At 56.6% G+C, this 57,671-nt stretch carries 52 protein-coding genes and 1 tRNA gene (1 of these 53 only partly in view); 39 read left to right on the top strand and 14 right to left on the bottom strand.

The annotated features are described in order from the left end of the window. Nucleotides 1–54 precede the first annotated feature (54 nt). Entirely contained in the window at nt 55–1,701 is a 1,647-nt protein-coding gene (groL, locus tag ACMYSO_RS15865; protein ID WP_434665828.1) for a chaperonin GroEL, read from the bottom strand. 39 nt (nt 1,702–1,740) lie between these two features. Continuing rightward, a complete protein-coding gene (locus tag ACMYSO_RS15860; RefSeq protein ID WP_003855929.1) occupies nt 1,741–2,034 on the bottom strand; it encodes a co-chaperone GroES in 294 nt (97 codons plus the stop codon). Between the two features lie 218 nt (nt 2,035–2,252). On the opposite strand from ACMYSO_RS15860, the gene yjeH reads away from it, so the two are divergent. Next, the gene (yjeH, locus tag ACMYSO_RS15855) at nt 2,253–3,524 is read left to right on the top strand and encodes an L-methionine/branched-chain amino acid transporter (protein WP_434665826.1); all 1,272 of its coding nucleotides are present in this window, start codon (nt 2,253–2,255) and stop codon (nt 3,522–3,524) included. Nucleotides 3,525–3,599: 75 nt separating this feature from the next. Here yjeH and ACMYSO_RS15850 read toward each other — a convergent pair whose 3' ends face one another. Continuing rightward, nucleotides 3,600–4,070 carry an FxsA family protein gene (locus tag ACMYSO_RS15850; protein ID WP_434586706.1) on the bottom strand — a complete coding sequence of 157 codons (471 nt, stop codon included), beginning with the start codon at nt 4,068–4,070 and terminating at the stop codon, nt 3,600–3,602. A 337-nt stretch (nt 4,071–4,407) separates the two neighbouring features. Here ACMYSO_RS15850 and aspA point away from each other — a divergent pair, with 337 nt between their 5' ends. The 12 genes from aspA to ACMYSO_RS15790 all read left to right on the top strand — a co-directional run bounded on the left by aspA (nt 4,408) and on the right by ACMYSO_RS15790 (nt 19,978). Next, nucleotides 4,408–5,844 carry an aspartate ammonia-lyase gene (aspA, locus tag ACMYSO_RS15845; protein WP_434665824.1) on the top strand — a complete coding sequence of 479 codons (1,437 nt, stop codon included), beginning with the start codon at nt 4,408–4,410 and terminating at the stop codon, nt 5,842–5,844. 117 nt (nt 5,845–5,961) lie between these two features. After that, nucleotides 5,962–7,263 carry an anaerobic C4-dicarboxylate transporter gene (locus tag ACMYSO_RS15840; RefSeq protein WP_434665822.1) on the top strand — a complete coding sequence of 434 codons (1,302 nt, stop codon included), beginning with the start codon at nt 5,962–5,964 and terminating at the stop codon, nt 7,261–7,263. Nucleotides 7,264–7,355: 92 nt separating this feature from the next. Then, nucleotides 7,356–7,679: a divalent cation tolerance protein CutA gene (cutA, locus tag ACMYSO_RS15835; protein WP_123757819.1), complete on the top strand. Its 324-nt coding sequence runs from the start codon at nt 7,356–7,358 to the stop codon at nt 7,677–7,679. Continuing rightward, nucleotides 7,655–9,466, top strand: coding sequence for a protein-disulfide reductase DsbD (locus ACMYSO_RS15830; protein ID WP_434665818.1), 1,812 nt, complete (start codon nt 7,655–7,657; stop codon nt 9,464–9,466). Before cutA ends, ACMYSO_RS15830 begins: the two co-directional genes overlap by 25 nt. 35 nt (nt 9,467–9,501) lie before the next feature. Beyond that, on the top strand, nt 9,502–10,077 hold the full coding sequence (locus ACMYSO_RS15825; RefSeq protein WP_434670825.1) for a transcriptional regulator: 576 nt from the start codon (nt 9,502–9,504) through the stop codon (nt 10,075–10,077). Nucleotides 10,078–10,228: 151 nt separating this feature from the next. Continuing rightward, complete coding sequence (locus ACMYSO_RS15820; RefSeq protein ID WP_434665816.1) at nt 10,229–12,316, top strand: DUF1176 domain-containing protein; 2,088 nt, start codon at nt 10,229–10,231, stop codon at nt 12,314–12,316. Nucleotides 12,317–12,431: 115 nt separating this feature from the next. Beyond that, nucleotides 12,432–12,507: transfer RNA gene (locus ACMYSO_RS15815), tRNA-Phe, on the top strand. 2,068 nt (nt 12,508–14,575) lie between these two features. Further along, nucleotides 14,576–15,160: a fimbrial protein gene (locus tag ACMYSO_RS15810; protein ID WP_434665814.1), complete on the top strand. Its 585-nt coding sequence runs from the start codon at nt 14,576–14,578 to the stop codon at nt 15,158–15,160. A 53-nt stretch (nt 15,161–15,213) separates the two neighbouring features. Further along, nucleotides 15,214–15,894 (top strand): fimbrial biogenesis chaperone, encoded by a 681-nt coding sequence (locus ACMYSO_RS15805; RefSeq protein WP_434665813.1) that lies wholly within the window; start codon nt 15,214–15,216, stop codon nt 15,892–15,894. 53 nt (nt 15,895–15,947) lie between these two features. Continuing rightward, complete coding sequence (locus tag ACMYSO_RS15800) at nt 15,948–18,449, top strand: fimbria/pilus outer membrane usher protein (protein WP_434670824.1); 2,502 nt, start codon at nt 15,948–15,950, stop codon at nt 18,447–18,449. Continuing rightward, nucleotides 18,440–18,958: a fimbrial protein gene (locus ACMYSO_RS15795; RefSeq protein WP_434665811.1), complete on the top strand. Its 519-nt coding sequence runs from the start codon at nt 18,440–18,442 to the stop codon at nt 18,956–18,958. The genes ACMYSO_RS15800 and ACMYSO_RS15795 overlap by 10 nt, the downstream gene beginning before the upstream one ends. Next, entirely contained in the window at nt 18,959–19,978 is a 1,020-nt protein-coding gene (locus tag ACMYSO_RS15790; protein ID WP_434665809.1) for a fimbrial protein, read from the top strand. 133 nt (nt 19,979–20,111) lie between these two features. On the opposite strand, the gene ACMYSO_RS15785 is transcribed toward ACMYSO_RS15790, so the two are convergent. Then, complete coding sequence (locus tag ACMYSO_RS15785) at nt 20,112–20,903, bottom strand: DsbA family protein (RefSeq protein WP_434665807.1); 792 nt, start codon at nt 20,901–20,903, stop codon at nt 20,112–20,114. A 182-nt stretch (nt 20,904–21,085) separates the two neighbouring features. Between ACMYSO_RS15785 and ACMYSO_RS15780 the strand changes: the two genes are divergently transcribed. The 3 genes from ACMYSO_RS15780 to cbpM all read left to right on the top strand — a co-directional run bounded on the left by ACMYSO_RS15780 (nt 21,086) and on the right by cbpM (nt 23,134). Continuing rightward, a complete protein-coding gene (locus ACMYSO_RS15780) occupies nt 21,086–21,769 on the top strand; it encodes a TerC family protein (protein WP_434665805.1) in 684 nt (227 codons plus the stop codon). Nucleotides 21,770–21,908: 139 nt separating this feature from the next. Beyond that, complete coding sequence (cbpA, locus tag ACMYSO_RS15775; protein WP_434665803.1) at nt 21,909–22,829, top strand: curved DNA-binding protein; 921 nt, start codon at nt 21,909–21,911, stop codon at nt 22,827–22,829. Continuing rightward, nucleotides 22,829–23,134, top strand: a complete 306-nt coding sequence (gene cbpM, locus ACMYSO_RS15770; RefSeq protein ID WP_174509922.1) for a chaperone modulator CbpM — start codon at nt 22,829–22,831, stop codon at nt 23,132–23,134. The genes cbpA and cbpM overlap by 1 nt, the downstream gene beginning before the upstream one ends. Nucleotides 23,135–23,212: 78 nt before the next feature. On the opposite strand, the gene ACMYSO_RS15765 is transcribed toward cbpM, so the two are convergent. After that, the gene (locus tag ACMYSO_RS15765) at nt 23,213–24,559 is read right to left on the bottom strand and encodes an alpha-glucosidase/alpha-galactosidase (RefSeq protein WP_434665801.1); all 1,347 of its coding nucleotides are present in this window, start codon (nt 24,557–24,559) and stop codon (nt 23,213–23,215) included. A 241-nt stretch (nt 24,560–24,800) separates the two neighbouring features. On the opposite strand from ACMYSO_RS15765, the gene melR reads away from it, so the two are divergent. Then, the gene (gene melR, locus ACMYSO_RS15760) at nt 24,801–25,721 is read left to right on the top strand and encodes a transcriptional regulator MelR (protein WP_434586732.1); all 921 of its coding nucleotides are present in this window, start codon (nt 24,801–24,803) and stop codon (nt 25,719–25,721) included. A gap of 59 nt (nt 25,722–25,780) precedes the next feature. Here melR and proP read toward each other — a convergent pair whose 3' ends face one another. Then, nucleotides 25,781–27,283, bottom strand: coding sequence for a glycine betaine/L-proline transporter ProP (gene proP / locus ACMYSO_RS15755; RefSeq protein WP_123757801.1), 1,503 nt, complete (start codon nt 27,281–27,283; stop codon nt 25,781–25,783). Between the two features lie 541 nt (nt 27,284–27,824). On the opposite strand from proP, the gene ACMYSO_RS15750 reads away from it, so the two are divergent. The 13 genes from ACMYSO_RS15750 (at nt 27,825) to phnP (ending at nt 37,001) form a co-directional block, all read left to right on the top strand. Beyond that, the gene (locus ACMYSO_RS15750) at nt 27,825–28,160 is read left to right on the top strand and encodes a zinc ribbon domain-containing protein YjdM (protein WP_434665798.1); all 336 of its coding nucleotides are present in this window, start codon (nt 27,825–27,827) and stop codon (nt 28,158–28,160) included. A 197-nt stretch (nt 28,161–28,357) separates the two neighbouring features. Continuing rightward, on the top strand, nt 28,358–28,792 hold the full coding sequence (yjdN, locus tag ACMYSO_RS15745; protein WP_434665797.1) for a VOC family metalloprotein YjdN: 435 nt from the start codon (nt 28,358–28,360) through the stop codon (nt 28,790–28,792). A 162-nt stretch (nt 28,793–28,954) separates the two neighbouring features. Next, nucleotides 28,955–29,680: a phosphonate metabolism transcriptional regulator PhnF gene (gene phnF, locus ACMYSO_RS15740; protein ID WP_434665796.1), complete on the top strand. Its 726-nt coding sequence runs from the start codon at nt 28,955–28,957 to the stop codon at nt 29,678–29,680. Then, nucleotides 29,681–30,133, top strand: a complete 453-nt coding sequence (gene phnG, locus ACMYSO_RS15735) for a phosphonate C-P lyase system protein PhnG (protein ID WP_434665794.1) — start codon at nt 29,681–29,683, stop codon at nt 30,131–30,133. Then, on the top strand, nt 30,130–30,714 hold the full coding sequence (gene phnH, locus ACMYSO_RS15730; protein ID WP_434665793.1) for a phosphonate C-P lyase system protein PhnH: 585 nt from the start codon (nt 30,130–30,132) through the stop codon (nt 30,712–30,714). Before phnG ends, phnH begins: the two co-directional genes overlap by 4 nt. Further along, nucleotides 30,714–31,778 carry a carbon-phosphorus lyase complex subunit PhnI gene (locus ACMYSO_RS15725; RefSeq protein ID WP_434665790.1) on the top strand — a complete coding sequence of 355 codons (1,065 nt, stop codon included), beginning with the start codon at nt 30,714–30,716 and terminating at the stop codon, nt 31,776–31,778. The genes phnH and ACMYSO_RS15725 overlap by 1 nt, the downstream gene beginning before the upstream one ends. Beyond that, nucleotides 31,771–32,619 carry an alpha-D-ribose 1-methylphosphonate 5-phosphate C-P-lyase PhnJ gene (locus ACMYSO_RS15720; RefSeq protein WP_123757976.1) on the top strand — a complete coding sequence of 283 codons (849 nt, stop codon included), beginning with the start codon at nt 31,771–31,773 and terminating at the stop codon, nt 32,617–32,619. Before ACMYSO_RS15725 ends, ACMYSO_RS15720 begins: the two co-directional genes overlap by 8 nt. Beyond that, nucleotides 32,616–33,374, top strand: coding sequence for a phosphonate C-P lyase system protein PhnK (gene phnK / locus ACMYSO_RS15715; protein WP_434665787.1), 759 nt, complete (start codon nt 32,616–32,618; stop codon nt 33,372–33,374). Before ACMYSO_RS15720 ends, phnK begins: the two co-directional genes overlap by 4 nt. 49 nt (nt 33,375–33,423) lie before the next feature. Beyond that, entirely contained in the window at nt 33,424–34,110 is a 687-nt protein-coding gene (gene phnL / locus ACMYSO_RS15710) for a phosphonate C-P lyase system protein PhnL (RefSeq protein ID WP_434670823.1), read from the top strand. Then, nucleotides 34,107–35,243: an alpha-D-ribose 1-methylphosphonate 5-triphosphate diphosphatase gene (gene phnM, locus ACMYSO_RS15705; RefSeq protein WP_434665785.1), complete on the top strand. Its 1,137-nt coding sequence runs from the start codon at nt 34,107–34,109 to the stop codon at nt 35,241–35,243. The genes phnL and phnM overlap by 4 nt, the downstream gene beginning before the upstream one ends. Further along, nucleotides 35,243–35,812 carry a ribose 1,5-bisphosphokinase gene (phnN, locus tag ACMYSO_RS15700; RefSeq protein ID WP_434665783.1) on the top strand — a complete coding sequence of 190 codons (570 nt, stop codon included), beginning with the start codon at nt 35,243–35,245 and terminating at the stop codon, nt 35,810–35,812. Before phnM ends, phnN begins: the two co-directional genes overlap by 1 nt. After that, nucleotides 35,799–36,233: an aminoalkylphosphonate N-acetyltransferase gene (gene phnO / locus ACMYSO_RS15695; protein ID WP_434665781.1), complete on the top strand. Its 435-nt coding sequence runs from the start codon at nt 35,799–35,801 to the stop codon at nt 36,231–36,233. The genes phnN and phnO overlap by 14 nt, the downstream gene beginning before the upstream one ends. Before the next feature lie 9 nt (nt 36,234–36,242). Then, nucleotides 36,243–37,001, top strand: coding sequence for a phosphonate metabolism protein PhnP (phnP, locus tag ACMYSO_RS15690; RefSeq protein ID WP_434665778.1), 759 nt, complete (start codon nt 36,243–36,245; stop codon nt 36,999–37,001). Nucleotides 37,002–37,032: 31 nt separating this feature from the next. Here the strand turns inward: phnP and yjdP are convergent, their stop codons facing one another. Together yjdP and ACMYSO_RS15680 are read right to left on the bottom strand one after the other, a co-directional pair. Beyond that, on the bottom strand, nt 37,033–37,371 hold the full coding sequence (gene yjdP / locus ACMYSO_RS15685) for a DDRRRQL repeat protein YjdP (RefSeq protein WP_434665777.1): 339 nt from the start codon (nt 37,369–37,371) through the stop codon (nt 37,033–37,035). Nucleotides 37,372–37,440: 69 nt separating this feature from the next. Continuing rightward, nucleotides 37,441–40,038, bottom strand: a complete 2,598-nt coding sequence (locus tag ACMYSO_RS15680; protein WP_434665774.1) for an ATP-binding protein — start codon at nt 40,036–40,038, stop codon at nt 37,441–37,443. 185 nt (nt 40,039–40,223) lie between these two features. Between ACMYSO_RS15680 and ACMYSO_RS15675 the strand changes: the two genes are divergently transcribed. Genes ACMYSO_RS15675 through ACMYSO_RS15665 form a run of 3 tightly spaced genes read left to right on the top strand, consistent with a single transcriptional unit; the run spans nt 40,224 to nt 43,715 of the window. After that, the gene (locus ACMYSO_RS15675; RefSeq protein WP_434665772.1) at nt 40,224–41,744 is read left to right on the top strand and encodes a sugar ABC transporter ATP-binding protein; all 1,521 of its coding nucleotides are present in this window, start codon (nt 40,224–40,226) and stop codon (nt 41,742–41,744) included. A 2-nt stretch (nt 41,745–41,746) separates the two neighbouring features. Beyond that, on the top strand, nt 41,747–42,742 hold the full coding sequence (locus tag ACMYSO_RS15670) for an ABC transporter permease subunit (protein WP_434670822.1): 996 nt from the start codon (nt 41,747–41,749) through the stop codon (nt 42,740–42,742). A gap of 31 nt (nt 42,743–42,773) precedes the next feature. Beyond that, entirely contained in the window at nt 42,774–43,715 is a 942-nt protein-coding gene (locus ACMYSO_RS15665) for an ABC transporter substrate-binding protein (RefSeq protein ID WP_434665769.1), read from the top strand. A gap of 67 nt (nt 43,716–43,782) precedes the next feature. Here the strand turns inward: ACMYSO_RS15665 and ACMYSO_RS15660 are convergent, their stop codons facing one another. After that, a complete protein-coding gene (locus ACMYSO_RS15660; RefSeq protein WP_434665766.1) occupies nt 43,783–44,517 on the bottom strand; it encodes a response regulator in 735 nt (244 codons plus the stop codon). A gap of 273 nt (nt 44,518–44,790) precedes the next feature. Between ACMYSO_RS15660 and fdhF the strand changes: the two genes are divergently transcribed. Together fdhF and ACMYSO_RS15650 are read left to right on the top strand one after the other, a co-directional pair. Continuing rightward, nucleotides 44,791–46,938 (top strand): formate dehydrogenase subunit alpha, encoded by a 2,148-nt coding sequence (gene fdhF / locus ACMYSO_RS15655; protein WP_434665764.1) that lies wholly within the window; start codon nt 44,791–44,793, stop codon nt 46,936–46,938. A 182-nt stretch (nt 46,939–47,120) separates the two neighbouring features. Next, nucleotides 47,121–47,804, top strand: a complete 684-nt coding sequence (locus ACMYSO_RS15650) for a tetratricopeptide repeat protein (RefSeq protein WP_434665762.1) — start codon at nt 47,121–47,123, stop codon at nt 47,802–47,804. Nucleotides 47,805–47,841: 37 nt separating this feature from the next. On the opposite strand, the gene gltP is transcribed toward ACMYSO_RS15650, so the two are convergent. After that, nucleotides 47,842–49,155: a glutamate/aspartate:proton symporter GltP gene (gene gltP, locus ACMYSO_RS15645; RefSeq protein WP_434665760.1), complete on the bottom strand. Its 1,314-nt coding sequence runs from the start codon at nt 49,153–49,155 to the stop codon at nt 47,842–47,844. A gap of 410 nt (nt 49,156–49,565) precedes the next feature. On the opposite strand from gltP, the gene acs reads away from it, so the two are divergent. From acs to actP, 3 genes are all read left to right on the top strand, one after another. After that, nucleotides 49,566–51,524, top strand: a complete 1,959-nt coding sequence (acs, locus tag ACMYSO_RS15640) for an acetate--CoA ligase (RefSeq protein WP_434665758.1) — start codon at nt 49,566–49,568, stop codon at nt 51,522–51,524. A 181-nt stretch (nt 51,525–51,705) separates the two neighbouring features. Then, nucleotides 51,706–52,020 (top strand): DUF485 domain-containing protein, encoded by a 315-nt coding sequence (locus ACMYSO_RS15635; protein WP_434586755.1) that lies wholly within the window; start codon nt 51,706–51,708, stop codon nt 52,018–52,020. Next, a complete protein-coding gene (actP, locus tag ACMYSO_RS15630) occupies nt 52,017–53,666 on the top strand; it encodes a cation/acetate symporter ActP (protein WP_434586756.1) in 1,650 nt (549 codons plus the stop codon). The genes ACMYSO_RS15635 and actP overlap by 4 nt, the downstream gene beginning before the upstream one ends. 32 nt (nt 53,667–53,698) lie before the next feature. On the opposite strand, the gene ACMYSO_RS15625 is transcribed toward actP, so the two are convergent. Together ACMYSO_RS15625 and ACMYSO_RS15620 are read right to left on the bottom strand one after the other, a co-directional pair. Beyond that, nucleotides 53,699–54,388, bottom strand: a complete 690-nt coding sequence (locus tag ACMYSO_RS15625; RefSeq protein ID WP_434586757.1) for an LrgB family protein — start codon at nt 54,386–54,388, stop codon at nt 53,699–53,701. After that, a complete protein-coding gene (locus ACMYSO_RS15620) occupies nt 54,381–54,791 on the bottom strand; it encodes a CidA/LrgA family protein (RefSeq protein ID WP_434665755.1) in 411 nt (136 codons plus the stop codon). The genes ACMYSO_RS15625 and ACMYSO_RS15620 overlap by 8 nt, the downstream gene beginning before the upstream one ends. A gap of 103 nt (nt 54,792–54,894) precedes the next feature. On the opposite strand from ACMYSO_RS15620, the gene ACMYSO_RS15615 reads away from it, so the two are divergent. Further along, complete coding sequence (locus tag ACMYSO_RS15615) at nt 54,895–55,776, top strand: LysR family transcriptional regulator (protein WP_123757769.1); 882 nt, start codon at nt 54,895–54,897, stop codon at nt 55,774–55,776. A 49-nt stretch (nt 55,777–55,825) separates the two neighbouring features. Here the strand turns inward: ACMYSO_RS15615 and ACMYSO_RS15610 are convergent, their stop codons facing one another. Both ACMYSO_RS15610 and ACMYSO_RS15605 read right to left on the bottom strand, forming a co-directional pair. Beyond that, nucleotides 55,826–57,472, bottom strand: coding sequence for a Na+/H+ antiporter (locus ACMYSO_RS15610; protein WP_434665753.1), 1,647 nt, complete (start codon nt 57,470–57,472; stop codon nt 55,826–55,828). A 148-nt stretch (nt 57,473–57,620) separates the two neighbouring features. Next, nucleotides 57,621–57,671 carry the 3' portion of an NCS2 family permease gene (locus ACMYSO_RS15605; RefSeq protein WP_434665751.1) on the bottom strand. 1,299 nt of this gene lie beyond the right edge of the window, so only the last 51 of its 1,350 coding nucleotides appear in the window; its start codon lies off the right edge, out of view; its stop codon occupies nt 57,621–57,623.

Here is a 57,671-nt window from a genome sequence, read left to right as displayed (position 1 = left end):
CCCCGAGCATTTCTGCCCGGGGGTTTCTTTGTTTCTAAGGGGTATAGCGCACGATTACATCATGCCGCCCATACCACCCATGCCGCCCATACCGCCAGCAGCACCTAAATCAGCTGCGTCGCTTTTCGGCAGGTCGGTCACCATGCACTCGGTGGTGATCATCAGACCAGCAACGGAAGCGGCGTACTGCAGAGCAGAACGGGTCACTTTAGTCGGGTCCAGGATACCCATATCGATCATGTTACCGTATTCTTCGGTAGCGGCATTGTAGCCGTAGTTGCCATCGCCCGCTTTCACGGTGTTAGCGACTACAGACGGCTCTTCGCCACAGTTCAGCACGATCTGACGCAGCGGAGCTTCCATTGCGCGCAGCGCAACTTTGATACCGACGTTCTGGTCTTCGTTCTGACCGCGCAGGTCGCTCAGTTTGGATGCTACGCGAATCAGCGCCACACCACCGCCGGCAACCACGCCTTCTTCTACCGCAGCACGGGTCGCGTGCAGGGCATCGTCAACACGTGCTTTTTTCTCTTTCATTTCAACTTCGGTGGCTGCACCGACTTTGATAACTGCAACGCCGCCTGCCAGTTTAGCAACACGTTCCTGCAGTTTTTCACGGTCGTAGTCTGAAGTTGCTTCTTCAATCTGCTTACGGATCTGAGCAACACGGCCCTGGATCGCAGCTTCTTCACCCACGCCATCGATGATGGTGGTGGTGTCTTTGTTGATCACAACGCGTTTAGCCTGACCCATATCTTCCAGGGTCGCTTTTTCCAGCTCCATACCGATCTCTTCAGAGATAACGGTACCGCCGGTCAGGGTTGCGATGTCCTGCAGCATAGCTTTACGACGGTCGCCGAAGCCCGGTGCTTTGACCGCTGCTACTTTCACGATACCACGCATGGTGTTGACCACCAGAGTCGCCAGCGCTTCGCCTTCAACGTCTTCAGCGATGATAACCAGCGGTTTGCCTGCTTTCGCAACGGCTTCCAGCACTGGCAGCATTTCGCGGATGTTGGAGACTTTTTTGTCAGCCAGCAGGATGAACGGGCTTTCCAGCTCAACAGCGCCAGTTTCCGGCTTGTTGATGAAGTATGGGGACAGGTAGCCGCGGTCGAACTGCATACCTTCAACCACGTCCAGTTCGTCTTCCAGACCGGTACCGTCTTCAACGGTGATCACGCCTTCTTTACCGACTTTATCCATCGCTTCAGCGATCAGTTTACCTACGGTTTCGTCGGAGTTAGCGGAGATGGTACCAACCTGAGCAATAGCTTTAGAGTCAGAGCACGGTACGGACAGCGTTTTCAGTTCTTCAACAGCAGCAACGACAGCTTTGTCGATACCACGTTTCAGGTCCATCGGGTTCATGCCAGCAGCAACGGCTTTCAGGCCTTCTGCAATGATCGCCTGAGCCAGTACGGTTGCGGTGGTAGTACCGTCGCCTGCAGCGTCGTTCGCTTTAGAGGCAACTTCTTTAACCATCTGCGCGCCCATGTTTTCGAACTTGTCTTCCAGCTCGATTTCACGTGCAACGGACACGCCGTCTTTGGTGATGGTCGGTGCACCGAAGGATTTATCCAGTACCACGTTACGGCCTTTCGGACCCAGGGTCACTTTCACTGCATCTGCCAGTACGTTCACGCCGCGCAGCATTTTTACACGAGCGTCGTTACCGAATTTTACGTCTTTAGCTGCCATTTTTTCTATTCCTCAAATTCGTTCAGTTTCGCGCGCGAATTACGCTTCAACAATTGCCAGAATGTCGCTTTCAGACATGATCAGCACTTCTTCATTGTCGATTTTTTCCGACTTCACACCGTAGCCGTCGTTAAAAATAACGATGTCGCCAACTTTAACGTCCAGCGGCTGCACAGTGCCGTTTTCCAGGATGCGGCCCTTACCGACAGCGATGATTTCGCCACGAGTTGATTTGGCTGCTGCAGAACCGGTCAGTACGATGCCGCCTGCAGATTTGGTTTCAACTTCTTTACGTTTGACGATCACACGATCATGTAACGGACGAATACTCATTGATAGCTCTCCTTTGAGAAAGTCATTATCAGTTATGGGTGACACCGGCCCATATAAGGTTTTCCGGCTAGTGCCTGAGAGATGGGGGTAGGTTTTCCCGCTTCAAGGGGCAAAGTTAAAAAAAAATTTTTCCACGTGCGCTGACGCACAAAAACGGCCGCCGTCATAAGTAAAAACGATTGTGATACCATCGATTTTTTCGGGGACAGGATTGCATCATGAGTGGTTTGAAGCAGGAGTTAGGTTTGGCTCAGGGAGTGGGGCTGCTTTCGACGTCGTTGCTTGGCACCGGGGTCTTCGCGGTTCCCGCGCTGGCAGCGTTGGTGGCGGGTGACAACAGCCTGTGGGCCTGGCCCGCGCTGATTTTGCTGGTCTTCCCGATTGCCATTGTCTTCGCCGTACTGGGTCGCCATTTCCCCAGCGCTGGCGGCGTCGCGCACTTCGTCAATATGGCGTTCGGTTCCCGTATGGAACGCGTCACCGGCTGGCTGTTCCTGTCGGTCATTCCGGTGGGGCTACCTGCCGCCCTGCATATCGCCACCGGCTTCGGTCAGGCACTGTTTGGCTGGCATGACAGCCAGTTATTGCTGGCAGAGCTGGGCACCCTGGCCATCGTCTGGTGGGTCGGCTCGCGGGGCGCCAGCTCCAGCGCTAACCTGCAAACGCTGGTCGCGATCCTTATCGTTGCGTTGATCGCCGCCATCTGGTGGCGCGGTGGGATTCATCTTGCACACATTCCCTTTCCGGCGGCGACAGAAATCGACCGTTCCCAGCTTTTCTCTGCGCTGTCGGTGATGTTCTGGTGCTTTGTCGGTCTCGAAGCCTTTGCCCATCTGGCATCGGAGTTTAAACGTCCGGAGCGTGATTTTCCCCGCGCACTGATGATCGGCCTGCTGCTGGCCGGATCGGTGTACTGGGCCTGTACCGTGCTGGTTCTCCATTTTCATGCCTTCGGTGACGATATGGCCGCCGCCGCGTCGCTGCCGACCATCGTAGTGCATCTATTTGGCGTGCAGGCGCTGTGGGTCGCCTGCGTGATCGGCTATCTCGCCTGCTTCGCTAGCCTCAATATTTATATCCAGAGCTTTGCCCGCCTGGTCTGGTCCCAGGCGCAGTACAAGCCCGGAAGCTACCTCGCACAACTCTCGCCACAGCGTATTCCCCGCAATGCGCTTAATGCAGTACTGGGCTGCTGTGTCATCAGCACGCTGTGTATCTACTGGCTTGATATCAATCTCGACGCGCTGATCGTCTATGCCAACGGCATCTTTATTATGATTTATCTGCTGTGCATGCTGGCAGGCTGTCGGTTGTTACAGGGACGCTATCGGGTGCTGGCGGTCATCGGAAGCGGACTATGCCTGCTGCTGTTGACGATGGTCGGTTGGAAAAGTCTGTATGCCCTGGTGGTGATGGCCGCCCTTTGGTTGTGGCTGCCGAAGCGCCACCGACCAGCCGGGACGCCTCCATCAGCGATAAAAAACCCATAAAAAAAGCCGGACCGCGCAATGCGTATCCGGCTCATCTACTGTTGTGCCCGGCAATGGATAGCCGGGCTGAACAGCTTAGCGGTCGTCTTTGTGGTCCAGGCGGTCACGCTCTTCATCTTTGCGCTGGTATTCGCCGTCAAAGGTCTCACCACCACCGGTTCCGGCACTAAAACCACCGCCCGGCATCCGGTTAAAGCGTAAATGCGGCATGAGCTTCAGGGTCAGGTGTTTTTGCACCGGCGGCAGCAGGAGCAACAAACCGAGGAAATCGGTAAAGAACCCCGGCAGCAACAGCAACAGACCAGCAATGATCAGCGAGACGCTTTTGATCATTTCGGCCGCCGGGCTTTCCCCTGCCGCCATCTTCTGCTGCATCAGCATCAAGTTTTTGAAGCCCTGGTTACGCACCAGCGACATCCCGACCACCGAGCTAAAGATCACCAGAATCAGCGTCATCAGCACGCCAAGCACGTGGGCCACCTGGATGAAGATCGATATCTCGATGTAAACGTATAAAAAAATGGCAATAAACGGAATCCAACGCACCGGCGTCTCCTTCATTAGCGGAGGCCATTATCGGCCCCCGCAGTCATTAGTTTGCTTTTCGCATCACACCAATATTGGGCTAAAACACCACATTTCAATCTGTGGAAACGGTAATTTTTTCAAGAACGGTAAAGCGGTGACTCATTTCACATATTAATAATTCTTATACCCTGCAATACATAATAAGTGATCAAGGTTGCTGACATTCGCTATCATCAGCATATGATCGTGGGCACCGGGCCGATTAAGGAAATAATCTTCGGCAAGAAAATACGCTAAATCTCATAAATTCTGTGTATTTGGTGAATTCATTGGCAGCTTGAAAAAGAAGGTTCACATGTTAAACAACATTCGTATCGAAGAAGATCTGTTGGGTACCAGGGAAGTTCCAGCTGACGCCTACTATGGTGTTCATACTCTGAGAGCGATTGAAAACTTCTACATCAGCAATAGCAAAATCAGTGATATACCTGAGTTTGTGCGCGGTATGGTGATGGTGAAAAAGGCCGCTGCGATGGCCAACAAGGAGTTGCAAACCATTCCTAAAAGCGTCGCAAACACCATTATTGCCGCATGTGACGAAGTTCTGAATAACGGTAAATGCATGGATCAGTTCCCGGTTGATGTGTTCCAGGGTGGCGCGGGTACCTCCGTCAACATGAACACCAACGAGGTTCTGGCCAACATCGGCCTTGAGCTGATGGGCCATCAGAAGGGTGAATACCAGTATCTGAACCCCAACGATCACGTTAACAAATGCCAGTCCACCAACGATGCCTATCCGACCGGCTTTCGCATCGCCGTCTATGCGTCACTGCTGAAATTAACCGATGCTATCAACCAACTGGGCGAAGGCTTCCAGAATAAAGCCGTCGAATTCCAGGACGTCCTGAAAATGGGCCGTACCCAGCTGCAGGACGCGGTACCGATGACCCTCGGCCAGGAGTTCCATGCCTTTAACGTTCTGCTGAATGAAGAGACCAAATGCATTCTGCGCACCGCTGAACTGCTGCTGGAAGTGAACCTCGGCGCCACCGCCATCGGTACGCGTCTGAATACTCCGGATGGCTATCAGCAGCTGGCCGTGCAAAAACTGGCGGAAGTCAGCGGCCTGCCGGTCATTCCGGCGGAAGACCTGATTGAAGCGACATCAGACTGTGGCGCCTACGTGATGGTCCACAGCTCGCTGAAACGCCTGGCGGTGAAGCTGTCCAAAATCTGTAACGACCTGCGCCTGCTCTCTTCCGGTCCGCGCGCTGGCCTGAACGAAATCAACCTGCCAGAACTGCAGGCGGGTTCATCCATCATGCCGGCCAAAGTTAACCCGGTGGTACCAGAAGTGGTTAACCAGGTCTGCTTTAAGGTTATCGGCAACGACACCACGGTCACGATGGCCTCCGAAGCCGGTCAGCTGCAGCTGAACGTCATGGAGCCGGTGATTGGCCAGGCCATGTTCGAGTCTATCCATATCCTGACTAACGCCTGCTACAACCTGCTGGAAAAATGCATCAACGGCATTACCGCCAACAAAGCCGTGTGTGAAGGCTATGTCTATAACTCGATTGGGATTGTCACCTACCTCAACCCGTTTATCGGCCACCACAATGGCGATATCGTCGGCAAGATTTGCGCCGAAACGGGCAAGAGCGTACGCGAAGTCGTACTGGAGCGCGGGCTGCTTACCGAAGCAGAGCTGGACGATATTTTCTCTGCGCAGAACCTGATGCATCCGGCCTATAAAGCGAAGCGATATACCGATGAAAGCGAACAGTAAGCTTTCGGGTTAAACTACCAAAAGGCATGTCAGCAATGACATGCCTTTTTTGCATTCTTAGGTTTACCAAATCACAACAATTCAATATCAACTTGTTAAAAAACAAGGAAGGCGCATATGTTTGGAGCAGAACTCGTGGTTGTCCTGCTGGCTATCTATTTGGGAGCCAGGCTCGGCGGCATCGGCATTGGCTTTGCCGGTGGTCTGGGCGTACTCGTCCTGACGCTCATCTTTCAAATCAAACCCGGCGCGATCCCTTTCGACGTCATTGAAATCATCATGGCGGTTATCGCCGCGATTGCCGCAATGCAGGTTGCCGGAGGCATGGATTATCTGGTCAGCCTGGCCGAGCGTATGCTCCGACGCCATCCCAAATACATCACCTTCCTTGCGCCACTGGTTACCTGGTTTATGACCGTTCTGGCGGGAACCGGACATACCGCATTCTCGACCCTGCCGGTGATTACCGAAGTGGCGAAAGAGCAAGGTATTCGCCCCTCCCGCCCGCTGTCTATCGCCGTTGTCGCCTCACAGATTGCGATTACCGCCTCGCCGATTTCAGCCGCGGTGGTCTTTTTTGCCGGGATCCTCGAACCGCTTGGCGTCAGCTACCTGACGCTGCTGGCGATCTGTATTCCGGTCACGCTGATTGCCGTCATGCTCACCGCCGTGGTCTGTAACTTCCTCGGCTGTGAACTAAAAGACGACCCAATTTATCAGGAGCGCCTGGCAAAAGGTGAAGTGAGACTGCGCGGCAGCCAGGTGTTCGAACTGAAACCTCATGCGAAACGCTCCGTGCTGCTGTTTCTGCTCGGTATTGTCGCGGTGATGTTCTACGCCACGGCAATCAGCGATACCGTCGGGCTGATTCAGAACCCGGTACTGCCGCGTAACGAAGCGATTGTGGTGTTCATGCTGACCATTGCGACGCTTATCAGCATCACCTGTAAAATCGATACCGGCGAAGTGCTCAACGCCAGCACCTTTAAATCCGGGATGAGCGCCTGTGTTTGCGTCCTGGGCGTCGCCTGGCTCGGCGATACCTTCGTCAAAGCGCATATCACCGATATCCAGGCCGTGGCCGGCGATCTGCTGCACAACTATCCGTGGTTGCTGGCGGTAGTGCTGTTCTTCGCAGCAACCCTGCTGTACTCCCAGGCCGCCACCACCAAAGCGTTGATGCCGGCGGCGCTGCTGCTCGGCGTCACCCCGCTGACCGCTATCGCCTCGTTTGCCGCCGTCTCCGCGCTGTTCGTCCTGCCAACCTATCCAACGCTGCTGGCGGCGGTTGAGATGGACGATACCGGTTCAACGCGCATCGGCAAATATGTCTTTAACCACGCGTTCCTGATCCCAGGGGTGATAGCCATTACCCTGTGCGTCATTCTGGGATTCATCTTCGGCGGCATCATGCTGTAAATCTGCTTAAATTCGGGCCAGTTCCTGGCCCGTTTCATTAATCCTCCACCTTGCGTGCTATAGTGCCTCTTTTCGCTGATACGAGGTTCACGATGACTACGCCTGATGCTGTTGTTGTTCTCTGTACCGCGCCCGATGAAGCCACCGCCCAGGATCTGGCGGCAAAAGTGCTGGCAGAAAAGCTCGCCGCCTGCGCCACCCTCCTGCCTGGCGCAACGTCCCTCTACTATTGGGAAGGGAAGCTGGAACAGGAGTATGAAGTTCAAATGCTGCTGAAAACCGACCTGGCTCACCAGCAGGCCTTACTGGAATGCCTGAAGGCTCATCACCCGTATCAAACGCCCGAACTCTTGGTTTTACCCGTCACCCACGGAGACACTGATTACCTCTCATGGCTCAACGCATCATTACGCTGATTCTGCTGCTTTGCAGCACATCCGCTTTCGCCGGGTTATTTGACGCCCCAGGTCGTTCTAATTTCGTTCCTGCGGATCAGGCTTTTGCTTTTGATTTCCAGCAGAACCAGCACGACGTCAATCTGACCTGGCACATCAAGGATGGTTACTACCTCTATCGCCAGCAGATCAAACTGACGGCGACAGAGGCCACACTCGTCGAACCGACGCTGCCGCCGGGCACCTGGCATGAAGACGAGTTTTACGGCAAGAGCGAGATCTATCGCCAGAGCCTGAGCATACCGGTGACCTTCAGCCAGGCGACAAAAGACGCGACGCTCACCGTCACCTATCAGGGCTGCGCCGACGCCGGTTTTTGCTACCCACCTGAGACCAAAATCGTCCCGCTTCGCGCAGTGCTGGCGATCTCCGGCAGTGAATCAACGCCTGCACCAGCAGCGCTTCCTACCGTCGGGCAGCCGAAATTTAATCCGCCTCTGCCGGTAGAGAAACGCCCGGAGCTGGTCGCCAAAACCGCGCCGCCGGCCCAGCCGACGCTGCCACAGGAGAAGCACGATGCCGGCGATGATCCGGCCAGCTTGCCCTTCTCTGCCCTTTGGGCGCTGCTGATCGGCATCGGCATCGCCTTCACGCCGTGCGTATTACCCATGTACCCGCTGATCTCCAGCATTGTGCTTGGCGGTAAACAACGGCTGTCCACCCCACGGGCATTACTGCTGGCGTTTATCTACGTCCAGGGGATGGCGCTGACCTACACCGCGCTGGGCCTGGTGGTTGCCGCTGCCGGTTTACAGTTCCAGGCGGCGTTGCAGCACCCCTATGTGCTGATTGGACTCTCGGTGGTCTTTATCCTGCTGGCGCTGTCGATGTTTGGCCTGTTTACCCTGCAACTCCCCTCAGCCGTGCAGACCCGCCTGACGCTGATGAGTAATAAACGCCAGGGCGGTTCCCCCGGCGGTGTCCTTGCAATGGGGGCCATTGCCGGGCTGATCTGTTCGCCCTGCACCACCGCGCCGCTCAGCGCCATCCTGCTGTATATTGCCCAGAGCGGTAATCTGTGGCTCGGTGGCGGCACGCTGTATCTCTATGCGCTGGGCATGGGGCTGCCACTGATCCTCGTGACCGTATTTGGTAACCGCCTGCTGCCGAAAAGCGGCCCGTGGATGGGCCACGTGAAGAGTGCATTCGGCTTTGTGATCCTGGCGCTGCCGGTCTTTTTACTGGAGCGTATCGTTGGTGAACCCTGGGGGCTGCGCCTGTGGTCGCTGCTGGGCGTAGCCTTCTTTAGCTGGGCTTTTATTACCTTGCCCGGCGCCACCCGTCCGTGGCTGCGCATCGCGCAAATCATGATGTTCGGCGCTGCGCTGGTCAGCGCTCGCCCGCTGCAGGACTGGGCATTTGGTGCGCCCGCCGCGCAACAACAGGCGCACCTCGCTTTTACGCGCATCAGCAACGTCGCCGAACTCGATCAGGCTCTGGCGCAGGCAAAAGGCAAGCCGGTGATGCTCGACCTGTATGCCGACTGGTGCGTGGCCTGCAAAGAGTTCGAGAAATACATCTTTAGCGCCGCAGAAGTACAACAGGCCCTGAAAGGGACCGTTCTGCTGCAGATCGATGTGACGAAGAACAGCGCCGACGATGTGGCATTGCTGAAGCACCTGCAGGTGCTCGGCCTGCCCACCATTCTGTTCTTTAATACACGGGGAGAAGAACAGCCCGCGCAACGTGTGACCGGGTTTATGGATGCAGCCGCATTCAGCGCCCATTTGCGTGATTGGCAACCGTGAACGACACTTTAGGAGGAAAAATGGAGGAGAAGACCGTGCAACGTGAAGATGTCCTGGGTGAAGCTATACAAATTCTCGAAATCGAAGGTATTGCCAACACCACGCTGGAAATGGTCGCCGAACGCGTCTCTTACCCGCTCGATGACCTCAAACGTTTTTGGCCCGATCGCGAAGCACTGCTGTACGATGCGCTACGCTATCTCAGCCATCAGGTTGACGTCTGGCGTCGGCAGCTATTGCTCGACGATTCGCTTACGCCAGAACAAAAGCTGCTGGCTCGCTACGGCGCATTGACCAAATGCGTGAGCAACCATCGCTATCCCGGCTGCTTGTTTATCGCCGCCTGCACCTTTTTCCCGGATGCACAACATCCTGTCCATCAACTGGCGGAACAGCAAAAGCAGGCCTCGCTGGCCTATACTCACGAGCTGCTGACTCTGCTGGAAGTGGACGATCCGGCGATGGTCGCCAAACAGATGGAGCTGATCGTCGAAGGCTGCCTGAGCCGTATGCTGGTCAAACGTAGCCAGGAAGATGTCGATACCGCTCAGCGACTGGCAGAAGATATTCTGCGCTTTGCCCAATGCCGGAGCGGTGGTGCATTAACCTGATAGTAGTCGGCAGTTCGTTGTTTCGCGCCCCTGCATCTCAAGGCGACGCCCGTTGGTGAGTAAACGAGGAATGAACGGCCGACTAACACAGATGCAACTTGATATCTGCAGCGTATAATCCCCCTACACCACTCTGTCTACCGGGATTGAAATGCGACATCTCCTTTGGGCTGCCATCATCGGGCTGTGTCCGTCATTGCTCCAGGCAGCACCACTTCAAGGGTTTTCTTTCGCCTATAAAGACTGGGAAGTCGCCTGCGATAACACCGGCACCTGCCGGGCCGCGGGTTACGGCGTCAACATCGGTGAGATTAGCGTCCTGCTGTCCCGCGATGCCGGCGCCGGGCAGCGCATAAATGCCCAGGTGACCTTCGCCCAGACCGATAATGATATTCCCGCCGATGCCACGGTTAGCCTGCTGATCGACAATCAGGATCGCGGCACCCTGGAGGCGAAAGACGACAGCCACTTCCGTTTCGATAGTACCCAGACCGCCGCGCTGATTGAGGCGCTAGAGCACAACCGGCAGATCGAGATTGCTCTCAATGGCCAGCGTAAGCCGCTCTCCAGCGCCGGCAGCAGCGCAGTATTCCTTAAGATTGATGAGTTTCAGCAACGCCTGGGGACCGCAGATGCGCTGGTCCGCAAAGGCGACGCCGACGATGACGGCACGCTTAACGCACTTCCTGCACCGGAGATTATCGCCGCCCCAACGCTACGCAACGCGTCAGCCGAGCCGTTGACGGCAAAACAGCGCCAAAAGCTGTTACCCGCACTCGTCCCGCAGCTGAACAGCCACTGTGATGACTGGCAGAATAACGCGATTCCAGCGCAGGAGCGCCAGATAACATCCACGCCGCTGGATAAGAGCCATTCGCTCATTCAGGCGCTGTGCTGGCGTGCGGCCTATAACGACGGCTACGCAATGTGGGTGGTGGATAACGCCCTGCGTACCCCACCAGTCGCCATTACCACCGATGCCTCCAGCTACGCCGACGGCGTGATCACCTTCTTCAATAAAGGCCGCGGCATCGCCGACTGTGTCAGCGGCGAAAAGCGGGTCTGGGACGGTACCACCTTTGTTCAGAGCCTGAAGTACAGCACCGGCATGTGCAGGGAAATTACTCCCGGCGGCACCTGGATGTTGCCAACGTTCGTCAGCCAGGTTCGGCCAAAGCAGCAGAAAGAGGCCGATAACATCGCTCTGAAAGCGTTGTATAACGCGGTGTTGAAAGAGCAGAAGGCCAACCCGGAGCTGGCATTAAAAAAGGTGGCCGAGCAATTTCCCTTGACCGGGCATATCACCAACTTCACGCTGACCTACGCGGATGACTCTCTGGTGTCGACCAATAAACCCGCTGTCGATATCAGCGACGATGAATGGCAGGCATTCCTCCACTCCGATATCGACGCTGATTCGGAAAACGGCAAGGTCAGTTTTACGCTTGTCGATCTGGATAACGACGGCAAGCGCGATTTAATCATCGACAGCTATATCGGCGGCACCGGGCTATTCAGCTATACCGGGGTACTGAAACGCGGCGACAGTACATTTGATAGCGTCGTTCGGGGTGACAGCGACGACGACGATGATTTCGACGCTGGGGTGCCGGGTGCGCTGTTTTCACTCAACGGACGCGGCGCCAATCAGTGGAACCAGTGGGTCAGAATCAACGGCCAGGTATATGCACTGTGGTACAACGGCCAGTTTGGCGAAGACAATCTTTATCTGCTGCGGCCCTTCAGCCCAACCGACAGAACGCCGGCGGTGACGATTCGCTATCGCTATGCGCTGAAGACCCTGAGTTCACCGGAACAAGGCCAGCCGCTCTCCCCGGCGCTAAATGCCCAGGATCAAGCAGACCTGCTCAAGTCGCTGGAGCTGATGCAAAGTAATCTACTGAAAGATAAAAAAGGCAACGCCGAGGATGAGCCAATCTGCCCGATACCGCCCGGCACTTCATCTGATGAAGCGGATAATTACTACAGCGGCGTAGCCTCTTATTATGTCTATGAAACAGTGGCCTATATTCCCGTCTGGATCGCCGGAAAGTGCTTTATCGGCACGGTGATTAGCCATCACGGCGCCTATCGTCACGGCGTCGATGCCGAGATAATGATCAGCTCCCCCCGCGAAGACGAAGACGTCATCGGCGGCTACACCATTTCCGGCGTACGCCATGTGATCTCGGCCATCAGCGGCTGGAAGCCCCGTGAAGGCGACAACGGAATGATGTGATACCCAGGGAAAATACTCCTTTTGCGGCGTAACTGCCGCAAAGTTAAGCAATCAGCAGGAAAATCAAGAAATTTGGTTGACGCACAGAGTGGATTACGGTTTAATGCGCCCCGTTGCCCGGATAGCTCAGTCGGTAGAGCAGGGGATTGAAAATCCCCGTGTCCTTGGTTCGATTCCGAGTCCGGGCACCACTTATTTAAAGAAACCAGCCTAATGGCTGGTTTTTTGCTTTCTGCGATACGGACTCTCCATCGAACTCCGTTCGATTATTCGCGGCAAGCCGCTCACCCCTTCGGGGCCAGCGCGACAGGCGCGCTGTTCAACGCCTGCGGCGTTAGTCCGGGTCCGGGCACCACTTATTTAAAGAAACCAGCCTGATGGCTGGTTTTTTGCTTTATGGCTCTTAACGCTGTTCGTTTATCAGTGATTATCCCTTTTCTCCCGCGGCCAGCACCGCTCTACGATACAGCCAATCAAGAATAGTTACCTGTATCCTACCCTTAACCATCTCGATCTAAATCCAGCCGGCGCCTGACTCAGGTATTATCTTGACGAGCGTGAACAGCACTCCAGGCAATGGCAGATTGCTGGTAGGCGTAATTCAGCTTCCGAACTGTTCATCAAATATCCCCCCCTACTATGCAGACCTCTCTGGTATCGAAAAACGCATTCTCAAATACTCAACGGCAGCCAGTCGTTTCATTGCGCTCATTGGAACCAAACCGATTGGCGCCATTACCATAAAAGATATGGCTGACTTTCGTATTTTTATGGCGCAACACCCCGTTAGCCCAACTCAGAACAATAAGTAGCGTCCTGCAGACGAGTTTATAATCACCACGAACGCCGAATTGTTGAGATCGCGTAGCGTTCTGTCCGCCGAATGGCCCACAACAAATTCATTAATAATATAATGCTTGTGCATATAATCGGTGAGAATCTCCGGTTAAACCATATCGATGGTGACTGGGTCTTATCACTATATGGATTACAAGAAATGAATTCATTGCTTCACAATAAATTAATATTGCCGATAAATTCGGCACTATATATCAAATCAACTAGCGAAAAATCTCACCCCCCCTCACTACTCGGCAAATTAACTGAAGTCAAATAAAGATTACCCCTTCCGCTTAGCCAGTGATTTTCCGCTACCTGAAGAACATGAACTCCTGATCTCATCTTTCTTAAGTAACCCTCATCTTCACTCAACCAATGGGGAAAAACCTTCCTCATACTCCCTCTTAGGTACCCTAATCATTCGCCCCGCCACAATAACCAACCACCATAACAAACTGATAAAAAAGATAAAATATCAACACACTCTCAGGTGAGTGGGCGGTATTGAGAGAAAATGATAGCAAGACGACCAAAAAAACGATCACCGCTGAAAATGGAGGCCAGTTCATCAACGATTGAACAATGTGAATCAACTAACAAGTTCAACTAACGACCACAGGTACTGCGATTAATTTAATTCAAATTAGTTCATATTAATTGAGTTTACATGGCCATACCCCAAGTATATTGTGAATCAACAAAACAAAGGATTTAACCTTCCACAAAAATACAGGAATACAGGTTAATCTGAACATCACATGGTAAATTGAGAGAATGAGATGGCGACAAGATAAACCGTTAATCGATGTAATATTATATTAAGCGGCAACTTTATTTCTCACGCTATGATATCGCTACTTAACCAAAGGAAACACCCCTGGCATTCAGGCAGCAGATAGAAATAATCGCCAGCATCTTGATAGTCTTTTATTGATAATAAAATTTGACATTATATTTATATCGAAAACTGAAAAGCATCACACTGGAGTGGATTGCTAAAAACATATAACAATAAAAACCATCCAGCCGTACTTATTTACCTGTATTCCGCAGATGTACATTCATCACTGTGGCGCTCGGTAATATTAATAACCAGATCACGCAACAACATTCTCATTATCGCTGGAGAATCTGTTTATTTTAACTAGCAGATAGTTGTTCTTTACCAAAAAAAATAAATCTATGACGCTATCACTGACTCCAGGTAAATGGAGGGTATTAAAGAAACTGAGAAATAATCTGAATATACGCTACATCATTGAAATAGAGAAAATTTAATACTGCCGTGTCAGTACGCTAACCATTTAAGCAATAAGAAAACCAGGACTCAGAAATAAAGCGGATTTACTGTTTTTTAACCAGCTAGATCTGCAGCCTTCAGAGCCACTCTCGTAAAAACACAACTAGGGAATCAGAAAAATGAAAACTTACTTAAATAGCAAAACTCTGCTGGCACTGGGCATTGCGGCGCTGCTGCCTGCAGGTTCCTCACTGGCTGCGACCACCAGCGGTGGCACCGTGAATTTCAACGGCAGTGTCGTAACGTCAGCGTGTGCCATCAGCGCCAACAGTAGCAACATTGACGTCGATCTGGGAGAAGTTCGTACCGCAACGCTGGCTGCCGCAGGTAGTGAAGCCAGTACCGCAAAAGCATTCGCCATCACCCTTGAGGATTGTGAAATCGCCGATACTTCTGCCGGCACAGAGGAAGACCCAATTCCAGCCACGACGGTTGCCGTAACCTTCACTGGCACCCCGAATAGCGCCGATGCTGACGGCCTGGCCGTTGGTTCGAACGGCAGCAGCTCTTCTGCACAAAACGTTGCCATTCGTCTGTATGACGAGCAAGGCAACGTCGTGAAACTGGGTGAAGCTGCCGCTCCAGTCGAAGTCCGTAATGGCTCAAACACCCTGAATTTCAGCGCCAAATACTACTCCCCTGAGGGTAACGCTACGGCAGGCGATGCGAGCGCCGTTGCCACCTACACCGTGACCTATTCGTAACCTTCTGGCCCGGCCACGTCGCCGGGCCTGATTCAACTTTCAGGAGAGTTGATATGCGCGCATTAACATGGATTTGTTTAGCTGGCTCGCTGTGCTCGTCTACAGCATATGCTGGCGGTGTGGGGTTGGGCACAACGCGGATGGTCTACCTCAGCAGCGCGACACAATCAATGCTACAGGTCAGAAATACGCATCCTGACTCCTCATTTCTCATCCAGTCATGGGTTGAAAATGAGAAAGATGAACGTACCAACGATTTTGTCATTACACCGCCTCTGTATGTCTTAAAACCGGCAACCGAAAGCGTAGTGAAAATGATGTTTAACGGCAAATCCCTACCACAGGACCGGGAAACGCTGTACTGGATAACGGTTAAAGCCATTCCGCAACAAACCAAAGGTGCATCCAGCAATTCACTGCAATTTGCCTCGGCAAATCGCATTAAAGTTTTTTACCGTCCGGAAGGACTCAAAAGTGGTACTGCCGACGGGTGGAAAAAAATAACCGGTGATTACCGTGCTGGCAAAATTACGCTCAATAACCCGACGCCTTATTACCTCACCACCATCAATTTAAAAATCGATGGTCAGTCGGTGCAACCGGTCATGGTCCCTCCGAAAGCAAGCGTAACGCTGGCAGGTTCATTCACTCAAGCAACTGCTTTTAGCTATCAGACCATCAATGATTACGGCGCATGGACACCTGTCACCAGTCAGTCTTTGACCCGGAAATAAAACAAGAACAAGAAAGGTGCGATCGCGTGAAAGCAAGAATCGTCTGTGTCCTGATGATCTGCCATGCCATTCGGTATGTCTCTGCTGCAGAGAACGGTTTGCAATTTAATCCTGCATTCCTCAACGGCGAAAGCGGGAATATTGCCGATCTCTCATGGATCAATACAGGGAGCGCCTTACCGCCTGGCGAATACAATATTAACGTTTATATCAATACAAATTACGCCTTTACCGGGGATGTAAAATTCAGCGTTGATAAAAATAAAGCGTCAGGCGACGCCCTGCCCTGCCTCACAACACAGCAAATTAACACGTTAGGTATCGATAGCCGCCAGGCGACGGAAGAACTGCTGTCATCAGGCCAGCAATGCTATTTTTTGGATCATGTTTTCCCTGGCGCCAGCTTTGATTTCGACCAGAAGACGCTGACGCTCAACCTCAGCCTGCCGCAAAGCTATATGCGTAACCTACCGCGTGGATACATCAACCCGGAGAGCTGGGAGTCCGGCATCTCTTCTGCGTGGCTGAACTATGTCGTTAACGGTTCTGACAATGAGATCAGGGACGATACGCGTACCCGAACCCGGCAGCTATTCGTCAGCCTGAATAGCGGTGTAAATCTGGGTGCATGGCGGCTGCGTGATTACACGACGTGGACCAAAAATACTAATGAGTTTAACCACGTACAGACCTGGCTACAGCGGGAAATACCCGCCCTGCGAGCACAAGCTTACGCCGGGGAAACGTATACATCTGCCCAGGTATTTGACTCCGTTGGCCTACGCGGGGTCGCGTTGAAAACCGATGATAATATGCTGCCCGCCAGCCTCATCGGCTATGCGCCAGAGGTTCGTGGAATCGCACGCAGCAACGCGACCGTTACCGTACAGCAGAATGGCAACATTATTTATCAGACTAACGTCTCCTCCGGAGCGTTCATCCTGAAAGATCTCTACCCCACCTCATCGGGTGGTGATTTGCTGGTAACGATTCAGGAGAGCGACGGCAGCAAAACGCAATATACCGTGCCGTTTGCAAGTGTGCCGAATCTGGTGCGCAGCGGACAGATAAAATATGCCCTCAGCGCCGGAAAATTCCGTGCGGTCAACAATCAGCACACGCCGTCATTTGCCCAAGGAGAGCTGTTTTTCGGTTGGGAATACGGTCTGACTTTTTATGGCGGTGCGCAGTTTGCAGAACGCTACAACGGGCTCGCGTTGGGTATCGGACAAAATCTTGGGCGCTTTGGGGCATATTCCGTCGATCTGACTCATGCCCGCAGCACGCTGGCTGATGATCAACGCTACACCGGAGATTCTGTACGCCTGCGATACAGCAAGCTAATGAATAACATCGGAACGCGCTTTAATTTCTACTCGCTGCGCTACTCGACGCAGGGATTCTATACGCTCAGCGATACGGCCTATAAGGGAATGACGGGCGGTACGGTGAAACAGACAGCAGAGGCAGAAGGTGCCGTCACCACCAGCTATGAGAACATGTATAACCTGCGTATGTCGCGTAAAGCGAAAAATCAGCTGCTGCTGTCGCAACCAATAGGTAAGTTTGGCTCACTTTCTCTGTCATGGGATCGACAAACCTACTGGCACACCACCAACAAGACGCAAAGCATGCAGTTCGCATGGAACGCCATGGTAAGCAATGTCTCCCTTGGCGTGGGTTTTCAGCGCAGCACCAATTTGTTCAATAGCCATAAAGATAACATCCTGGCGATGTCGCTTTCCGTGCCATTTGGCAACCCGCAACTGGCCACCAGAGCACGTTTTTCCACCACGCGCGCGGGCTCAACGGGAGCCACCAGCAGTGCGGGTGTGAGCGGCTATGTCCCCGGACAAGAGAACCTATTTTATAACGTCAACCAGCGCTACGGCGCGCAGCAACGATACGGAGCCGATGCCGCATTACAGTATGAAGGGCAATGGGGCAATTACAACCTGGGCTACAGCTACTCCAGTGACTCCCGCAATATTAGCTACGGCATGAGCGGCGGCGCGGTGCTGCACGAAGATGGTATGACGCTCAGCCAGCCGCTGGGGAATACCAACATTCTGGTCAAAGCGCCGGGCGCCAGTAGCGTGGCGGTACTTAATCACAAAGGCATCAAGACGGATAGCCGCGGCTATGCCGTCATTCCATACGCCACGCCATATCGCGTCAACCAGGTCGCGCTGGATGTCACTACTGCCGGAAACGACGTTGAGTTGGAAAACGCCATCGTCAGCAAAACGCCGACCGATGGCGCGCTGGTGCGCGCAACCATCGTAACCCGGCGGGGAGCGAAGGCCCTGTTCGTTATCCGCTACCGCAATGAGGTGTTGCCATTTGGCACCCTCGTATCGCTTGCCGATGAGCAGATCGCTAGCATCGTAGGAGATGGCGGAAGCCTTTACCTACCCGGCCTACCGGCCGAAGGTACCCTCAGCGCCGTCTGGGGACAGGGCAGCGACAGTGAGTGCGTCGTTAAATACCGCCTGAACCCAGAGGATTACAGCGCCCACACCGGCCTTTATTCACAGGAGGTGGTATGTCAGTAGCAACCAGGATATCAGGCATTGCGCTGTTTGTTGCTCTCGCCGCCCCCGCTCATGGCTATGATGTGCTGGTCTCCATAACCGGCAATCTCATCGGCAATACCTGCGTGGTTTCTGCCGATTCAGAAGAACAAACCGTCCCGCTGGGCACCATCGGTACGAAGCAGTTTCATGAGCCTGGCGCGGTGAGCAATATCAAACAGGCCTTCACGCTAACGCTGGAAGAGTGCGGCCCAACCTTTACCGGCGTGAAAATTCGCTTTAGCGGCACGCCGGACGACCTCAACCCAAAGCTGATTAAGATAGACGAAGGCGGCGCGACAGGCGTGGCGGTACAAATCCTTGATAAAGACAGCATACCGATCCCGCTGGAAGACAAAACGACGGCTTACGGTACCTCGGGAGATGAACGCGTGCAGATGACATTTTATGCCCGACTGGTGGCCAACGGCGGTGCTGTCAGCGCCGGGGACGTTTCTGCCATCGCGACCTGGACTACGGAGTATCAATAAATGCGTTTCTTACTACTTATCGGCTGGCTGTGCGTCAGCGCCCGGGTTTTGGCGCTGGATTGGGTATCCGATATTACGCTCTCCCCCCAAATGATGGCCTACTCCGGTCCCGCAGACTCCATTATGCCGGGGAACGTTATCGGCTCAGCGTGGAGCGCGACGGCTGACGTACAAAGAGTGTTCAAGTGCGGAGGAATACTTAATCTCTGTGAAAAAGGAACCCTGCAACCAAGCAACAGCGCCGTACCTGCTGGGATCACCGTCAACGTTGATGGCATCAGCTACAGCGTGTTTGAAACCGGCGTCCCGGGTATCGGTTATATCATCGGCCTGAAGGATTTTAGCGCCACAAAATATGTGCCGCTACAAACCGGCGTGACCCAAAGCTATCCTGCAGAAGGCACAAACCCTCTTGCCAATGACCTGGGATGGTCGGCAAAAGTGACGTTTATTAAAACGGGGAATACGCTGAAGTCAGGCGTTTATCAAACATCAACTATCAGCGCTGCGACCCTGACCGCTTATGCTTTTCTAGGTGATAGCAACACGGCGCAGGTGATTATCAATCCCACGACAATTACGGTGGAAGCCAGCGGTTGTACGGTAAGCACCAAAAGTGCCAATATCGATCTGGGCGCTCCGGATATTCATACCTTGCCTAGCGTCGGCAGCACGTCGCCTTCGGGCTCATTTAACGTCAGCCTGACCTGCGACGAACAGGTAGCTCTCTATGCGGTAATGACGGATCAGACCACGCCAACGAATACCTCTTCCACCGTGACGCTAACCAACGATTCAACCGCCTCAGGTATCGGCGTACAGTTCTTTTATAACGGCAACGGCCCGTTGATGATGGGACCGGACAGCTCCGCAGCGGGCACCGAAAACCAGTTCTTTATCCAGACCACCACGGCAACCCAAATATTGTCGCTACCGTTCCAGGCGCAGTACGTTCGCACCGGCGAACTGGTACCAGGAAGCGCAAACGCCCTCGCGAGCATTACGTTTTCTTATCAGTAACGTTCTCCCTTGGCATGCTCGACCCGTTCAGCAGCTTTTTGATGCTGAACGGTATTTGCACTCTCGCTCTGCGTATGAAGCAGTAATGCGCTCGCAGAATGGCTGGGCAGTGAACGACAGAATAGTTAACCTATCAGTTGCCGCCGGCTTTCTTAATCGCCGCTTCCAGCGAGTCTTTATCTGCAAGCCCTGGGAAGACGGTAATGGTGGCTTCGGTCGCGCCGGTAGTTGGCATGACGATCACGCCCGGCGTCCCGCTCAGACCAATCTCCTGGGCCAACGTGTTGGTGCTCTGCAGTACCGCGTCAACATCCGCCGCTTTTTTGGCGTCGAAGTTCACTTTCTTCGCCTGCTGCTGGACATCTGCCGCCGTCAGCTTGCCTTCGTTATGCCCGGTAGCATAAATCCCGTTGTGGTAGGTCAGGTAAGCCTCTGCCCCCTTCTGCTGATAAATTTGCAGGCCGGTTTTCGCGGCGGTCAGCGAGGTTTCCCAACGGCTGCCGAAAATAGGCCACTCTTTAAACGCAAAACGGGTCTGCGGATGCGCTTTGATCACCTGCTCCATCACCGGCGCCAGACGGCTACAGTAAATGCACTGGTAATCAAAGAATTCGATCACGGTAACCTTGCCATCTGCCGGGCCGTAGGTCGGGGTATTTTTATCCTGGGTCAGCGCAGCCTGGTTTTGCATCACCGCCTGGGTTGCTGCGCTCGCCTGCTGCTCTTGCTGAATTTGCTGCAGCTTCTGGCTGGCCTGTAGCAGCACCTCCGGGTGCGCGACTAAATAATCCGCGGCAATTTTGCCAATGCGGGCTTCTTGCTCCGGCGTAAAGGTTGCGGCAGGAGCCTCTGCGGCCGTTGCCAAAACCGGAAGTAACGTGGCGCCAAGCAATGCGCCAGTCAGTATTTTTTTCATACCAGCCATGAGGGTAATCCTTGCGATGAGTAAAACGGCAGGTGAGCCTAACGGGACAAGGTAACACTCTTTACTGGGGAATCATCGTGACACGATGCGTTGATTAGTAACTTTATTTTTCAATATGACACGATGGCGCAACAGGGGTACGCTTTCCCGTTGAGATCTTTTTTTAATGGTATGAGTCAGGCATGAATGAGTTAGTTAATCAGTGGGATATCGTCGTCATTTTGCTGCAAATCATCGCTATCGATCTGCTGCTTGGCGGTGACAATGCGGTGGTGATTGCCATGGCGTGTCGCAAGCTGCCGCCGGAACTACGGACCAAAGCCATTCTTATTGGTACCGCCGGTGCCATCGTGGCACGGGTTCTGTTGCTGGCCATCGCCCTCTACCTGCTCTCACTGCCGTGGCTGAAAATTGTTGGCGCCCTGCTGCTGCTGTGGATCGGCATCAAGCTGGTCGCCAACCAGGAAGAGAATGAAGAGGTCAGCAGCTCAGGCAGCCTGTGGCAAACCGCCGTCACTATTACGGTCGCCGATGTGATCATGTCACTGGATAACGTGCTCGCCGTCGCCGCGGCTGGCAAAGGCCATCTGCTGTTGGTGGCGCTGGGCGTGCTGATCAGCATCCCGATTATCGTCGCCGGCAGCAAACTGGTGCTCGCCATCCTCAACCGCTTCCCGGTGGTTATCCTGCTGGGCGGCGCGCTGATCGGCTGGATTGCCGGGTCGATGTGGGTGACCGACCCGACCATTGTGCGCCTGTTCCCGCACGCGCCCGACTCGCTCTCGCTGATTGCCGGCGCTCTTGGCGCCGCGCTGGTGCTGCTGGAAGGACTGCGCCGCAACTACCGGACCCGCCCGGCCAAATAACCCCCCCCTGCCCACAACACACGCCGTCAACCCCGACGGCGTCAAGTTTCCCGCACATTCCTGCTCCACACGCCCTCATTTGCCCTAAGCTTAGAGGTGAAAGCTGTGACCACTGCATCAATCCAAATGAGATAACGCCATGGAATTAAAGGACTATTATACTATTCTAGGGGTTAAGCCAACGGACGATCTAAAAACCATCAAGACCGCCTACCGCCGTCTGGCACGTAAATATCACCCCGATGTCAGCAAAGAAGCCGATGCCGAAGCACAATTCAAAGACCTCGCCGAAGCCTGGGAAGTGCTCAAAGATGAACAGCGTCGCGCCGAGTATGACCAGCTCTGGCAGCACCGCAACGATCCGCAGTTTGGTCGTCAGCAGCAGCAGACCCACGAGCAGAGCTACAGCCAGCAGGACTTTGACGATATCTTCTCATCGATGTTCGGTCAGCAGGCGCACCACGCCCGCCGCCAGCATGCCGCGCGCGGCCACGATCTGGAGATTGAAGTTGCAGTCTTCCTCGAAGAGACTCTCGCCGAGCAGACCCGCACCATCAGCTATTCCCTGCCGGTCTATAACGTCTTTGGGATGGTCGAGAGCGAAACCCCGAAAACGCTGAATGTGAAAATCCCCGCCGGGGTCAGCGACGGCCAGCGTATCCGCCTGAAAGGCCAGGGGACGCCGGGGGAAAACGGCGGGCCAAATGGCGATCTGTGGCTGGTTATCCATATCGCCCCGCATCCGCTGTTCGATATTGTCGGGCATAACCTGGAAATCGTCCTGCCGCTGGCGCCGTGGGAAGCCGCGCTGGGTGCGAAGGTCACCATCCCGACGCTCAAAGAGAGCATCCTACTGACCATTCCGCCGGGCAGCCAGGCGGGGCAACGCCTGCGCATCAAAGGTAAAGGGCTGGCAAGCAAAACGACGACCGGCGATTTATACGCAGTGATAAAAATCGTCATGCCGCCGAAACCGAACGACAAAACCAGCGCACTCTGGCAGCAGCTGGCCGATGCAGAGGCTGGCTTCGCGCCGCGTAAAGCATGGGAGAAAGCATAATGGCTAAGATGACGGTGACGTTCACCATAAGCGAAGTTTGTCTGCATACCGGCGTGTCTGAGGATGACCTGAGGGAAATCGTCGGCCTGGGCGTGATTGAGCCGCGCCAGCCGCAGGCTGAGGCCTGGCTGTTCGATGACAGCGCGGTGGTGATTGTCCATCGCGCGCTGCGCCTGCGCCGGGAGCTGGAGCTGGACTGGCCGGGCATCGCGGTAGCCTTAACGCTACTGGATGAAAACGCCCGCCTGACCCGCGAGAACCGACTGCTGCAACAACAGCTGGCCCGTTTTCTGACTCACGGCTAATCCCGCCAACAGTAACGTCGGGCCAGACGGCCCGACGGTTCTTTAACGGCTCCCTTAACGATTCCTTTAACGATACCCTTAACGATGAACCCACTCCGGCAGCCAGTCGCCGTGGCTGGCAATCAGATCGTCCACCAGGGCATAGATCTCCTCGATCCCCAGCGCCGCCGCAGTGTGCGGATCCATCATCGTTGCGTAATAGATATAGTCACGATTTTCGTTGAGGATCGCTTCGGTCAGTAGCGTCTGGACGTTAATGTTGGTCTGCATTAAGGCGGCCAGATGGGCCGGCAGCTTCCCGACTTTGGTGGGCTGAATGCCGTTGGCGTCCACCAGGCAGGCCACCTCCACGCAGCAGCCCTGCGGCAGGTTATCGATCAACCCCTCGTTACGAACGTTGCCGTAGACCACGCTCGGCTCGCCGGTCCAGATCGCATTCATGATGGTGCTGGCATATTCACGAGAAGGCTTAATCTCAATCCGTTCGCTAGATTTATACAGCTCCAGCTCTTTATGCCAGTTAGCCACCTGCTCTACGCAGCGTTTCGGGTACTCATCCAGCGGCACCTGGTAGCGGGTAATCAGGTCTTCCCGCCCTGGTTTGATAAACCACGGCGTATATTCGGCGAAGTGCTCAGAGGACTCGGTGACGAAGTAGCCGAGCTTTTTGAACATCTCATAGCGCACGATATTCTGGCAGCGCGAGTTCTCGCGATGTTTCGGCGCCCGCCCGTCAGCGTAGGCCTGCAGCATCTCCGGGTAAAGGTCAGTGTAGCTGCCGTCCGCCAGCTTTTTCTCCAGCGACAGATAGAACGCCATATGGTTGATCCCCGCGCAGCGATAGCGTAAATCCGCCGGGTCGAGGTCAAGGTCGTGCGCCAGCTCTTCCGCCGTCCCCTGTACCGAATGGCACAACCCCACCTGCTTGATATGCGGGTAACGCGCGTACATCGCCCAGGTGTTCATCGCCATCGGATTGACGTAGTTCAGCATGGTGGCCTGCGGGCACACGTCGGTCATGTCGTCGCAAATTTGCCACAGGTGCGGAATGGTGCGTAACGCCCGCATGATCCCCCCAGGCCCCAGGGTATCGGCGATCGTTTGCTCCAGCCCGTGCAGCTTACAGACTTCAAAATCGGTCACGGTACAGGGTTGATAGCCGCCAATCTGGAAGGCCACCACCACAAAATCCGCGTCCTGCAGCGCGACTCGCTGGTCACGATGGCAGCTAATTTCACCATCGGCGCCAACGGAATCCATCAGCTTGCGCACCACAATATGTGATTCTTCTAGCCGCGTCGTATCAATATCCATTAACGCGATATGGGCCGATTTCAGCGCCGGGCGCTGAAAAACATCACCGAGGATATTTTTAACAAAAACCGTTGAACCCGCGCCGATAAAGGTAATTTTTGGGGCAGACATAGAGCGTTCTCCATCATGTCATTGTGTCCATGTAGAGTGGCATGCCCGCCGCTCGCCTCGCTGCCCCCTTCCCCACGGAGCATTCCCGAAAACTCAGATCGCCGGTGGTCACACACAAAATCTGAGTTTATGAGAATAATTTGGCGGAAAAGGAGAGAAAACGGGCCGTTTTCTCCGCTAAGATAGACGCATGTCGGTGCAAAAAAACAGCAACTGTGACGATTCAGGAACCTCTTTCTGCATGGAAAAACATCACGATCCGTTTATGAGCAGCAGCGACGAGAAAGACACCCGCAGCCCGCTGGCGCTCTACTCCGAATACCAGCGGATGGATATCGAATTGCGCCCGCCGCACGCCATGACCACCAGCCACTGGCACGGCCAGGTTGAGGTCAACGTCCCCTTTGACGGCGATGTGGAATACCTGATCAACAACGAAGCGGTGCAAATCAAGCAGGGCTATATCAGCCTGTTCTGGGCCTGTACGCCGCATCAGCTGACGCGCCCCGGCAATTGCCAGCAAATGGCGATCTTCAATCTACCGATGCACCTGTTTTTATCGTGGCCGCTCGACCGCGAGCTTATCAATAACGTCACTCACGGGATGGTCATCAAATCGCTCTCCGCCCAGCAGCTCAGCGCCTTTGAAGTGCAGCGCTGGCAGCAGGAGCTGAACAGCGACAACGAACAGATCCGCCAGCTGGCCATCGATGAAATCGCCCTGATGCTTAAGCGCTTTAGCCTTTCCGGCTGGCAGCCGATTCTGGTGAATAAAACCTCGCGCACCCACAAACACAGCGTCTCGCGTCATGCCCAGTTTTACGTCAGCCAGATGCTCGAGTTTATCGCCAGCCACTACGATCAGGCGCTGACCGTCGCCGACGTCGCCGAACACGTCAAACTCAACGCGAATTATGCGATGGGGATTTTTCAGCGGGTGATGCAGCAGACCATGAAGCAGTACATCACCGCGATGCGGATTAACCACGTCCGTGCCCTGCTCAGCGATACCGACAAAACGATTCTCGACATTGCGCTGATCGCCGGGTTTCGCTCCAGCAGCCGCTTCTACAGCACCTTTACCCGCTATGTCGGCATGCCGCCGCAGCAATACCGCAAACTCAGCCAGCAACGGCGACAGGGGCTACCGTCCCAGCCATAAACCGGCAAAAAAAATGCCGCCGGGGAAGCCCACGGCGGCATGTTTAGCGGAGACAGCGCTTACTCGTTGATACGCGGATGCTGCTGTACCAGACGGGAACGTTTTTCCTGCAGTTCCGCGATTTCCTGGTCGAGATCTTCGATTTTGTGCTCAATGTTATCGTGATGCTCGCGCAGGATCTCTTTCGCTTCCTGGATATCCGATGCGGCAGGCGTCGCCCCTTTCAGCGGGCGGTTTGCCGTCTCTTTCATCGTCAGGCCGGTCATCAGGCCGATAACCGCAATCACCATCAGATAGTACGCCGGCATCATCAGGTTCTGCGAAGTTTCTACCAGCCAGGCCGCCAGCGTTGGCGTCAGACCCGCCACCAGCACCGAGATGTTAAAGGCGCTCGCCAGGGCGCTAAAGCGAATATGGGTCGGGAACATCGCCGGCAGCGATGAGGCCATCACGCCGATGAAGCAGTTAAGCACCACCGCCAGCAGCAGCAGACCGGCGAAAATCAGGCTGATCACGTTGCTGTTAATCATGATAAAGGCCGGAATCGACAACACGAACAGCGCGACGCTACCGATAAGAATAAACGGGCGGCGGCCAAAACGGTCGCTGAGCAGGCCGATAATCGGCTGGACGAACAGCATCCCGATCATGATGGCGATAATAATCAGCACCCCATGATCTTCCGAGTAGTGCAGGTTATGCGACAGGTAGCTCGGCATGTAGGTGAGCAGCATGTAGTAGGTCACGTTGGTGGAAATCACCAGACCAATACAGGTCAGCAGGCTACGCCAGTGTTTGGTCGCAATCTCTTTGAACGAGACTTTTGGCCCTTCCTGCAATCCTTCACGGTCGCCCTGCTCCAGGGTTTCAACGTGCTGCTGGAACGCCGGGGTCTCTTCCAGCGCATGGCGCAGATAGAGGCCAATCAGCCCTAACGGCAGCGCCAGGAAGAACGGCAAACGCCAGCCCCACTCGAGGAAGCTCTCTTCACCCACGATGCTGGAGATCAGCACCACCACGCCAGCACCAAGCACAAATCCGGCTATCGAACCGAAGTCCAGCCAGCTGCCCATAAAGCCACGCTTACGGTCAGGTGAGTATTCGGCAACGAAGATCGACGCACCGGTATACTCTCCGCCGACCGAAAAGCCCTGCGCCATTTTACACAGCAGCAGCAGAATCGGCGCCCAGATACCAATCGAGGCATAGGACGGAATCAAGCCGATACAGAAGGTACTGATCGACATAATGACGATGGTGATGGCCAGTATTTTTTGGCGACCATATTTATCCCCCAGCATGCCGAAGAACAGGCCACCAAGCGGACGGATTAAGAACGGAACGGAGAATGTCCCAAGCGCAGCAATCATCTGCACGCTGGGGTCGGCATCGGGGAAGAAGACTTTACCTAAGGCATACGCCACAAAACCATACACACCAAAATCAAACCACTCCATCGCATTACCCAGCGATGCTGCGGTGATGGCCTTCTTAAGCTTACCATCGTCAATGATGGTGACATCACGCAAGGTGATTGGCTTTATTTTTTTTCTTTTAAGCATATTTTTCCTCTAAAGCTTCGCCGTGAGCGCACAGATCGCCGCCATACGGCAAAGCCGTGGCGTTGTGCGTTAGGAGCGGCGAGTTGCTGTGCTCCTCTTCTCAAGCGTAGCAGGTTTGCCTGCACTGTCTGCTGACAGTCCGTACAACCGAACCTGTTGACGCCTGCTCTGGCATTTATCAATAAATAGAGCTACTCATAAATTTGCTGAATTTACGAACTCTCCTTTTTTACCCTAACAGTGTTTAAATTTGGGATCAACTTCACGAAAAATTTCGGGTCGAATAACTTAGTCGAGAAAAATTAATAGGTTCCATGAACATAAGCGCAGAAAGGTTTATTTCTGGATAAGCCGGGCGATAGTCAGCCCGCCATATTTCTGGCATAGCCGCGGATTAATTCGGCTATTTCCCTGGTGCTATTATCATAAAAAAAGACCCGACAAAAGTACGTGAATAGGCTATAATCACCCTCACTTTCGGCTATCAGCCGCTGTTTAAAGGGCCAACGCCCTGTTTTCATCAGCCATCACGAGGAACGCCATGCAACTGCCACACTGCCCACAATGCCAATCTGAATACACCTATGAAGATAACGGCATGTTTATCTGCCCGGAATGCGCCCATGAATGGAACAATACCGAGCCATCTGACGATAATGACGCACTGGTGGTAAAAGATGCGAACGGCAATTTACTCGCCGATGGCGATAGCATTACCGTGATTAAAGATCTGAAGGTCAAAGGCAGCTCTTCGATGCTGAAAATTGGCACCAAAGTGAAGAATATCCGTCTGGTCGAAGGCGATCATAACATCGACTGCAAAATTGATGGTTTTGGCCCGATGAAGCTGAAATCAGAATTCGTGAAAAAGAATTAATCTTATTCCCTACCCTCAGCGGCGTTATTTCCCTGCGGCGGAAAAAGATGACGGATTAAATTAACGAATATCATAGTGCAGTACCGTCCACTTATTTCCGCTGTAACGCCGTGCCCACACCAGGTTTTTACCGCCTGGCCCGAAGTGCCCATCTTCCTCTACGCTTAAAGGGTCTTTCGTTATCTGAGGTCATCACCATGTCCCTGAGTCCCTACCTCTCCTACAGTGGCAACTGCGCAGAGGCGATAGCGTTTTACCAACACGCGCTAGGTGCCGAGCTAGTCCACCAGATCACCTACGGCGAAATGCCGCAGAACAGTCAGGATGCCCAGGACGGCTGCCCTTCCGGCCTGCAAATCTCCCCGGATTGCATCGCCCACGCCAGCCTGCGCGTCGCGGGAAGCGAACTGATGCTCGGCGACAGCCCCGGCGACGATAGCGGCCGTTATGTCGGATTTAACCTGGTGCTCGACACCCAGGACCTGGCCGAAGGGAAGCGTTGGTTTGACAACCTCGCCGACGGTGGACGCGTCGAAATGCCCTGGCAGGAAACGTTCTGGGCCCATGGTTTTGGCCGGGCCATCGATCGTTTTGGCGTACCGTGGATGGTCAACGTCGTCAAACAATCCTAACCACAGTCCACCTCGGGCGGGCTCTCCCGCCCTGTCACTCTGCCGGCACTCACTCTTCATCCATCGGTCATTATGCGTTAACCGAAATGTAACAAAAACGCGTCAGGATCGGGCCACTCTCAGAAGGAAATCCCTTCTTCTGCTCAGTGAGGCTCGATTGACATGCACTTATCCAGACATCCGACCAGTTATCCCACCCGGTATCAGGAAATAGCCGCCAAACTTGAGCAGGAGCTGCGTCACCACTATCGCTGCGGTGACTACCTGCCCGCCGAACAGCAGCTGGCAACGCGCTTTGACGTCAACCGCCACACCCTGCGTCGGGCGATCGACCAGCTGGTAGAGCGCGGCTGGGTCCAGCGCCGTCAGGGCGTCGGGGTGCTGGTGCTGATGCGTCCTATCGATTACCCACTTAACGCCCAGGCCCGCTTTAGCCAGAACCTGCTCGAGCAGGGCAGCCACCCGACCAGCGAAAAGCTGCTGTCGGTACTGCGCCCGGCCAGTAGCCACGTCGCCGAGGCCTTTGGCATTCAGGAAGGGGATAATGTCATCCATCTGCGCACCCTGCGCCGCGTCAACGGCGTCGCGCTATGCCTGATCGATCACTACTTCGCCGACCTGCGCTTCTGGCCCGCACTGCAAACCTTTACCCACGGTTCGCTGCACGATTTCCTGCATCAGCAGCTGAATGTCGAACTGACCCGCACGCGAACCAAAATCAGCGCCCGCCGCGCCCAGGCCAAAGAGAGCAACATTCTCGGGATCCCCAACATGGCGCCGCTGCTGTGCGTAAGAACTCTCAACCACCGGGCCGGCGAGCAGCAGGCCACGGAGTACTCCGTCAGCCTGACCCGGGCGGACATGATTGAATTCACCATGGAGCACTGAATGCACTTTGATACCGCCACCCGCCAGCGCTGGATGTCCGTGCTGGCCCACAGTGAACCACAAGAACTTGAAGCGCGGATGCAGGCCCTCAAGCTGGCGCCATCGTATGAGCTGATTCGCACGCCGGAAACTGGCCTGGTTCAGCTGCAGGCCCGCATGGGAGGGATCGGCGACCGGTTCTTCGCCGGCGATGCCACCTTAACCCGCGCAGCGGTTCGCCTGAGCGACGGCATCATCGGCTACAGCTGGATACTGGGGCGCGATCGTCCCCACGCCGAGCGCTGTGCCACCATCGACGCGCTGATGCAATCGCCCCACCATTTTCACACCCTGATGGAAACCCTGATTACCCCGCTGGAAGCACAACGAAGCGCGCGCATTGAAGCCCGACGCGCCGAAGTCAACGCCAGCCGGGTCGACTTCTTTACTCTGGTTCGCGGAGATAACGCATGACCTTACAAACCGCTTTTACCCTACCGGTGCAGGATGCCCAACACAGTTTTCGTCGTCTGCTGAAAGCCATGAGCGAGCCGGGCGTGATTGTCGCCCTGCAGCAGCTCCAGCACGGCTGGCAACCCCTGAGCGTCGCCTCAACCAGCCTGCTGCTGACCCTGGCGGATCACGACACGCCAGTGTGGCTCTCCTCGGCGCTGCATAACGACCTGGTCGGCCAGAATTTGCGTTTTCATACCGGCGCCCCGCTGGTAGAACTGCCGCAACAGGCGGTGTTCGCCGTCACCGACGATCGCATCAGCAGCGAGCAGCTTAACGTCCTTTCCGCCGGCACCGTCGCCGCCCCGGAAACCGGCGTCACCCTGATCGTCCAGCTCGCCAGCCTCAGCGGCGGACGCATGCTGCGCCTCACCGGCGCCGGTATCGCCGAAGAGCGGATGATCGCCCCGCAGCTGCCGGACTGCATTATTGATGAACTGACCGAACGCCCGCACCCGTTCCCGCTCGGTATTGACCTGATCCTGACCTGCGGTGAGCGGCTGCTGGCGATCCCTCGAACCACTCACGTGGAGGTTTGCTAATGTATGTTGCCGTCAAAGGCGGGGAAAAGGCGATTGTCGCCGCTCACGCCTTACAGGAACATAAACGCCGGGGCGATGGCGGGCTTACGGAACTGAGCGTTGACCAGATTGCCCAGCAGTTTCACCTGGCCATCGACCGCGTGATGACCGAAGGCGGCATCGCCGATCGCGAACTGGCGGCGCTGGCGCTGAAACAGGCCAGCGGCGACAACGTCGAGGCCATTTTTTTACTGCGTGCCTGGCGCACCACCGTGCCCCGTCTGGCGGTGAGTGAACCGCTCGATACCGCCAGCATGCGCCTGGAGCGGCGGATTTCGGCGGTTTACAAAGACATTCCCGGCGGCCAGATGCTCGGTCCCACCTACGATTACACCCACCGCCTGCTGGATTTTACGCTGCTGGCACAGGGCGAGACGCCGCCACTACGCACCGCCGTATCGCCGCCGGAAGCCACGCCGCATGTTTTTAACCTGCTGGTGCAGGAGGGGCTGGCGAAAGCAGAGCAGGATAGCCACACCCCGCCGGACGACATCACCCGCAACCCACCGGTCTACCCGGGCTCCCGTTCATCGCGATTACAACAGCTGGTACGCGCCGATGAGGGCTACCTGCTGGCGCTGGCCTATTCCACCCAGCGCGGCTACGGCCGCAACCACCCTTTTGCCGGCGAGATCCGCAGCGGCTACGTCAGCGTGGACATCGTGCCGGAAGAGCTGGGTTTTGCGGTCAACATCGGCGAATTGCTGATGACCGAGTGTGAAATGGTCAACGGTTTTGTCGCCCCTGAGCAGGAGCCGCCGCACTTTACCCGCGGCTACGGCCTGACTTTCGGCATGAGCGAACGTAAAGCGATGGCGATGGCGCTGGTGGACCGCGCGCTGCAGGCACCGGACTACGGCGAGGAGATCGCCAGCCCGGCGCAAGATGAAGAGTTTGTCCTCGCCCATGCGGATAACGTCGAGGCGGCCGGTTTTGTCTCGCATCTCAAGCTGCCCCACTATGTCGATTTCCAGGCCGAACTGGCGCTGCTGAAACGCCTGCAACGGGAGAATGAACGTGGCTAATTCCCTCACTGGCTACAACTTTGCTTATCTTGATGAGCAGACCAAGCGCATGATCCGCCGGGCGATTCTCAAAGCGGTGGCGATCCCCGGCTACCAGGTTCCGTTCGGCGGTCGCGAAATGCCGATGCCCTACGGGTGGGGGACCGGCGGGATCCAATTGACCGCCAGCGTTATTGGCGAGCATGACGTCCTGAAGGTGATCGATCAGGGCGCCGACGACACCACCAACGCGGTATCGATTCGCCAGTTCTTTCAGCGCGTCACCGGCGTTGCCACCACCGAAGCGACCTGCGATGCCACGCTGATCCAGACTCGCCACCGGATCCCGGAGACGCCGCTGACCGAAGATCAGATCCTGATCTTCCAGGTGCCGATCCCCGAGCCGCTACGCTTTATCGAGCCGCGCGAAACCGAGACCCGCACCATGCATGCGCTGGAAGAGTACGGCGTGATGCAGGTGAAGCTGTATGAAGATATTGCCCGTTTCGGCCACATCGCCACCACCTACGCCTACCCGGTCAAGGTGAACGGCCGCTATGTGATGGACCCGTCGCCCATTCCAAAATTCGATAACCCGAAGATGCACATGATGCCCGCGCTGCAGCTGTTTGGCGCCGGACGCGAAAAACGCATCTACGCGGTACCGCCGTATACCCCGGTGGAAAGTCTCGATTTCGACGACCACCCGTTTACCGTGCAGGAGTGGGATGAGCCCTGCGCCATCTGCGGCTCCCGCCACAGCTATCTTGATGAAGTGGTGCTGGATGACAGCGGCAAACGCATGTTTGTCTGCTCCGATACCGACTATTGCCGCCAACAGAGTGAGGCGCTGAACAAATGAGCCATCCGTTACTCGCGGTCAATCAACTGACCCATCTCTATGCACCGGGCAAAGGCTTCAGCGACGTCTCTTTTGAGCTATGGCCCGGTGAAGTGCTGGGTATCGTCGGCGAATCCGGCTCAGGGAAAACCACCCTGCTGAAAGCCATCTCCGCGCGTCTGGCGCCCCAGCAGGGCGAAGTGCGTTACGAGAACCGCTCGCTGTATGGCATGAGCGAAGCTGAACGTCGGCATCTGCTGCGCACCGAGTGGGGCGTGGTGCATCAGCATCCGATGGATGGTCTGCGCCGTCAGGTGTCGGCAGGTGGCAACATCGGCGAGCGTCTGATGGCAACCGGCGCGCGCCACTACGGCAGTATTCGCGCGACCGCCGAACAGTGGCTGAATGATGTGGAAATTCCGCCGTCGCGCATCGATGACCTGCCCACCACCTTTTCCGGCGGGATGCAGCAGCGCCTGCAAATTGCCCGCAACCTCGTCTCCCAACCAAAGCTGGTGTTTATGGATGAGCCAACCGGCGGTCTGGACGTATCAGTACAGGCTCGTCTGCTCGACCTGCTGCGCGGCCTGGTGGTGGAGCTGAATCTGGCGGTGGTGATTGTCACCCACGATCTGGGCGTCGCGCGCCTGCTGGCCAACCGACTGCTGGTCATGAAGCAGGGTCAGGTGGTGGAAAGTGGCCTCACCGACCGGGTGCTGGACGACCCGCATCACCCCTATACCCAGCTGTTGGTGTCATCAGTGTTGCAGAACTAACCCCCGGCGTAGCATCGCCGGGAAGGTACAAATGCAAAAGAGGCTAAAAATGAACGCGATCCGCGTCGAAAACGTACACAAAACCTTTGTTCTGCATCAGCAGCATGGCATTCGTCTGCCGGTCCTTGCCGACGCCTCTTTAACCGTCGACGCCGGAGAATGCGTGGTGCTGCACGGGCATTCCGGCAGCGGAAAATCCACCCTGCTGCGTTCGCTCTATGCCAATTACCTCCCGGATACCGGCCAGATCCATATCCGTCACGGTGACGAATGGGTGGATCTGGTCAGCGCCTCGCCGCGTAAGGTGCTTGAAGTCCGCAAACGCACCATCGGCTGGGTCAGCCAGTTTCTGCGGGTGATCCCGCGCATTTCGGCCCTCGATGTGGTGATGCAGCCGCTGCTCGACCTCGGCGTTGCGCGCGATACCTGCGCCTCCCGGGCCGCCAGCCTGCTGACGCGCCTGAACGTCCCGGAACATTTGTGGCATCTGGCGCCGTCGACCTTTTCCGGCGGAGAACAGCAGCGCGTCAATATCGCCCGTGGTTTCGCGGTGGATTACCCGATTTTGCTCCTCGATGAACCCACCGCCTCGCTGGATGCCAAAAACAGCGCCGCGGTGGTGGCGTTAATTCACGAAGCCAAAGCGCGCGGCGCGGCTATCGTCGGCATTTTCCATGATGAAACGGTACGCAACCAGGTCGCTGACCGGCTGCACCCAATGGGAATCACAGCATGATTATCAACAATGTAAAACTGGTGCTTGAGGACGACGTGGTGCACGGTTCGCTGGAGGTTCAGGACGGCACGATTTACGCCTTCGCTGAGAGCCAAAGCCAGCTGCCACAAGCGCTCGATGGCGAAGGCGGGTGGCTGCTGCCAGGCCTGATTGAACTGCATACCGATAATCTGGATAAATTCTTCACGCCGCGACCGAAGGTCGACTGGCCGGCCCACTCGGCGATGAGCAGCCACGATGCGCTGATGGTCGCCAGCGGGATCACTACCGTGCTGGACGCGGTGGCCATCGGCGACGTGCGTGACGGCGGCGACCGGCTGGAGAATCTGGAAAAGATGATCAACGCCATCGAAGAGACGCAGAAGCGCGGGATCAACCGCGCCGAGCACCGTCTGCATCTGCGCTGCGAACTGCCGCACCACACCACGCTGCCGTTGTTTGAAAAACTGGTGGGCCGCGAGCCGGTGAGCATGGTCTCGCTGATGGATCACTCGCCAGGACAGCGCCAGTACGCCGACCGCAGCAAGTACCGTGACTACTATCAGGGCAAATATCATCTGACCAACGAAGAGATGGACCGCTTCGAAGAGGAGCAGATGGCGCTGGCAGCAACCTGGTCACAGCCAAATCGTCAGACTATCGCCGCTATCTGCCGCGAACGTAACATCGCCCTCGCGAGCCACGATGATGCCACGCCTGAACATGTGCTTGAATCGCATCAACTTGGCAGCGTGATCGCCGAATTTCCCACCACCTTAGCCGCCGCTGCCGCATCTCGTCATCACGGTATGAACGTGCTGATGGGCGCCCCCAATATCGTGCGCGGTGGCTCGCATTCCGGCAACGTCGCCGCCCACGCCCTGGCCACTGACAACCTGCTCGATATTCTGTCGTCGGACTACTACCCCGCCAGCCTGCTGGATGCGGCATTCCGTATCGCCGATGACGAGCACAACAGCTTCACCCTGCCGCAGGCCATCCGGCTGGTGAGCACAAACCCGGCGCAGGCTCTGGGATTGCGCGACCGCGGCGTGATTGCGGAAGGCAAACGGGCCGACATGGTGCTGGCGCACCGTCGCGGCGATCACGTCCATATTGACCATGTCTGGCGTCAAGGAAAGAGGGTCTTCTGATGACGGGAAAATTGATCTGGCTGATGGGAGCCTCCGGCTCCGGAAAAGACAGTCTGCTGGCCGCGCTGCGCCAGCGCGAGCATCCCCAACTGCTGGTGGCGCACCGCTATATCACACGCCCGTTCAACGCCGGCAGTGAAAACCATATTGCCCTCAGCAAGTCGGAGTTTTTTAACCGCGCCGAGCGTCAGCTTTTTGCCCTCAGCTGGCACGCCAACAACAATTATTACGGGGTCGGTATCGAGATAGATCTGTGGCTGCACGCCGGTTTTGACGTAGTGGCGAACGGCTCCCGCGCGCACCTGCCACAGGCGCGAGCGCGCTACGCCGACGCCCTGCTGCCCATTTGTCTGCAGGTCACCCCAGAGGTGCTGCGCCATCGTCTGGAGCAGCGCGGACGGGAGAGCGAGAGCGACATCGCCCAACGCCTGGAACGCGCATCACGCTATACCCCCACCGACTGCCTGACCCTCAACAACAACGGCAGCCTGGGGCAATCGGTCGAGCAGTTCTTCACGCTGTTGCGTCGCCAGTATGCCCAACAAGAGGATCAGTATGCCTGCCTGTGAACTCCGCGAACCGACGCTGGATGACCTTGATGCCGTCTATGCGCTTATTTGCGAGTTAAAGCAGAAAGCGTACGATCGCCGCCATTTCGCCGCCGGGTTTGCCATGAATCTGCAAAATCAGACCCTGCGCTATCAGCTGGCGCAGGTGCAGGGAGAGACGGTCGGGCTGATTGGGCTACAGTTGCAGTTCCCGCTCAATGCCAACGCCTGGATAGGCGAGATCCAGGAGCTGGTGGTGCTGCCGCAGATGCGCGGCCTGCATGTCGGGCAGACGCTGCTGGCGTGGGCAGAGCAGGAAGCCCATGAGCGCGGGGCCGTGATGATGGAGCTTTCCAGCGGAAAGACGCGCCCTGATGCCCACCGTTTCTATCTCCGCGAAGGGTATACCCAAAGCCACCTGCGTTTTAAAAAAGCGCTGTGAGGAGGAACCATGAGCCTGACTATCCGCTTAACCGGCACCGGCGGCGCCCAGCTGGTCCCGGTCTTCGGCTGCCTCTGCGCGGCCTGCCAGCGCGCGCGTAGCCATGATGCCCATCGCCGCCGCCCCTGCAGCGCAGTGGTAAAGTTCAATGAGGCGGTCACCCTACTGGATGCCGGAATACCCGACCTGATGGAGCAGTGGCCCGCCGGCCAGTTTCAGCAGTTTTTGCTGACCCATTACCATATGGACCATGTGCAGGGACTCTTTCCGCTGCGCTGGGGTGTGGGGGCAACCATTCCGGTATATGGCCCGCCGGACAGCGTGGGCTGCGACGATCTGTTTACCCATCCCGGTCTGCTGGATTTCAGCCATACCGTTGAGCCGTTTGTGGTGTTTGAATTGCAGGGATTGCGGGTCACGCCGCTGCCGCTGAACCACTCGAAGCTGACCTTTGGTTATCTGTTGGAATCGGCTCACAGCCGGGTGGCCTGGCTGTCGGATACCGCCGGGCTGCCGGACAAGACGCTCAAGTTCCTGCTGAACAACCAGCCGCAGGTGATCATTATCGACTGCAGCCACGAGCCGCGTCCGCAGACCCCGCGTAACCATTGCGATTTAAATACGGTGCGGGCTCTCAACCTGGTGATTGGCTGCCCGCGGGTCATCCTGACCCATATCAGTCACCAGTTTGATCTCTGGCTGATGGATAACGCGCTGCCGTCGGGGTTTGAAGCGGGTTATGACGGCATGGAGATCGTACTGGATTAAGCCCGGCCCACGAACCGGGTACAGGAGCTCATCAGTAGTCGTCTTCCAGCTGGCGCCGATCGTTCTCTAACTGGCGACGATCCTGATCCAACTGCCGCTGACGATCGTCAAGCTGACGTCGACGGTCATCGATCTGCCGTTGTCGATCGTCATACTGCCGCTGGCGATCGCTGCTTTGCTGTCGGCTGTCCTGGTAGCGTCCGTCATCATAACGATCGTCGTCGTCCGCACGGCTGCTGCTGGGGTTGTAAGCGTCGTTAATCGCCTGCTGAATATTGCCGATAGCGTCGTCGATAATATCGGCGCGCGCCAGCGGGCTGTTCAGCACCAGGGTACAGAGAATCAAAGCGGTAGCGTAACGTGGTTTCATAGGGCCAGTCTCTTCGGGGGGCTGGCCCTACGTTAATCAACGACCCTCACGGCGAGTAGCGGAGGAATCTCAAATCCGCGGCCGCGCTGCGTCGTCAACGTGATTTGTCGCCACCTGCCGCAGCGCCTGACTCAGCTGGCTGCGGGTGAAGGGCTTACGCAGTAATTCGACGTCCGGCAGCGCCGGGTTGTGCGCCGGACGCAGATCCTGGCCGCTGATCAACAGCACCGCGACCGTCGGGAAACGGCGCTGGGTTTCGTTAATCACCTCCACGCCGCCGAGGCGCCCCGGCAGCATCAGATCGCTAATCAGCAACGCGATCTCCGTCGAGGCCTCCAGCAGCTGTAGCGCCTGCTCTCCGCTTTCGGCCTCGAGGGTTAACCAGCCAAGCTGATGCAGCTGTTCGCACAGGGTCTGGCGCACATCGGCTTCATCCTCCAGCACCAGCGCCAGCCGCTCGCCGCTGGCCTCCTGCTCGCTTTCCGCCAGCATCGTACCGGCCACCGCCTGCACCGCAGCACGCGGTAGCTGTAAGCGCACCGTGGTTCCCTGGCCCGGCGCGCTCTCGATCGCCACCCGTCCGCCGGACTGACGCACGAATCCATAGACCATCGACAGACCCAGACCGCTGCCGCTACCGGTTGGTTTAGTAGTAAAGAACGGTTCAAAAACCTGCGCTTTCACCTCCTGGGACATGCCGCTGCCGTGGTCAATCACCTCCAGCACCACCATATCCTGGCGTCGTCCGTCGCTGCGGGCCACCCGCTGGTTCCAGCTGCGCAGCTTGATCACCCCTGAACGCCCTTCCATCGCATCGCGGGCGTTCATCACCAGATTAATAATGGCGTTTTCCAGCTGGCCGACATCAATCCAGGCGGACCAGGCCGGCGATTGTGCTTCAATCTCCAGGCTTAGCGTCGCCGGCAGAGAATGGCGCATCAGCTCGCTCAGGTTTTCCAGCAACGGCTGCATCGCCACGGCGTTAGGGTGCAGCGATTGCTTGCGTGAAAAGGCCAGCAACCGCTGCGTTAACAGCGCCCCACGTTCAGCGGCTTTCCGCGCCCGGGCGATCCGCGGCGCATCGGCCTCCTGCGGCTGCACCAGCTCGAGGCTGCCAATAATCACCGCCAGCAGGTTATTAAAATCATGCGCCAGCCCTCCGGTCAGTTGACCGACGGCTTTCATTTTCTGGCTGTGAACCAGCGCCTGTTCCAGCCCCTTTCGTTCAGTCCGGTCCAGCACCACGTTCACCAGGCCACGTCCGGGGACCGGGCTGAAGCGCAGCTCAATGGTGCGATCCCCCGCCAGCTGTAGCTCCTGCGGTTTGGGTAACGGACGGGCGAGGTTTTCCCGTACATGTTCCGCCAGCGTCGCCGCCTGGCTCAACAACTGCTGATAGTGCACCCCGCGCTGTAGGTCATTTGCCGCCAGTCCCAGCAGCAGCGGATATTGCGGATTCCACACCACCAGCTTCCCCTGATTATCAAACAGCGCAAAACCGTCGCGCATGGCGTGAAAGGTGGTCTCCAGCAAGGTGCTTTTTTCTTTTAACAGCTGGGAGGTATGGGCCAGCGAGGCGGTATTGCGAGCAAAGACGTTGAAGGCGCGCGCCAGCTCCCCCAGCTCATCGCGTCGTTGCAGACCGGGAACGGAGACCTCCGCCTCACCGTGGGCCAGCCGCGACATCGCGCGAGAAATAGCGGTCAGGCTCGATCCAAGGTTGCGGTAGATATACCAGCCGGCACAGCCGGTGATCGCCAGCGCCAATAGCGCCGACAGCAGAATAAAGGTACTGATCGAGCGCAGCTGCTGGTGGCTCTGCGCCGCCCGCAGTTCAGAGGCCTGCGCCACCCGGGCCACGTACTGATTGATATCGCTGTTCAGCAGCGCCACCAGCGCCTTGATGTGAAACATATACCAGCCGATCGCCAGATCGCTCTCTTCCAGCTGCGCCGACAGCGGCTCCAGCCTGGCCAGCTCCGCGTTGAAGTCCGCCAGTATCATGGCCTGGGTCGGATCCCGACTGGTTTTCGGCAGGAAAACCCGCACCGTATCCAGCTGCTGGACGATCGAACGCGGCGTGGCAGTATGGGTGGCGGCGACGATCAACCGATCCATCTCCATCAACCGTCGGGGATCGATCGCCGCGGCGCCTGGCCGATCGTTAAGATCCTGAAGATGCCGAAGATAACTCTGATTCTGGTACAGCGAGCTGAGCAGCGTATTGCGTTGCAGGTGACGCTGCTGCCCCCGTTCCAGCATGCCCGCCACGCTCTGCTGGAGCGCATTGCTGCGGCGAATAATACTGGCCACCAGCGCCAGCTCCTGCTGCGCCAGCGGCGCGGCGGCAAGGCGGGATAACGAAGACTTCAGCGCCTGCTGAGTCTCCAGCAGCCGTTCGGCCTCGCTTTTATACTCCAGCGCACCAACCACCTGCGAGAGGCGCACCGCGGCGGTGGCGACATTGGCGGTATCGCGGGCCAGGTTCATACTGCCGGTCATATCGTCCAGGGTCTGGCGCTGCACCTGCTCCTGCAGCTGGCTGGCATGGCGAAACCCCAGCGCCGCCACCCCGGCGACCATTAGCGTCACCGCGACCATCAGTAAATTAAACGACAGCAGACGCCCGCGAGCGCTGGTGAAAAACGGATAGCGATGGGATGGCATGGTCAGCTCCGCGATCTTTTTATTTATCCTGGCGGTTGCGGGTAATGACCGGGAGCGTCACATCACGTAATTGTGACCCAGGTTAACTATTCATCAATATGACAAATATGAATGGCCGCTGACATGGTGTGTTTATCCGCCTGTGGTGGAGTGCATCTATCGCTCATCTTCCCAGGAGATCTGCCATGCAGGGAACACCGGTCCTGTCCATGCGTAACATTGCCAAAGCCTTTGGCAAATTTTACGCGCTGAAAGGTGTCGATCTGACGGTCTGGCCCGGCGAGATCCACGCGCTAATGGGAGAGAACGGCGCCGGTAAAAGCACGCTGATGAAGATCCTCGCAGGCGCCTATACCGCCACCAGCGGCGAGATCCTGATCGACGGGCAACCGCACGCCATTAAAGGGCCAAAAGATGCGCTGGCAGCAGGGATCACCTTGATCTACCAGGAGATGCAGCTGGCGCCTAATCTGACCGTCGCCGAGAACATTTTCCTCGGCAGCGAACTGGCGCGCGGCGGGCTGGTGCAGCGCAAAGAGATGCTTAATCAGGCTCAGGCGGTCATTGACCGCCTCGGCGCACAGTTCAGGGCCAGCGATCTGGTGATGAAGCTGACCATTGCCGAACAACAGCAGGTAGAGATCGCCCGCGCCCTGCATCGAAACAGCCGGATCCTGGTGATGGATGAACCGACTGCCGCCCTCTCTTCCCGTGAAACCCAGCGCCTGTTCGAACTGATCCTGCGCCTGCGCGACGAAGGCATGGCAATTATTTATATCAGCCATCGCATGGCTGAAGTGTATGAGCTCTCCGACCGCGTTAGCGTGCTGCGCGACGGGCAGTATGTCGGCAGCCTGACCCGCGACAAACTCAACGCTCCCGAACTGGTGCGGATGATGGTCGGCCGGCCGCTCAGCGATTTATTCAACAAAGAACGCGATATCCCGCCCGGTCAGCCGCGTCTGCGGGTTCAGGATTTGACCGACGGCAGCAAAGTCGGCGCCAGCAGCCTGGTGGTACACGCCGGGGAGATCGTCGGCCTGGCGGGACTGGTTGGCGCCGGGCGATCCGAGCTGGCGCAGCTGATTTTCGGCGTGCGCAAGGCCACCGGCGGCGTGATCGAAATCGATGGCGAGCCGGTGGTCATTCACTCGCCGCGCGAAGCCATCGACCTTGGGATCGGCTTTCTCACCGAAAACCGCAAGGAGCAGGGGCTGTTTCTCGAGCTGGCGGCGCAGGAGAACATCACCATGGCCACCCTGGAGCGGGATGCCAGCTGGGGGATGCTCAACCGCAAAAAGGCGCAGACCATCTCCGATGAGGCCATCGCCCTGCTCAATATTCGGGTGCCGCATGCACAGGTGCGCGCCGGCGGCCTCTCCGGTGGCAACCAGCAAAAGCTGCTGATCTCCCGCTGGGTCGCTATCGGCCCGCGCATTTTAATTCTTGATGAACCGACACGCGGCGTGGACGTCGGCGCCAAAAGCGAGATTTATCGCATCATGAACCAGATGGCGCGCCAGGGGGTTGCCATCCTGATGATCTCCAGCGAACTGCCGGAAGTGGTCGGGATGAGCGACCGAGTCTACGTCATGCGCGAAGGCAGCATCGTCGGCGAACTGCAGATCGGCGGCATCAGTCAGGAAAGCATTATGACGCTGGCGACCGGCGTTAACGACTCTCACCTTAAGGCGGTACAGCCATGACAATGCAGAAAACGCGCGCCGCGCAGCCGACGGCGAAATCCGCCTCGGCGAAGAAAATGCTGATGAGCGATCTGGTACAAACGGTCGGCATTTTGCCGATATTAATCCTGATTGTGGCGGTGTTTGGCTTTATCGCCCCCAATTTTTTCACCGAAAGCAATCTGCTGAACATTACCCGCCAGGCTTCCATCAACATCGTGCTCGCCGCCGGGATGACCTTTATCATTCTGACCGGGGGGATCGACCTGTCCGTCGGCTCGATTCTCGGGACTACCGCGGTGGCGGCGATGGTGGTGTCGCTGATCCCGGAGCTGTCGCTGCTCTCTATTCCCGCAGCGCTGATGCTTGGGCTGGTGCTCGGGTTGTTTAACGGCGCACTGGTCGCCTTTGCCGGACTACCGCCGTTTATCGTGACGCTCGGGACCTATACCGCCCTGCGTGGCGCGGCCTATCTGTTGGCCGATGGCACCACGGTGATTAACTCCGACATTAGCTTCGAATGGATCGGCAACGATTATCTCGGGCCAGTGCCGTGGCTGGTGGTGATCGCACTGCTGGTGGTGGTGGTGTGCTGGTTTATCCTGCGCCGCACCACCCTGGGGGTTCATATCTACGCCGTCGGCGGCAACATGCAGGCGGCGCGTCTGACCGGTATCAAAGTGTGGCTGGTGCTGCTGTTCGTCTACGGCATGAGCGGGCTACTTTCAGGGCTGGGCGGCGTGATGAGCGCATCGCGCCTGTACAGCGCCAACGGCAACCTCGGCGTGGGCTATGAGCTGGATGCCATCGCCGCCGTGATTCTCGGCGGCACCAGCTTCGTCGGCGGCATCGGCACCATCACCGGCACGCTGGTGGGGGCGCTGATCATCGCCACGCTGAACAACGGTATGACCCTGATGGGGGTCTCTTATTTCTGGCAGCTGGTGATCAAAGGGGCGGTGATCATCATCGCGGTGCTGATCGACAAATACCGCACCCGACACCATCAAAGTGCATAACAACAATACCCTACAGACAGAGGAAAACAGTATGCGTTTGAAACCCGTAGTAACCGCGCTCTGTGCCGGCGCGCTGCTTGCCTCCGCGCCTTTTGCCCAGGCAAAAGAGCTGACATCCATCGGCGTGACGGTGGGCGACTTAGCCAACCCGTTCTTTGTGCAAATCACTAAAGGGGCGGAACTGGAAGCCCGTAAGCTGGCCGGAGACAAGGTGAAAGTGACGTTGGTCTCCAGCGGTTACGATCTGGGCCAGCAGGTGGCGCAGATCGATAACTTTATTGCCGCCAAAGTCGACATGATTATCCTCAACGCCGCTGATTCCAAAGGCATTGGCCCGGCGGTTAAACGGGCGAAAGACGCGGGCATCGTGGTGGTCGCGGTGGACGTGGCCGCCGAAGGCGCCGACGCCACCATCACCTCCGATAACACCCAGGCCGGTGAAATGGCCTGTAAATACATCACCGACCGGCTGAATGGCAAAGGCAACGTGGTAATTATTAACGGACCGCCGGTCTCCGCGGTACAAAACCGCGTTGAAGGTTGCCAGACCGAGTTTAAGCGCCACCCGGATATCAAGGTGCTCTCCTATAACCAGAACGCGAAAGGCAGCCGCGAAGGGGGACTGGAAATCATGACCTCTCTGTTGGCCGCGAACCCGAAAATCGATGGCGTGTTCGCCATTAACGATCCGACGGCAATCGGTGCCGATCTGGCCGCTAAACAGGCACAACGCAAAGAGTTCTTTATTGTGGGCGTCGATGGCAGCCCGGACGGTGAAGAGGCGCTCAAGCGCAAGAACTCACTGTTTGTCGCCACTCCGGCCCAGGACCCGCAGGTCATGGCGGCGAAAGCGGTGGAGATCGGTTACGACATTCTGCAGGGTAAACCTGCACCGTCTGCACCGGTACTGATCCCGGTGATGATGATCGACAAAAACAACATTGGCAGCTACAAAGGCTGGACCGTGAAGTAACCTGAAGTCATGTAGAGTCGTTAGCCTCAGGCGCTTCCCGGTTTACGCAACCGGGGAACGCCAGGGGTTATGCCGCTTTATCGCCGTGGGTGACATCCGCGGCGAACACATAGCCCAGACCACGTAAGGTTTTAATCAGCGTCGGCTGATGGGGATTGCGTTCTATCTTACGCCGCAGGCGCATGATCAGGACGTCGATGGTCCGATCAAATACCTCGGTGCTTTCACTGTGGGTCAATGCCAGCAACTGCTCGCGATTGAGAACCCGACGGGCGTTTTGCGCCAGCGCCAGCAGCAGGCTGTACTCTCCCTGCGTCAGCGGCACGGCCTGCTGTTGCGGGTTGAACAATTCGCAGCGCAACGTATCGAGCCGCCAGCCGTTAAACATCAGCCCCGCGCTACCGCTGGCCCCTGCCCCTTCGCTACCTAAGGCACCACTGCGCCTGAGCACCGCTTTTACCCGCGCCACCACCACCCGGGAGTTAAACGGCTTGGCAATGTAGTCATCAGCCCCCATCTCCAGCCCCACCACCACATCGGCTTCGCTGCCCAGCCCGGTCAGCATCACCACCGGTAATTCCGGCCGGCTACGCTGTAATTGTTGCAGCACCAGCAAACCGTTAGTGTCCGGGAGAATCATATCCAGCAGCACCAGCGCAATATCCGTGCGCTGGGCGGCCAGCGCCAGCGCAGCGTCGCCGCGCTGACATACCAGTACCTCAAACACATGGGCGCTGAGCACGTCGCTGAGCAACTCGCCAATCGCGCTGTCGTCATCCACCACTAATATGACTGGTTTCATCACTCGCCTCTGCCCGCATGCCACGATCTCTGTCTGATTAATTCAGCAAAGCCCCTGCGACAAATCCATTCTGCGATCGCGTTTCTTCAATCGATGTCACATCTCACCGCGCTTCGACACGTCAAAACTGACGATTGCCTGCTTTTCGTCAGCATTCAGACCAAAAAATCGACGTATTATCAGTGAATACACACAATGAAAACATGGCATAGAAGATGCATATTGAGGGCGAGATAGCGCGTAGGCGCCCATTGATTAACTGGAGCAAGACCGATGAAAAAAGTCGTCACGGTTTGCCCGTATTGCGCATCAGGTTGCAAAATCAACCTGGTGGTCGATAACGGCAAAATCGTCCGGGCTGAGGCGGCACAGGGGAAAACCAACCAGGGAACCCTGTGTCTGAAAGGCTACTATGGCTGGGACTTTATTAACGATACCCAGATCCTCACCCCGCGTCTGAAAACCCCGATGATCCGCCGTCAACGTGGCGGCAGACTGGAATCCGTCTCCTGGGAGGAGGCCCTCGACTACGTCGCCACTCGCCTCAGCGAGATTAAAGCCAAGTATGGCCCGGATGCTATCCAGACCACCGGCTCATCTCGTGGGACCGGCAACGAAACCAACTATGTGATGCAAAAATTCGCACGTGCCGTTATTGGTACCAATAACGTCGACTGTTGCGCGCGCGTCTGACACGGCCCTTCGGTTGCAGGTCTGCACCAGTCGGTCGGTAATGGCGCCATGAGTAATGCCATCACAGAGATTGATAACACCGATCTCGTGTTTATCTTCGGGTATAACCCGGCAGATTCACACCCCATCGTGGCGAATCACGTGATTAACGCCAAACGCAATGGGGCGAAAATTATCGTCTGCGATCCGCGCAAAATTGAAACCGCGCGCATTGCCGATATGCACATCGCGTTGAAAAACGGCTCGAACATCGCGCTGCTCAACGCCATCGGGCATGTCATTATCGAAGAAGATCTCTACGATAAATCCTTCGTTGCCAGCCGTTCCGAGGGCTTCGAGGAGTATCGCAAAATCGTCGAAGGCTATACGCCGGAGTCGGTGGAAACGATCACCGGCGTCAGCGCGCAGCAAATTCGCGAATGCGCCCGAATGTACGCCAGCGCCAAATCCGCAGCCATTCTGTGGGGCATGGGCGTCACCCAGTTCTATCAGGGAGTGGAAACCGTACGATCGCTTACCAGCCTGGCAATCATGACCGGCAACCTCGGTAAACCGAGCGTCGGCGTGAACCCGGTACGTGGGCAAAACAACGTCCAGGGTGCCTGCGATATGGGTGCGCTGCCGGATACCTATCCGGGCTACCAGTATGTGAAGTTCCCGGAGAACCGCGAGAAGTTCGCCAAAGCCTGGGGCGTCGACAGCCTGCCGGAACACACCGGCTACCGCATCAGCGAACTGCCGCACCGTGCGGCGCATGGCGAAGTGCGGGCAGCGTACATCATGGGGGAAGACCCGCTCCAGACCGACGCCGAGCTATCTGCCGTGCGTAAAGCGTTTGAAGAACTGGAACTGGTTATCGTCCAGGACATCTTTATGACCAAAACCGCGTCGGCGGCGGATGTGATTTTACCGTCAACGTCGTGGGGCGAGCATGAAGGCGTTTATACCGCCGCCGACCGTGGTTTCCAGCGCTTCTTTAAAGCGGTAGAGCCGAAGTGGGACCTGAAAACCGACTGGCAGATCATCAGTGAAATCGCCACCCGGATGGGCTACCCGATGCACTACAACAACACCCAGGAGATCTGGGACGAGTTGCGGCATCTGTGCCCGGATTTCTACGGCGCTACCTACGAGAAAATGGGTGAGCTGGGCTACATCATGTGGCCGTGTCGCGACGAGTCCGACGCCGATCAGGGTACCTCTTATCTGTTTAAAGAGAAGTTTGATACCCCGAACGGTCTGGCGCAGTTCTATACCTGCGACTGGGTTGCGCCGATTGACAAGCTGACCGACGAGTACCCAATGGTGCTCTCCACGGTGCGTGAAGTGGGCCACTATTCGTGCCGTTCGATGACCGGCAACTGTGCGGCGCTGGCCGCGCTGGCGGATGAACCAGGCTATGCGCAAATCAACACCGCCGACGCCGCGCGTCTGGGGATTGAAGATGAAGCGCTGGTGTGGGTCAACTCGCGTAAAGGGCGGATCATCACCCGTGCCCAGGTCAGCGACCGGCCGAATAAAGGGGCGGTCTATATGACCTACCAGTGGTGGATTGGCGCCTGTAACGAGCTGGTGACCGAGAACCTGAGCCCGATTACCAAGACGCCGGAGTACAAGTACTGCGCCGTGAACGTTGAACGCATCGCCGATCAGCGCGCCGCCGAACAGTATGTGATTGACGAGTACAACAAGCTGAAAGCCCGCCTGCGCGAAAGCGCAATGGGTTAATCACACCGCCTCCCCGGAGGCGGTGCTTCACCCTGTCCGGGTTACCGGACTGCACAACCTGTAGCCCGGGCAAGGCGCAACCGCGCCGCCCCCGGGTTTTACCAAACCTGCCAGTTGCTGCCATTTTCTTCTTTTTCGCCTCCCTTTATACTGCTCGCTGTGTCCCTGACTGATAATAAAAAATGAAATACCTCTATTTACTTCTGGCATTATTTTCACTCACCGCTGGCGCCATGGAACCCGGAAGCCAGTACAAACAGCAGGCGGAAGCGGGCGATCCGCGTGCGCAATACTATCTTGCGGATACCTATGTTAGTTCCGGCGATTATCCGCAGGCTGAATACTGGGCGCAAAAGTCGGCCGATAACGGCGACGGTGACGCCCTGGCGCTGCTGGCTCAGTTAAAAATTCGCAACCCGCAGCTGGCCGATTACAAACTGGCCCGGCAGCTGGCCGAGAAATCGGTACAGACCGGCAGCAAGGCCGGAGAGATCGTCCTTGCCAGGGTGCTGGTCAACCATCAGGCCGGAAAGACGGATTATACCCACGCGATCTCGCTGCTGCAGGATGCCGCCCAGGACCCGGAAAGTGATTCTGCCGTTGATGCTCAGATGCTGCTGGGATTGATTTACGCTAGCGGGGTGCAGGCAGCGGAAGATGACGCGATGGCGACGGACTATTTTAAACGCAGCTCCTCGCTGTCCCGTACCGGGTATGCCGAATACTGGGCGGGCATGATGTTCCTGCAGGGAGAGAAAGGTTTCATCGAACCGAATCACCAGAAAGCGCTGCACTGGTTGAACGTCAGCTGTCAGGAAGGGTTTGATACCGGTTGTGAAGAGTTCGACAGAATAAGCAAAGGATAAAAAACAAGCCCGGTGCGATGGCACCGGGCCAGGTATTTTATTGGGCCGTCTTATCAAATTTGCCCAGCACCTCGCGTTCATACGCCAGCGCTTTTTTACGGTCAAACTTGTGTTCCCAACGGGCAATCACCAGCACCGCCAGGGCATTGCCCACCACGTTCAGCGCGGTACGCGCCATATCGAGAATACGGTCAACACCGGCAATAAAGGCCAGTCCTTCCAGCGGGATCCCCACGCTACCCAGCGTCGCCAGCAGCACGACGAAGGAGACGCCCGGCACGCCGGCAATCCCTTTCGAGGTCACCATCAGCGTCAGCACCAGGGTGATTTCCTGCCACAAAGAGAGGTCAATGCCGTACAGCTGTGCGATGAAGATAGCCGCGATGCTTTGATACAGCGTCGAGCCGTCGAGGTTAAAGGAATAGCCAGTTGGCACCACGAAACTGGTAATCGAAGCCGGCGCGCCATAGGCTTCCATCTTCTCAATAATTCGCGGCAGCACGCTCTCAGAACTGGCGGTTGAGTACGCTAGAATCAGCTCATCCTTCAGGATGCGGATCAGGATCCAGATGCTCAACCCGCATATCCGCGCCACGGTACCCAGCACCACCAGCGCGAAGAACAGGATCGCGAAGTAAACCAGAATCACCAGCTTCGCCAACGGCCACAGCGAGGCGAAACCGAAGGTCGCTACGGTGACGGAGATCAGCGCAAACACCCCGACCGGCGCATAGCGCATCACCATGTGGGTCACTTTAAACATGGTTTCGGAGATGGAACGGAAAACGGTGACCAGCGGTTCGCGATGGGTCGCTGGCAGCGAAGAGAGCCCCAGCCCGAACAGCACCGAGAAGAAGATAATCGGCAGCATTTCGCCTTTCGCCATAGAGGCGACGATGTTGGTCGGCACCAGAGACAGGATCGTCCCCATCAGACCATGTGCATGGTTTTGTACTTCCGCCGTCGTGCTCTGATATTTCGAAATATCCACCGCCGCCAGTTGCGACATATCAATGCCGCTTCCCGGCTGGAACACGTTGGCCAGGGTAATCCCCAGCACAATCGCCACCGTGGTGATAACTTCAAAATAGATAATGGTTTTGGCACCGATGCGGCCGAGCTGTTTGGCATCGCCTACGCCCGCAATCCCGACGATCAGCGTCGAAATAACAATCGGTACGACGATCATTTTGATCAGATGGATAAAGATATCGCCCGCCGGCGTCAGGAAGTTCGAAATGATCCATTCGCGACTTTCGGCGTGATAATGCAGGTAACTGCCCAAAAGGATACCCAGCACCAGGGCCAGCAAAATTTGCCAGGCCAGACTGACGTTTGTTTTTTTCTTCACTACAGACTTCCTCAATGAAAGGCAGCATTCCCAGAGGTAATGATGCCCACTGAAAGGGGTATGAATTGTGTTGCGTTGCTGTATGGGGTTTTTTAACGCGCAGTATCAGTATCATTTGCACGGCATGCTACGCAAGCGTTTAAGAACAGGGCTTTCCGCTGGTTTTGTGCATAAACTCACGAACTTTCCCCACTTATATTGCATAAGTATTTGTTATAAAAAAATTTCATAAATTCAATTTCTATAAATACATCAGAGAAATTATTCCACTTCAAAGTTTCATTTGATTGATTTTCATTCAGTTGAATTAATGCGTGATCTGTCCCCCAAATAGCAAACAAAGCCGCTAAAGCCCCTACAATTAACGTTTACTTGACATATATTTAACAATCTAAAGGAGAAAAAAAGCCATGAGCCAAATACATAAACATTCTATTCCCGCTAACATTGCGGACAGCTGCCTGATTAACCCGGAACAGTACAAGGCAAACTATCAACAATCGATTACTGACCCCGAGAGTTTCTGGGGTGAGCAAGGCAAAATCCTTGACTGGATGCAGCCCTATACCCGCGTAAAGAACACCTCGTTCGCGCCCGGCAACGTCTCCATCAAATGGTATGAAGACGGCACCCTGAACCTCGCAGCGAACTGCCTCGATCGCCACCTCGCCGAACGCGGCGACCAGACCGCGATTATCTGGGAGGGCGACGACGCCAGCCAAAGCAAGCACATTACCTATCGTGAACTGCATCGCGACGTGTGCCGTTTTGCTAACGTCCTGCTCAATCTCGGTATTAAAAAAGGCGATGTTGTCGCCATCTATATGCCCATGGTGCCGGAAGCGGCCGTCGCTATGCTGGCCTGCGCCCGTATCGGCGCCATCCATTCGGTGATCTTCGGTGGTTTCTCCCCTGAGGCGGTTGCCGGGCGCATTATCGATTCCAGCTCTCGTCTGGTGATCACCGCTGACGAAGGCCTGCGTGCCGGTCGCGCGATCCCGCTGAAGAAAAACGTCGATGATGCGCTGAAAAACCCGAACGTCACCACTATCGAGCATGTCGTGGTCCTCAAACGCACCGGCGGCAAAATCGACTGGCAGGAAAATCGCGACCTGTGGTGGAGCGATCTGATTGAGCAAGCCAGCGCGGATCATCAGCCGGCCGAGATGAATGCCGAAGACCCGCTGTTCATCCTTTATACCTCCGGTTCCACCGGCAAGCCGAAAGGGGTGCTGCACACCACCGGCGGCTATCTGGTCTATGCGGCCACTACCTTTAAATACGTCTTCGACTACCATCCTGGCGAAATCTACTGGTGCACCGCCGATGTGGGCTGGGTCACCGGTCACAGCTATTTGCTGTACGGCCCGCTGGCCTGCGGCGCCACCACCCTGATGTTCGAAGGCGTGCCAAACTGGCCAACCCCGGCACGCATGTGCCAGGTGGTCGATAAGCATAAGGTCAATATCCTCTACACCGCGCCGACGGCGATCCGTGCGCTGATGGCGGAAGGTGATAAGGCAATCGAAGGCACAGACCGTTCTTCCCTGCGTATTCTGGGTTCCGTCGGCGAGCCGATTAACCCGGAAGCCTGGGAGTGGTACTGGAAGAAGATCGGCAACGAAAAATGCCCGGTGATGGACACCTGGTGGCAAACCGAAACCGGTGGCTTCATGATTACCCCGCTGCCGGGGGCCATCGAGCTAAAAGCCGGTTCCGCCACGCGGCCTTTCTTCGGCGTGCAGCCGGTGCTGGTCGATAACGAAGGTACTCCGCTGGAAGGTGCGACGGAAGGCAATCTGGCAATCGCCGATTCCTGGCCGGGGCAGGCACGCACGCTGTTTGGCGACCACGAGCGCTTTGAACAGACCTACTTCTCCACCTTCAAAAATATGTATTTCAGCGGCGACGGCGCGCGTCGTGACGAAGATGGTTATTTCTGGATCACCGGGCGCGTGGATGACGTGCTGAACGTCTCCGGCCACCGCCTGGGCACCGCGGAAATCGAATCGGCGCTGGTCTCGCACCCGAAAATTGCCGAAGCGGCAGTGGTCGGCATTCCACATAACATTAAAGGCCAGGCGATTTACGCTTACGTGACGCTGAATCACGGTGAAGAACCGACGCCAGAACTGTATGCCGAAGTGCGCAACTGGGTTCGTAAAGAGATTGGCCCGCTGGCCACGCCGGATGTGCTGCACTGGACCGATTCATTACCGAAAACCCGCTCTGGTAAAATCATGCGCCGTATTCTGCGCAAAATTGCCGCGGGCGATACCAGTAACCTCGGCGATACCTCAACGCTGGCGGATCCGGGCGTGGTGGAAAAACTGCTCGAAGAGAAGCAGGCCATCGCCATGCCGTCATAAACCAACGCATTCCCCACACCCTCTCCCCTTCAGGGGAGAGGACATAAATAATAGCCCCTAAGGATTCCACGTAGCAGGACAGCGCAAGCCCTCCTCTTCCCGACAGCGCGCTGCCGGGCGGATAAGTGCTGCCGCTGAATGGCGTGTGGATGACAAAAGGGATACCTCTGGAGACGCTGTAATGAATGAACAAATTTGTCAGCGGATAGAAGATAGTGCGCATTTCAGGGAGTTAGTTGCTACCCGGCAAAGGTTTGCCGCCATCTTGTCGCTGATTATGTTGGTTATCTACGTGGGCTTTATTTTGCTCATCGCCTTCGCCCCTGGCTGGCTTGGCACACCGCTGCATGCCGGAACCAGCGTCACCCGAGGCATTCCTATTGGCATCGGCGTTATCGTTATCTCTTTTGTACTGACCGGGATTTATGTCTGGCGGGCAAACGGTGAGTTTGATCGCCTGACGAAAAGTGTGATTAACGAGGTACACGCATCATGAAGAAAGTCCTGACGGCGATTGCCGCCACACTCCCTTTTTCCGTGAGTGCCGCTGACGCTATTTCCGGTGCGGTGCAGCGCCAGCCGACAAACTGGCAGGCGATCATCATGTTCCTGATTTTTGTCGCCCTCACGCTGTATATCACCTATTGGGCATCAAAACGGGTACGCTCCCGTAACGACTATTACACGGCGGGCGGTAATATCACCGGTTTCCAGAACGGGCTGGCGATTGCCGGCGACTTTATGTCGGCGGCCTCCTTCCTCGGTATTTCTGCGCTGGTCTACACCTCCGGCTACGACGGGCTGATTTACTCCCTTGGCTTCCTGGTCGGCTGGCCGATTATTCTGTTCCTGATTGCCGAACGCCTGCGTAACCTCGGGCGCTACACCTTCGCCGACGTCGCCTCCTATCGCCTGAAACAAGGGCCAATTCGTACCCTCTCCGCCTGCGGTTCGTTGGTGGTGGTGGCGCTGTATCTGATTGCGCAGATGGTTGGCGCAGGCAAGCTTATCCAGCTGCTATTCGGCCTGAACTATCACGTGGCGGTGGTGTTGGTCGGCGTGCTGATGGTGCTCTACGTCCTGTTCGGCGGCATGCTTGCCACCACCTGGGTGCAGATTATCAAAGCGGTTCTGCTGCTGTGCGGCGCCAGCTTTATGGCCTTTATGGTCATGAAACACGTCGGCTTCAGCTTCAATAATCTGTTCAGCGAAGCCATGGCGGTACACCCGAAAGGGGCGGCCATCATGAGCCCGGGCGGATTGGTGAAAGACCCGATATCCGCGCTGTCGCTTGGCCTCGGACTGATGTTTGGTACCGCCGGTCTGCCGCATATTCTGATGCGTTTCTTCACCGTGAGCGATGCGCGTGAGGCGCGGAAAAGCGTGTTCTACGCCACCGGCTTTATGGGCTATTTCTATATTCTGACCTTTATTATCGGCTTCGGCGCGATCATGCTGGTCGGGGCAAACCCGGCGTTCAAAGACTCGGCGGGCGTGCTGATTGGCGGCAATAACATGGCGGCGGTCCATCTGGCTGACGCGGTAGGCGGCAATCTGTTCCTTGGCTTTATTTCCGCCGTCGCCTTCGCCACGATTCTGGCGGTGGTCGCGGGCTTAACCCTGGCAGGCGCATCGGCGGTCTCTCACGACCTGTACGCCAACGTCTTCCGCAAAGGCGCCAGCGAGCGTGATGAACTGCGGGTGTCAAAAATCACCGTGCTGTTGCTGGGAGTGGTGGCGATTCTGCTAGGGATCCTGTTCGAAAACCAGAACATCGCCTTCATGGTAGGTCTGGCCTTCTCGATTGCTGCCAGCTGTAACTTCCCGATCATTCTGCTGTCGATGTACTGGTCGAAGCTTACCACTCGCGGTGCGATGGTAGGCGGCTGGCTGGGGCTGCTAACGGCGGTTATCCTGATGATCCTCGGCCCGACAATTTGGGTGCAGATCCTCGGTCATGAAAAGGCGATATTCCCGTATGAATATCCGGCGCTGTTCTCTATCGCCATCGCCTTTGTGGGTATCTGGTTCTTCTCCGCTACCGACAACTCTGCCGAAGGGATGCGCGAGCGCGAGCAGTTCCGCGCGCAGTTTATCCGTTCGCAGACCGGTATCGGTATCGAACGCGGGCAGGCGCACTAACCTGACCTTCCCCGGCCACATGGCCGGGGAAATTAAAACATCAGCAGACGGACCAGCGGTGCTGCCAGCACCGTCACCACGCCGGACAGCATCATCACCAGACTGGCGACGACCCCTTCCTGTGGCCCTAGCTCATATGAACGCGCGGTACCCGCTCCGTGAGACGCCGCACCGAATCCGGCCCCCTTTGCCATCCCGCCGCGAATGGCGAGCCGCATAAACAGCACATCGCCCACCGCCATGCCAAACACGCCGGTAATCACCACAAACAGCGCCACCAGCTCCGGCTGGCCGCCAATCGGTTTGGCCGCCGCCAGCGCAAACGGCGTAGTGATCGAACGGACCGCCAGGCTGCGCTGGATCTCATCCGGCAGGGTCAATAGCCGGGCCAGCCAGACCGAGCTGGTCACCGCCACAACCACCGCGGTGGTCACCCCGGCGCTCAGCGACATCCAGTGACGTTTAATCACCGCCAGGTTGTCATACACCGGGACCGCAAACGCGATAGTCGCCGGCCCCAGCAGCCATAACAGCCAGTGGGCTTCGCCCATATAGTTCTGATAAGAAATGTGGCCAAAAACCAGGATCAGCACCAGCAGCAGCGGGGTAAAAACCAGCGGCATCAGCGGCAGCTTGTGAAAACGACGATACAAGCGCTTATTGGCGAAATAGAGCACCAGCGTGACGATCAGACACAGCAGGCTCAGTTGAAAATTACTCATGCTTCATCCTGCTGATTTCATAGCGATACACTTTATCCACCACCCACGCGGTGGCCCCCAGCACCATCAGGGTACTCAGGGCAATCACCAGGAAGATTCGCCAACCATCCACCATCAGCAGTTGGGTGTAATTCACCACCGCCACCACCGCCGGAACGAAGAACAGCAGCATCTCTGCCAGCAGCCAGCGGGAGCCTGCCCGCACCCAGTTTAACGGGATCACCCGGCAGACGATTAACGCCAGCAGCAGCAGCATACCGACCAGATTCGCCGGCAGGGGCAGATGCAGCCAGTTCACTAAATAGTCAGCGCAGACAAACAATCCGGCATAGATGAGCACCTGAACGGGTACCTGAAGGCGTTGTACAACGAGGGGGGTCATACGAGCTGGCGCGAAGGCCATGAGCGAAATTCCTGAAAAAGAAGCGAGGTGTGCAGTATAGAGAGCCGCCGGAACGGACAGAAATGAATTAAAATCATCACAGGTATAGTCTCTGGGAATAATTATGGATATCCGAACGCTGCGCTATTTTGTCGAAGTGGTGCGCCAGCAGAGTTTTACCCGCGCTGCGGAAAAACTGTTTGTGACGCAACCCACGATCAGCAAGATGCTCAAAAATCTGGAAGATGAGCTGAACTGCACCCTGTTGATTCGCGATGGTCGCAAGCTCCTGCTAACCGACACCGGACGGGTGGTTTTTGAACGCGGACAGGCAATTCTGGGTGAGTTTCATCAGCTGGAATCGGAGCTGAGCGATATTAACCATCTTCACAAGGGTATCCTGAGACTGGGGATCCCGCCGATGGTGGGGATGCTGATGGCCGAGCCTATCAGCCAGTTTCGCCAGCGCTACCCGGGCGTCGAACTGAAGATTTCGGAATTCGGTGGCCTGACGGTGCAGCAGGCGGTGAGCAACGGCGAGCTGGATCTTGCGATGACAGCGCTGCCGGTTGACGAAAACAGCGGCCTGAGCACCCTGCCGTTGTTCAACCACCCGCTGTGCGTGCTGACCCCAAGGACAGAGCAATGGGCGCAGGTTAAATCGCTGTCACCGGAGGCGCTCGCGGCCCATCCACTGGTGATTTATAACGAAGATTTCGCCCTCAGCCGCCAGCTGATGGCGCTGTTTACCTACCATGATGTGAAGCCCCGTATCGCGGTGCGCAGCGGCCAGTGGGATTTCCTGGCGGCGATGGTACAGGCGGGCATCGGCGTGGCGATCCTGCCGCAGCCGATCTGTGAACGCCTCGATGCGCAGGATTTTTGCTGGATACCGTTGCAGAGTGAACTGCACTGGGAACTGGGGATGATCTGGCGGGAAGGGGTTTATCTGTCGCACAGCGCCCAGGCGTGGCTGGAGTGCAGTAAGGCCTTCTGGCTGGAATAAGCTCCCGTAGCCCCGGTATGCGTAGCGCCACCGGGGAACGGGTGCGGTATTACTGATCTTCGATTAACAGCGCTTCCAGCAGGTCCAGATCGTGCAGCAGTTTCTGCAGCGTCTCATTGCTGATCTGCCGGGTCGCACGCAGGTGATACAACTCCCCGCGTTCCGAACGCAGCGCCGCCAGACGGAACCGACGCTCAAGCTGCTCTTCGAGGATGGAGGTTTCGACGTCGTTACGTCCGTCAACGCGGCGGCGCAGGTTGCCGATCACCCTGGAGCTGACCTCGGTCAGCAGTTGGTTATCGATATTCTCTTTGGTATCCGCCGCCAGTCGCTCCTCCATTTTCTGAATCGCGACAATGGCAACATCGGCGGTCGCCGCGCGGGCCAGCCGCTCCTCTTTACGCTGCTGGACATGGTCGCTCGACTCGATATGCCTCAGCAGAATCGGCAGCGCAATCACGCCGACAAACAGCGAGAACAAGATCACCCCCGCCGCCAGAAAGACCAGCTCATAACGTGCCGGGAAGACGTTGCCGTCCGGCAGCAGCAGCGGAATCGACAGGACACCGGCCAGCGTAATCGCTCCGCGCACCCCGGCAACGGAGGAGATCAGCAGCTCACGAGTGGTCCATGAACCAAACTCCATCGGTTTCTTTTTCAGGAAGCGCTGGCTTAATTTACGCATCGTCCACAACCAGCCAAAACGCACCAGCATCAGCGCTGCATAGATCAGGATGATGTCGGTAAACAGCATCCAGGTTTCAACGTTAGGGTCCGCTTCGGCCGCCACCAGCGAGGTCGACAGAATATCCGGCAGCTGCAGGCCTAACAGCAGGAACACCATGCCGTTAAACACGAACTCCAGCATCGCCCAGGTGCTGTTCGCACGCAGACGCATCGCCAGCGGCGCCGTGCGCATCACCCCGGAACGGGTAATGGTCATCCCTGCCGCGACCGCCGCCAGGATCCCGGAAACACCAACATGTTCAGCGATCAGGTAGGAGGCAAACGGTAGCAGGAACAGCAGGACAATCTGCGTGGCAGGCTCGTCGCCGCCCCAGCGGCTGAGAAAGCGCATCGAGCGCCCGTACAGCCAGCTGACCACAAAACCGGCCAGGATGCCACCGATCGCCACTTTCAGGAATTCGACGGTCGCACCGCCGACGGTAAAGACCATCGTCCCCATCGCCACGGCGACGGCAAACTTCAGCGAGACCAGGCCGGAGGCATCGTTCATCAACGCCTCGCCTTGCAAGATCCCCATAATTTTTTTCGGGATGCGTCCCTCACCGACAATGCCCGACAGCGCGACGGCATCGGTCGGTGACAGCACCGCCGCCAGCGCAAATGCTGGAATCAGCGGAATACCCGGAACAATCCAGTAAATCAGGAAGCCGATACCCACCACCGTCACCAGCACCAGTGCCAGCGCCAGCCCGAGGATTTCCCGGCCGTGCTCGATAAATTCGCGGGTCGGCGTCTTCCAGCCGTCGGCAAACAGCAGCGGCGGGATAAACAGGACCAGGAAGAGCTCGGGGTCAAATTCAACGTGCAGACCAAAGGTCGGCCACGCCAGCATCGCACCAATGGCGATCTGCATTAACGGGAGTGGAACCTGGAAGGGCAGTACGCGTGTAACCACCCCGGAAAGCGAGACCACGAGGGTCATGATGAGTATGGTGAAGAATATTTCCATGTGTTCCCTGTTCGCTGCGTTTTATTATTTTACACCTGAGGCGTCATGCCTCTGGATGATACGCTACTCAGATTAACGCAAAAGGAAACCGGATGTGGCTTAAAAATAAAACGGGCGGCCTGAGCCGCCCGTTCACCGCAAGAAAAGCTTAAATAGCCCAACCGCCGGCGTAGAAGATCACCAGCGCCGCGGCGATGAT

The organism is Klebsiella sp. B345 (genome assembly GCF_051131735.1).
Taxonomy (GTDB): Bacteria; Pseudomonadota; Gammaproteobacteria; order Enterobacterales; family Enterobacteriaceae; genus Klebsiella.
The sequence above is the reverse complement of the archived record's forward strand: the minus strand, read 5'-3'. Positions and strand labels throughout refer to the sequence as shown.

Coding starts and splice junctions, on each gene's coding strand:
- groL (WP_434665828.1), bottom strand. CDS start 1,701: ATGGCAGCTAAAGACGTAAAATTCGGTAACGACGCTCGTGTAAAAATG.
- ACMYSO_RS15860 (WP_003855929.1), bottom strand. CDS start 2,034: ATGAGTATTCGTCCGTTACATGATCGTGTGATCGTCAAACGTAAAGAA.
- yjeH (WP_434665826.1), top strand. CDS start 2,253: ATGAGTGGTTTGAAGCAGGAGTTAGGTTTGGCTCAGGGAGTGGGGCTG.
- aspA (WP_434665824.1), top strand. CDS start 4,408: ATGTTAAACAACATTCGTATCGAAGAAGATCTGTTGGGTACCAGGGAA.
- ACMYSO_RS15840 (WP_434665822.1), top strand. CDS start 5,962: ATGTTTGGAGCAGAACTCGTGGTTGTCCTGCTGGCTATCTATTTGGGA.
- cutA (WP_123757819.1), top strand. CDS start 7,356: ATGACTACGCCTGATGCTGTTGTTGTTCTCTGTACCGCGCCCGATGAA.
- ACMYSO_RS15830 (WP_434665818.1), top strand. CDS start 7,655: ATGGCTCAACGCATCATTACGCTGATTCTGCTGCTTTGCAGCACATCC.
- ACMYSO_RS15820 (WP_434665816.1), top strand. CDS start 10,229: ATGCGACATCTCCTTTGGGCTGCCATCATCGGGCTGTGTCCGTCATTG.
- ACMYSO_RS15810 (WP_434665814.1), top strand. CDS start 14,576: ATGAAAACTTACTTAAATAGCAAAACTCTGCTGGCACTGGGCATTGCG.
- ACMYSO_RS15805 (WP_434665813.1), top strand. CDS start 15,214: ATGCGCGCATTAACATGGATTTGTTTAGCTGGCTCGCTGTGCTCGTCT.
- ACMYSO_RS15800 (WP_434670824.1), top strand. CDS start 15,948: ATGATCTGCCATGCCATTCGGTATGTCTCTGCTGCAGAGAACGGTTTG.
- ACMYSO_RS15795 (WP_434665811.1), top strand. CDS start 18,440: ATGTCAGTAGCAACCAGGATATCAGGCATTGCGCTGTTTGTTGCTCTC.
- ACMYSO_RS15790 (WP_434665809.1), top strand. CDS start 18,959: ATGCGTTTCTTACTACTTATCGGCTGGCTGTGCGTCAGCGCCCGGGTT.
- ACMYSO_RS15785 (WP_434665807.1), bottom strand. CDS start 20,903: ATGGCTGGTATGAAAAAAATACTGACTGGCGCATTGCTTGGCGCCACG.
- ACMYSO_RS15780 (WP_434665805.1), top strand. CDS start 21,086: ATGAATGAGTTAGTTAATCAGTGGGATATCGTCGTCATTTTGCTGCAA.
- cbpA (WP_434665803.1), top strand. CDS start 21,909: ATGGAATTAAAGGACTATTATACTATTCTAGGGGTTAAGCCAACGGAC.
- cbpM (WP_174509922.1), top strand. CDS start 22,829: ATGGCTAAGATGACGGTGACGTTCACCATAAGCGAAGTTTGTCTGCAT.
- ACMYSO_RS15765 (WP_434665801.1), bottom strand. CDS start 24,559: ATGTCTGCCCCAAAAATTACCTTTATCGGCGCGGGTTCAACGGTTTTT.
- melR (WP_434586732.1), top strand. CDS start 24,801: ATGGAAAAACATCACGATCCGTTTATGAGCAGCAGCGACGAGAAAGAC.
- proP (WP_123757801.1), bottom strand. CDS start 27,283: ATGCTTAAAAGAAAAAAAATAAAGCCAATCACCTTGCGTGATGTCACC.
- ACMYSO_RS15750 (WP_434665798.1), top strand. CDS start 27,825: ATGCAACTGCCACACTGCCCACAATGCCAATCTGAATACACCTATGAA.
- yjdN (WP_434665797.1), top strand. CDS start 28,358: ATGTCCCTGAGTCCCTACCTCTCCTACAGTGGCAACTGCGCAGAGGCG.
- phnF (WP_434665796.1), top strand. CDS start 28,955: ATGCACTTATCCAGACATCCGACCAGTTATCCCACCCGGTATCAGGAA.
- phnG (WP_434665794.1), top strand. CDS start 29,681: ATGCACTTTGATACCGCCACCCGCCAGCGCTGGATGTCCGTGCTGGCC.
- phnH (WP_434665793.1), top strand. CDS start 30,130: ATGACCTTACAAACCGCTTTTACCCTACCGGTGCAGGATGCCCAACAC.
- ACMYSO_RS15725 (WP_434665790.1), top strand. CDS start 30,714: ATGTATGTTGCCGTCAAAGGCGGGGAAAAGGCGATTGTCGCCGCTCAC.
- phnK (WP_434665787.1), top strand. CDS start 32,616: ATGAGCCATCCGTTACTCGCGGTCAATCAACTGACCCATCTCTATGCA.
- phnL (WP_434670823.1), top strand. CDS start 33,424: ATGAACGCGATCCGCGTCGAAAACGTACACAAAACCTTTGTTCTGCAT.
- phnM (WP_434665785.1), top strand. CDS start 34,107: ATGATTATCAACAATGTAAAACTGGTGCTTGAGGACGACGTGGTGCAC.
- phnN (WP_434665783.1), top strand. CDS start 35,243: ATGACGGGAAAATTGATCTGGCTGATGGGAGCCTCCGGCTCCGGAAAA.
- phnO (WP_434665781.1), top strand. CDS start 35,799: ATGCCTGCCTGTGAACTCCGCGAACCGACGCTGGATGACCTTGATGCC.
- phnP (WP_434665778.1), top strand. CDS start 36,243: ATGAGCCTGACTATCCGCTTAACCGGCACCGGCGGCGCCCAGCTGGTC.
- yjdP (WP_434665777.1), bottom strand. CDS start 37,371: ATGAAACCACGTTACGCTACCGCTTTGATTCTCTGTACCCTGGTGCTG.
- ACMYSO_RS15680 (WP_434665774.1), bottom strand. CDS start 40,038: ATGCCATCCCATCGCTATCCGTTTTTCACCAGCGCTCGCGGGCGTCTG.
- ACMYSO_RS15675 (WP_434665772.1), top strand. CDS start 40,224: ATGCAGGGAACACCGGTCCTGTCCATGCGTAACATTGCCAAAGCCTTT.
- ACMYSO_RS15670 (WP_434670822.1), top strand. CDS start 41,747: ATGCAGAAAACGCGCGCCGCGCAGCCGACGGCGAAATCCGCCTCGGCG.
- ACMYSO_RS15665 (WP_434665769.1), top strand. CDS start 42,774: ATGCGTTTGAAACCCGTAGTAACCGCGCTCTGTGCCGGCGCGCTGCTT.
- ACMYSO_RS15660 (WP_434665766.1), bottom strand. CDS start 44,517: ATGAAACCAGTCATATTAGTGGTGGATGACGACAGCGCGATTGGCGAG.
- ACMYSO_RS15650 (WP_434665762.1), top strand. CDS start 47,121: ATGAAATACCTCTATTTACTTCTGGCATTATTTTCACTCACCGCTGGC.
- acs (WP_434665758.1), top strand. CDS start 49,566: ATGAGCCAAATACATAAACATTCTATTCCCGCTAACATTGCGGACAGC.
- ACMYSO_RS15635 (WP_434586755.1), top strand. CDS start 51,706: ATGAATGAACAAATTTGTCAGCGGATAGAAGATAGTGCGCATTTCAGG.
- actP (WP_434586756.1), top strand. CDS start 52,017: ATGAAGAAAGTCCTGACGGCGATTGCCGCCACACTCCCTTTTTCCGTG.
- ACMYSO_RS15625 (WP_434586757.1), bottom strand. CDS start 54,388: ATGAGTAATTTTCAACTGAGCCTGCTGTGTCTGATCGTCACGCTGGTG.
- ACMYSO_RS15620 (WP_434665755.1), bottom strand. CDS start 54,791: ATGGCCTTCGCGCCAGCTCGTATGACCCCCCTCGTTGTACAACGCCTT.
- ACMYSO_RS15615 (WP_123757769.1), top strand. CDS start 54,895: ATGGATATCCGAACGCTGCGCTATTTTGTCGAAGTGGTGCGCCAGCAG.
- ACMYSO_RS15610 (WP_434665753.1), bottom strand. CDS start 57,472: ATGGAAATATTCTTCACCATACTCATCATGACCCTCGTGGTCTCGCTT.